The 57,671-nt window shown below is 43.2% G+C and carries 46 protein-coding genes and 1 tRNA gene (2 of these 47 only partly in view); 26 read left to right on the forward strand and 21 right to left on the reverse strand.

Annotation, left to right across the window (positions count from 1 at the left end; translation table 11 throughout):
* Window positions 1-719: the 5' portion of an SLBB domain-containing protein gene (locus tag U0035_RS02945; RefSeq protein WP_245957840.1), read on the reverse strand. It extends 1,846 nt beyond the left edge of the window; the window shows 719 of its 2,565 coding nt (coding positions 1-719); it begins with the start codon at window positions 717-719; its stop codon lies beyond the left edge, outside the window.
* Between the two features lie 150 nt (window positions 720-869).
* Window positions 870-2,993 carry a carboxy terminal-processing peptidase gene (locus tag U0035_RS02950; protein ID WP_114793155.1) on the reverse strand — a complete coding sequence of 708 codons (2,124 nt, stop codon included), beginning with the start codon at window positions 2,991-2,993 and terminating at the stop codon, window positions 870-872.
* Between the two features lie 471 nt (window positions 2,994-3,464).
* On the opposite strand from U0035_RS02950, the gene U0035_RS02955 reads away from it, so the two are divergent.
* The 4 genes from U0035_RS02955 (at window position 3,465) to U0035_RS02970 (ending at window position 8,438) form a co-directional block, all read left to right on the forward strand.
* A tRNA-His gene (locus U0035_RS02955) sits at window positions 3,465-3,541 on the forward strand.
* A gap of 51 nt (window positions 3,542-3,592) precedes the next feature.
* The gene (locus tag U0035_RS02960) at window positions 3,593-4,147 is read left to right on the forward strand and encodes a DUF445 domain-containing protein (RefSeq protein WP_114793171.1); all 555 of its coding nucleotides are present in this window, start codon (window positions 3,593-3,595) and stop codon (window positions 4,145-4,147) included.
* 114 nt (window positions 4,148-4,261) lie between these two features.
* A complete protein-coding gene (locus U0035_RS02965) occupies window positions 4,262-6,919 on the forward strand; it encodes a TonB-dependent receptor (protein ID WP_245957841.1) in 2,658 nt (885 codons plus the stop codon).
* Between the two features lie 391 nt (window positions 6,920-7,310).
* Entirely contained in the window at window positions 7,311-8,438 is a 1,128-nt protein-coding gene (locus U0035_RS02970; RefSeq protein ID WP_114793156.1) for a glycosyltransferase, read from the forward strand.
* On the opposite strand, the gene U0035_RS02975 is transcribed toward U0035_RS02970, so the two are convergent.
* Both U0035_RS02975 and U0035_RS02980 read right to left on the reverse strand, forming a co-directional pair.
* Window positions 8,419-9,108, reverse strand: coding sequence for a cell division ATP-binding protein FtsE (locus U0035_RS02975; RefSeq protein ID WP_114793157.1), 690 nt, complete (start codon window positions 9,106-9,108; stop codon window positions 8,419-8,421). The genes U0035_RS02970 and U0035_RS02975 overlap by 20 nt on opposite strands.
* A 156-nt stretch (window positions 9,109-9,264) precedes the next feature.
* Window positions 9,265-10,305, reverse strand: coding sequence for a hypothetical protein (locus tag U0035_RS02980; protein ID WP_114793158.1), 1,041 nt, complete (start codon window positions 10,303-10,305; stop codon window positions 9,265-9,267).
* A gap of 178 nt (window positions 10,306-10,483) precedes the next feature.
* Here U0035_RS02980 and U0035_RS02985 point away from each other — a divergent pair, with 178 nt between their 5' ends.
* The 3 genes from U0035_RS02985 to U0035_RS02995 are packed head-to-tail and all read left to right on the forward strand — an operon-like array spanning window position 10,484 to window position 14,055.
* On the forward strand, window positions 10,484-10,846 hold the full coding sequence (locus tag U0035_RS02985; RefSeq protein ID WP_114793159.1) for a BlaI/MecI/CopY family transcriptional regulator: 363 nt from the start codon (window positions 10,484-10,486) through the stop codon (window positions 10,844-10,846).
* A gap of 4 nt (window positions 10,847-10,850) precedes the next feature.
* Window positions 10,851-12,203, forward strand: coding sequence for a M56 family metallopeptidase (locus U0035_RS02990; protein WP_114793160.1), 1,353 nt, complete (start codon window positions 10,851-10,853; stop codon window positions 12,201-12,203).
* 10 nt (window positions 12,204-12,213) lie between these two features.
* Window positions 12,214-14,055, forward strand: coding sequence for a M56 family metallopeptidase (locus tag U0035_RS02995; protein ID WP_114793161.1), 1,842 nt, complete (start codon window positions 12,214-12,216; stop codon window positions 14,053-14,055).
* 7 nt (window positions 14,056-14,062) lie between these two features.
* Here U0035_RS02995 and coaD read toward each other — a convergent pair whose 3' ends face one another.
* The 11 genes from coaD to U0035_RS03050 form a co-directional block, all read right to left on the reverse strand.
* Window positions 14,063-14,551: a pantetheine-phosphate adenylyltransferase gene (gene coaD, locus U0035_RS03000; protein WP_114793162.1), complete on the reverse strand. Its 489-nt coding sequence runs from the start codon at window positions 14,549-14,551 to the stop codon at window positions 14,063-14,065.
* 281 nt (window positions 14,552-14,832) lie between these two features.
* Window positions 14,833-15,630, reverse strand: coding sequence for an IS3 family transposase (locus tag U0035_RS03005; RefSeq protein WP_162818026.1), 798 nt, complete (start codon window positions 15,628-15,630; stop codon window positions 14,833-14,835).
* An 11-nt stretch (window positions 15,631-15,641) separates the two neighbouring features.
* Window positions 15,642-16,034, reverse strand: coding sequence for a transposase (locus U0035_RS03010; RefSeq protein WP_114793349.1), 393 nt, complete (start codon window positions 16,032-16,034; stop codon window positions 15,642-15,644).
* A 101-nt stretch (window positions 16,035-16,135) separates the two neighbouring features.
* A complete protein-coding gene (locus U0035_RS03015) occupies window positions 16,136-17,062 on the reverse strand; it encodes an aspartate carbamoyltransferase catalytic subunit (RefSeq protein ID WP_114792865.1) in 927 nt (308 codons plus the stop codon).
* Window positions 17,063-17,124: 62 nt separating this feature from the next.
* On the reverse strand, window positions 17,125-18,603 hold the full coding sequence (locus tag U0035_RS03020) for a geranylgeranyl reductase family protein (protein WP_114792866.1): 1,479 nt from the start codon (window positions 18,601-18,603) through the stop codon (window positions 17,125-17,127).
* A 2-nt stretch (window positions 18,604-18,605) separates the two neighbouring features.
* The gene (locus U0035_RS03025) at window positions 18,606-19,634 is read right to left on the reverse strand and encodes a polyprenyl synthetase family protein (RefSeq protein ID WP_211316545.1); all 1,029 of its coding nucleotides are present in this window, start codon (window positions 19,632-19,634) and stop codon (window positions 18,606-18,608) included.
* 10 nt (window positions 19,635-19,644) lie between these two features.
* Window positions 19,645-20,325: a COG1470 family protein gene (locus U0035_RS03030; RefSeq protein ID WP_114792867.1), complete on the reverse strand. Its 681-nt coding sequence runs from the start codon at window positions 20,323-20,325 to the stop codon at window positions 19,645-19,647.
* A 10-nt stretch (window positions 20,326-20,335) separates the two neighbouring features.
* Window positions 20,336-20,968: a hypothetical protein gene (locus tag U0035_RS03035; protein WP_114792868.1), complete on the reverse strand. Its 633-nt coding sequence runs from the start codon at window positions 20,966-20,968 to the stop codon at window positions 20,336-20,338.
* Window positions 20,969-21,020: 52 nt separating this feature from the next.
* Complete coding sequence (locus U0035_RS03040) at window positions 21,021-21,671, reverse strand: hypothetical protein (protein WP_114792869.1); 651 nt, start codon at window positions 21,669-21,671, stop codon at window positions 21,021-21,023.
* Between the two features lie 4 nt (window positions 21,672-21,675).
* Window positions 21,676-22,464 (reverse strand): COG1470 family protein, encoded by a 789-nt coding sequence (locus U0035_RS03045; RefSeq protein WP_114792870.1) that lies wholly within the window; start codon window positions 22,462-22,464, stop codon window positions 21,676-21,678.
* Window positions 22,465-22,475: 11 nt separating this feature from the next.
* Complete coding sequence (locus tag U0035_RS03050) at window positions 22,476-22,970, reverse strand: hypothetical protein (RefSeq protein WP_114792871.1); 495 nt, start codon at window positions 22,968-22,970, stop codon at window positions 22,476-22,478.
* Window positions 22,971-23,085: 115 nt separating this feature from the next.
* On the opposite strand from U0035_RS03050, the gene amaB reads away from it, so the two are divergent.
* From amaB to U0035_RS03070, 4 genes are all read left to right on the forward strand, one after another.
* Window positions 23,086-24,612, forward strand: coding sequence for an L-piperidine-6-carboxylate dehydrogenase (amaB, locus tag U0035_RS03055; protein WP_114792872.1), 1,527 nt, complete (start codon window positions 23,086-23,088; stop codon window positions 24,610-24,612).
* A 166-nt stretch (window positions 24,613-24,778) separates the two neighbouring features.
* The gene (locus U0035_RS03060; RefSeq protein ID WP_114792873.1) at window positions 24,779-26,464 is read left to right on the forward strand and encodes a S8 family peptidase; all 1,686 of its coding nucleotides are present in this window, start codon (window positions 24,779-24,781) and stop codon (window positions 26,462-26,464) included.
* A gap of 160 nt (window positions 26,465-26,624) precedes the next feature.
* The gene (locus U0035_RS03065; RefSeq protein WP_114792874.1) at window positions 26,625-27,962 is read left to right on the forward strand and encodes a saccharopine dehydrogenase C-terminal domain-containing protein; all 1,338 of its coding nucleotides are present in this window, start codon (window positions 26,625-26,627) and stop codon (window positions 27,960-27,962) included.
* Between the two features lie 129 nt (window positions 27,963-28,091).
* The gene (locus U0035_RS03070; RefSeq protein ID WP_114792875.1) at window positions 28,092-30,341 is read left to right on the forward strand and encodes a sodium-translocating pyrophosphatase; all 2,250 of its coding nucleotides are present in this window, start codon (window positions 28,092-28,094) and stop codon (window positions 30,339-30,341) included.
* Window positions 30,342-30,470: 129 nt separating this feature from the next.
* Here U0035_RS03070 and U0035_RS03075 read toward each other — a convergent pair whose 3' ends face one another.
* Together U0035_RS03075 and U0035_RS03080 are read right to left on the reverse strand one after the other, a co-directional pair.
* Complete coding sequence (locus tag U0035_RS03075; RefSeq protein WP_114792876.1) at window positions 30,471-31,904, reverse strand: Gfo/Idh/MocA family protein; 1,434 nt, start codon at window positions 31,902-31,904, stop codon at window positions 30,471-30,473.
* Window positions 31,905-31,959: 55 nt separating this feature from the next.
* Window positions 31,960-32,592, reverse strand: coding sequence for a DUF4230 domain-containing protein (locus U0035_RS03080; protein WP_114792962.1), 633 nt, complete (start codon window positions 32,590-32,592; stop codon window positions 31,960-31,962).
* A 126-nt stretch (window positions 32,593-32,718) separates the two neighbouring features.
* Between U0035_RS03080 and U0035_RS03085 the strand changes: the two genes are divergently transcribed.
* Both U0035_RS03085 and U0035_RS03090 read left to right on the forward strand, forming a co-directional pair.
* Complete coding sequence (locus tag U0035_RS03085) at window positions 32,719-34,458, forward strand: GMC oxidoreductase (RefSeq protein ID WP_114792877.1); 1,740 nt, start codon at window positions 32,719-32,721, stop codon at window positions 34,456-34,458.
* An 80-nt stretch (window positions 34,459-34,538) separates the two neighbouring features.
* Window positions 34,539-35,228, forward strand: coding sequence for a gluconate 2-dehydrogenase subunit 3 family protein (locus U0035_RS03090; RefSeq protein ID WP_114792878.1), 690 nt, complete (start codon window positions 34,539-34,541; stop codon window positions 35,226-35,228).
* 22 nt (window positions 35,229-35,250) lie between these two features.
* On the opposite strand, the gene U0035_RS03095 is transcribed toward U0035_RS03090, so the two are convergent.
* The gene (locus U0035_RS03095; protein ID WP_114792879.1) at window positions 35,251-36,582 is read right to left on the reverse strand and encodes an alpha-L-fucosidase; all 1,332 of its coding nucleotides are present in this window, start codon (window positions 36,580-36,582) and stop codon (window positions 35,251-35,253) included.
* Between the two features lie 139 nt (window positions 36,583-36,721).
* Between U0035_RS03095 and U0035_RS03100 the strand changes: the two genes are divergently transcribed.
* The 3 genes from U0035_RS03100 (at window position 36,722) to U0035_RS03110 (ending at window position 42,151) form a co-directional block, all read left to right on the forward strand.
* On the forward strand, window positions 36,722-37,516 hold the full coding sequence (locus U0035_RS03100; RefSeq protein WP_114792880.1) for a 3-keto-disaccharide hydrolase: 795 nt from the start codon (window positions 36,722-36,724) through the stop codon (window positions 37,514-37,516).
* A 150-nt stretch (window positions 37,517-37,666) separates the two neighbouring features.
* Complete coding sequence (dnaG, locus tag U0035_RS03105) at window positions 37,667-39,691, forward strand: DNA primase (protein WP_114792881.1); 2,025 nt, start codon at window positions 37,667-37,669, stop codon at window positions 39,689-39,691.
* Window positions 39,692-39,766: 75 nt separating this feature from the next.
* Window positions 39,767-42,151 (forward strand): hypothetical protein, encoded by a 2,385-nt coding sequence (locus tag U0035_RS03110; RefSeq protein ID WP_114792882.1) that lies wholly within the window; start codon window positions 39,767-39,769, stop codon window positions 42,149-42,151.
* A 13-nt stretch (window positions 42,152-42,164) separates the two neighbouring features.
* Here U0035_RS03110 and U0035_RS03115 read toward each other — a convergent pair whose 3' ends face one another.
* Complete coding sequence (locus U0035_RS03115) at window positions 42,165-42,572, reverse strand: Dabb family protein (RefSeq protein ID WP_114792883.1); 408 nt, start codon at window positions 42,570-42,572, stop codon at window positions 42,165-42,167.
* Between the two features lie 62 nt (window positions 42,573-42,634).
* Window positions 42,635-44,737: an endonuclease MutS2 gene (locus U0035_RS03120; protein ID WP_114792884.1), complete on the reverse strand. Its 2,103-nt coding sequence runs from the start codon at window positions 44,735-44,737 to the stop codon at window positions 42,635-42,637.
* 174 nt (window positions 44,738-44,911) lie between these two features.
* Between U0035_RS03120 and msrA the strand changes: the two genes are divergently transcribed.
* The 7 genes from msrA to U0035_RS03155 all read left to right on the forward strand — a co-directional run bounded on the left by msrA (window position 44,912) and on the right by U0035_RS03155 (window position 50,770).
* On the forward strand, window positions 44,912-45,580 hold the full coding sequence (gene msrA, locus U0035_RS03125) for a peptide-methionine (S)-S-oxide reductase MsrA (RefSeq protein WP_114792885.1): 669 nt from the start codon (window positions 44,912-44,914) through the stop codon (window positions 45,578-45,580).
* 258 nt (window positions 45,581-45,838) lie between these two features.
* On the forward strand, window positions 45,839-46,879 hold the full coding sequence (locus U0035_RS03130; protein ID WP_114792886.1) for an agmatinase family protein: 1,041 nt from the start codon (window positions 45,839-45,841) through the stop codon (window positions 46,877-46,879).
* A gap of 50 nt (window positions 46,880-46,929) precedes the next feature.
* Window positions 46,930-47,469, forward strand: coding sequence for a hypothetical protein (locus U0035_RS03135; RefSeq protein ID WP_114792887.1), 540 nt, complete (start codon window positions 46,930-46,932; stop codon window positions 47,467-47,469).
* A gap of 66 nt (window positions 47,470-47,535) precedes the next feature.
* The gene (locus U0035_RS03140) at window positions 47,536-48,846 is read left to right on the forward strand and encodes a radical SAM family protein (RefSeq protein ID WP_114792888.1); all 1,311 of its coding nucleotides are present in this window, start codon (window positions 47,536-47,538) and stop codon (window positions 48,844-48,846) included.
* A 49-nt stretch (window positions 48,847-48,895) separates the two neighbouring features.
* The gene (locus U0035_RS03145) at window positions 48,896-49,363 is read left to right on the forward strand and encodes a hypothetical protein (protein WP_162818003.1); all 468 of its coding nucleotides are present in this window, start codon (window positions 48,896-48,898) and stop codon (window positions 49,361-49,363) included.
* 12 nt (window positions 49,364-49,375) lie between these two features.
* The gene (locus U0035_RS03150) at window positions 49,376-49,864 is read left to right on the forward strand and encodes a CAP domain-containing protein (protein ID WP_114792890.1); all 489 of its coding nucleotides are present in this window, start codon (window positions 49,376-49,378) and stop codon (window positions 49,862-49,864) included.
* A gap of 9 nt (window positions 49,865-49,873) precedes the next feature.
* Window positions 49,874-50,770: a glycoside hydrolase family 43 protein gene (locus tag U0035_RS03155; protein ID WP_114792891.1), complete on the forward strand. Its 897-nt coding sequence runs from the start codon at window positions 49,874-49,876 to the stop codon at window positions 50,768-50,770.
* On the opposite strand, the gene U0035_RS03160 is transcribed toward U0035_RS03155, so the two are convergent.
* Window positions 50,765-51,901, reverse strand: coding sequence for a Wadjet anti-phage system protein JetD domain-containing protein (locus tag U0035_RS03160; RefSeq protein WP_162818004.1), 1,137 nt, complete (start codon window positions 51,899-51,901; stop codon window positions 50,765-50,767). The two genes, U0035_RS03155 and U0035_RS03160, sit on opposite strands and share 6 nt — an antisense overlap.
* 458 nt (window positions 51,902-52,359) lie before the next feature.
* Here U0035_RS03160 and U0035_RS03165 point away from each other — a divergent pair, with 458 nt between their 5' ends.
* The 3 genes in view from U0035_RS03165 to U0035_RS03175 are tightly spaced (at most 22 nt apart) and all read left to right on the forward strand, a layout consistent with a single transcriptional unit that may run on beyond the window.
* Window positions 52,360-55,650: a SusC/RagA family TonB-linked outer membrane protein gene (locus U0035_RS03165; RefSeq protein ID WP_114792893.1), complete on the forward strand. Its 3,291-nt coding sequence runs from the start codon at window positions 52,360-52,362 to the stop codon at window positions 55,648-55,650.
* A gap of 18 nt (window positions 55,651-55,668) precedes the next feature.
* On the forward strand, window positions 55,669-57,447 hold the full coding sequence (locus tag U0035_RS03170) for a RagB/SusD family nutrient uptake outer membrane protein (RefSeq protein ID WP_114792894.1): 1,779 nt from the start codon (window positions 55,669-55,671) through the stop codon (window positions 57,445-57,447).
* Between the two features lie 22 nt (window positions 57,448-57,469).
* Window positions 57,470-57,671: the start of an endonuclease/exonuclease/phosphatase family protein gene (locus U0035_RS03175; protein WP_114792895.1), read on the forward strand. It continues 638 nt past the right edge of the window; only the first 202 of its 840 coding nucleotides appear in the window; its start codon is at window positions 57,470-57,472; its stop codon lies beyond the right edge, outside the window.

Genomic DNA, 57,671 nt, shown 5'->3' on the forward strand with positions numbered 1-57,671 from the left:
GAGGCCTGTTCAATTGTGAGACCGGCTACATTGATCTTTCCCACATACTCCAACGAGATAAATCCTTCCGGCGACACCCGAGGTTGGTAACTGGCTTCATTGTCTCCCGTTAAATCGATTAGCAGTTCGTCGTCGGGGCCAACTACATAATTTTTCGGCGTAGCCATGCGGGTATTAGTTTCGAAGGGTGACACACCAGAGCTAAAAAGTGCCGCGCCAAATATTCTTGATTTTGGAGGTCCATCTTCGTCAGCCAAACGCCCTTTCTTCCCTTCTTCGTCTTCAGTTTCCTCTTCCTCTGTACTTTCCTCTTTATCTGGCTGCTGACCGTTAAGTTGACGAGCTCTGTCCTTCAGCTTCTGGATTTCCGTTGACGACATACCACGGGCTGCTGCCGCAGCTTCCAATTGCTTTTCGGTCATGCCCGACTCTCCCATCCTTTGCATCATTTGTCTTATCTGTGCATCCGACATATTTTCCACCTCAAGGTTACCATAATCGTTACTTTTGGGTGCAACTTTGGGAGTCGGCGCTGGACTACGATCCTCAGTTCCACTACCATTATTGTTCGTAGCCGGCCGCTGATTAGTAGTTGGTTGTTTACCAGTTGCTGGATTGATGGGTTGTCCTTTCGGTTCGTTTTGCGCGGATACCTGCGTAAAAAACAGGCACAACGGTACAACTAGGGAAATCAATAAACGGGAGAAAATTACTTTCATACAATTCATAAGATTAAGGACGGCTGTGTTACACACAAATTGCGTGCAAATTTAGTGTTATGAGTTCTTATTGACCCAGTTTTTTTTACACATAAAAAAATCTGCCAGCCCGTGGGCCAGCAGATCTCGTATCGCATTAAATATATGTAATTATTTATTCATTGCAAAGTTTTTCGCTTCCACAATCATATCGTCCATCACCTGGCCCGCCTGGTTGAGGTAAATATCTTCACTTAAGATCTTGATCCACTGCTTCAAACGCTCCTGCTTGTTCGCATCCTCCTTGTATTTATCCAGCTCCAAAGGCAGCAAAGATACTTTCAGGCTCTTTTTCAGCTTTTGAGCCGCAATGATCTGGTCGGCCTTAGCTTTTACCAGCTTTTTCTCTGCCTTGTACTTATCGATATTTAAAGAGTAGCTTCTTTCATTTTCATCCGCCAGCCAGGCAGCGTTCCTCAAAATGGTCTGGAAAGAGCTGTCCTTCTTTAAACGGTTATCACTTAATTGCTTTAAGGTATTGATATCATACTCCGAATTCCATGGCGTGTAACTGGCCTTATTGATCTCATCGTACTGCAATGCAAATTCATTATCTTTTTCTTTCAATTTTAACGCGGCCATTTGCGTTGGTAATACGATATCAGACTCCACCCCTTTTAACTGGGTAGAGCCGCCGCTTACCCGGTAAAACTTCCTTAAGGTTAATTTTACCGCACCCAGGTCGCCGCCACCGTCTCTTTTAAATCCTGAATGATCCAGGCCGATATTCTGCTGAACGGTGCCTTTGCCATAGGTAGAAGTGCTGCCAATCACCACACCCCTTTTATAATCCTGGATAGCTGCAGCAAAGATCTCCGAAGCCGAAGCGCTGAACTCATCTACCATTACGGCCAGCGGCCCGGTATACAAAACCGATTTGTCTTCATCTTTTAATATCTGCGCCCCGCTGGTCCGGTCTTTTACCTGCACTATCGGGCCGTCTTTAATAAACAAGCCTACCATTTGTACCACGTCATACAAAGATCCGCCACCGTTTCTCCTCAGGTCCATAATAATACCATCTACTTTTTCGTCTTTCAGCTTCTGCACTTCACGCGCTACATCGGTGAAGCTTCTTCTGCCGTTAGGATCGTTAAAAGGCACATAGAACTCCGGCAGGTAAATAATGCCCACTTTGGTATTTTTTACGCTATCTCTTAAAATGGCGCTGCGGGCATAGGTATCTATATCATTTTCGATCTTTTCCCGCACCAGCGATACTTCTTTTACCGTTCCGTCCGGCTTTTTGATGGTCAATCTTACCGTGGTACCCTCTTTACCCCTGATCAGCTTTACAGCATCCGACACATCATACCCAAGCATATCAACCGGCTGACCATCTTTTCCCTGCGCTACTTTGGTGATCAGGTCACCCGGTGCCAGCTGCCCCGATTTAGCGGCCGGGCTTCCAACGTTAATACTGATGATTTTGATCAGGCCTTCAGAATATTGTAAACCGGCCCCGATACCAAAGAAGCTGCCGCTTAGTTCTTCGTCGAAGTAATTTTTATCCGCAGGCGGGAAAAACTCGGTGTGCGGGTCCATGGCTGTAGTAATATTATCTACAAAAAGATTGAACTTGTCCTCCTCGGTAAATTTCACTTTATAGCGATCGAACATGCGGGTCATCATGGTATCGATCTTCTCACGGGCTTCTTTTTCGAGTTGAACATCTGTTTTTGCCGATTTCGAAGAACTTTTACCATCCTGCAAATCAACAAAACGTTCTAAAGCATAGTATTTCAGCTCTTTTCTCCAGCGGTCTTTACGCTCGGCTACGCTGGACGGGTACTGCAGCTTCTTACCATCCAGCTCCGCATTTTCATTTACTGTAAAATCAAAGGGTTGCGAAAGGATCTGGTTCTTCCATTGCACCGACTCTGCTATCCGCTGGTCAAATACTTTTGAAATACCGATAAAGCTCTCCACGGGCTCCCCGTTCATTTCATCATCAATCCTGGTTGCATATAAACCGGCGAGGGAGTCTACATCCCGCTTCAAAAAGATCTTCTTTTTGGGATCCAGGTCTTCCAGGTATTTATTAAAAACTTTTTGCGAAAACTCATCATTGATAGCCTTGGGATCGTAATGTCCCTGCGAGAGCAATTTGGCTACCATGTTCATAATCAGTTCATATTTGCCTACATCATCCTTACCGGGAATTATTTTGTTTTTGAAAGCAAAGAAAGATCCTGCCACTATCACCAACAATATCAAAAACGGGAGTCTCTTCATATTAAATATGTATTTTAAAATTTTTACCACACTCAAAATTAACGTTTAAAACCCATCATAGTTACCTATTTAAGAAAAGATTTGGAAATAGGGAGTGGCGAGTGGGAAGAGTGAATAGTGAATGGTGAGTGGCATTCAACCCCGTCGCGTGGGGACACGCGCCAGGGCGGTGAATAGTGAGTAGTGGCGGGAATGTCAATGAATGTAGAACATCGGGAATGAGTAATGAGTAGTGAATGGTGAGTGCATCCAACCCTGTCGCCTGAGAACACGCGCCAGGGCGATCATCGAATATTAAACATCCGGCATAAGTAGTGAGCAGCGCGGGCATCCAAATCTATCATATCCGGTATCCAGTGTCCTGTATCTATCATCCCGCAACTATCATCCAATGCCAAAAATTTTCCAAAAAAAATAATGCTTTTTTGTGGCGGAATGAATTATTCTGCCTACATTTGCAGCCCTTAAACGGTGGTTGTAGCTCAGTTGGTTAGAGCATCAGATTGTGGTTCTGAGGGTCGCCGGTTCGAACCCGGTCATCCACCCCAACAAACCCTGAATGTATGTTCAGGGTTTTGTTTTTTTATAACTATGTCACTATGAACCCCTGGCTATATTCGATCCCCCTGGTATCTGCATTGATTGGCTGGCTCTTCAACCGGGCCGTTTATCAGCAATTGCTGAACCGCTATTTGCCGGCCCGCAAAAATGCCATTGCCGCTATGCTGGGTGAAAAGGCCGGGCAGCTATTGCCGTTTTCTAAAATTGAGGAAAAGATAGGCGATGCTGCGCTGGTAGAAAAGGCCATGCCCATGATAGAGTCTCATATTGATGAATTTTTAACCGTAAAGCTACCCCAGGAAATACCGATGCTGGCCATGTTTGTGGGCAATAAAACCACCGACAAGATCAAAGAAGTATTTATAACGCAGCTGCGGGCTTTATTTCCTAAAGTAATGGGCACCCTTGTTAAAGACTTAAAAAATACTTTAGATATAAAGCTGGCCGTAGAAAATGAATTTGCTAAAATTGATATAGCGGCCCTGCTGAAAGAAAAACTTTCAGGTACATCCCGGCAATTTGCCCTTGCCGGTTTGCTGCTGGGCTTGCTGACAGGCTTACTCAACCTGTTGCTGTTTTATATACTCGCTTAACTATCTCATAGCGCTCGTTTTCCATTCATACCCGATTGAGCGCGCTTATAATTAAAAACTATGATTCGTACAAGTTACAGGGGTTTTTCTCGTCAAACCCTAAATTTTTTGACAATGCGATACTTTTTGATGGCCCTGGGCCTGCTTTTTACAGCGACTGTTATAGCCCAGGGTGGTGGACAAATGCCCGGGGGCTCTATATATGGTAAAGTAGTGGATTCGGCAACCGGCAAGGGCCTGGAAGCAGCATCTATACAGATCTATCAAACCCAACTACCCGGCCGTGCCGGTACGGACGGGGGCGGGGACTCTGCTTCCAAAACTTCTAAAGATATATTAGTAACCGGTATGCTTACGGCAGCCAATGGCGACTTCCGACTGGAGAATATCCCGGCTATGGGCCGGTATAAGCTGGTGATTTCGGGTGTGGGGCATAAAACGCACACCCGTCCATTCTCCTTTATCGATCCTAAAATGATGTCGGGCGGTAAGCCGGACATGCAGGCGATCATGGGCGCGCTGGATAAAGACCTGGGCAATATTAAGCTGGCCACGGACGTTGAAGTGCTTTCGGGTGTAACCGTTACTGCATCCAAACCTGCGGTACAGCTGGGTATCGACCGGAAGATCTATAATGTGGAAAACAACCTGACTTCCGCGGGGGGTACTGCTACTGATGTATTGAAAAATGTACCTTCTGTAAATGTGGACATCGATGGTAATATCAGTGTACGTAATGCCAGCCCGCAGATTTTCGTGGACGGCAGACCTACTACCCTTACCTTAGACCAGATACCTGCCGACCAGATTGCCAGCGTGGAAGTAATTACCAATCCTTCTGCCAAGTACGATGCATCAGGTGGTACAGCAGGCATTTTAAATATCGTATTAAAGAAAACCCGTACGGTGGGTTACAACGGATCTTTGCGCGCAGGTATTGATGAGCGGGGCCGGTATAATTTTGGCGGTAATTTAAATGTGCGCCAGGGAAAATTTAATGTGTTTGCCAACGTAGGTTATAATCAACGGAAAACTATTTCAGACGGTACTACCGAAAGAAACACTTTTTTGAACGATACTACTGTTAATTTGTACCAGACTGACCGCGCCATTGGCGATGGCCGCTTTTTGTTTGCACGTGCCGGTTTTGATTATTTCCTGGATAACCGGAATACCTTAACCCTGTCTGGTATGACGGTGGATGGAAAGTTTGATAATGTTAATACCAGCGACATTCTCACTACCAACCGTTACCCCGCTGGCAGCGATCAGTCGAGAATTGCAAGGACATCCGATGCGAATTTTGGCTTTAATATGAAAGGCGGTGCGGTAGGATTTGTGCACAATTTTCCTAAAAACGGGCACCAGTTAACCGCTGATGGCCAGTACAACAAAAGCAATAATAACAGTAAGAATCTTCTGAACAACAACATATTTGCGGTTAATGGCGGCCCTCAAACCGGCACATTCAGACAATTGCAGGAAGGCGCCGGTAATAATGAGCGGATTAACGCGCAGATCGATTATACAAATCCACTAACTGACAAGACGAAACTGGAAGCGGGTGTTCGTTATAATCAAACGAAAACCTTTAGCGAAAACGTTTTATCCCGTTATGAAAACGGCGGCTTTGTACGAAGCAATGACGCTTCTGCCAAGTTTAATTTTACTGACCAGGTATATGCGGCCTATGCTAATTTCTCGAGCAAGATCGGTGAAAAATTTGGCTACCAGTTGGGCTTGAGATTAGAAAGCTCCGAGTACAACGGGCAATTTTTCTCAGGAGCAGGTTATAGTAAAACGGATCAATTTAAAATAGCTTACCCCGCCAGTCTTTTCCCCAGTGTGTTTCTATCGTATCAATTGTCCCAATCGCAACAGCTGCAACTTAATTACAGCCGCCGTATCAACCGGCCGGGTTTCTTCCAGCTGTTCCCTTTTATTACAGACTATTCCGATACGCTTAACCTGAGCCTGGGTAATGCCAACCTGCGCCCGGAGTTCACCAATTCCTTCGAACTATCTTACTCAAAAACTTTCGACAAATCCAATAACCTGATCGTATCTACCTATTACAAACATACCGACGACCTGATTACCAGGTATCAAACCAGGGGTGTTCATCCGCTCACCAGCGATAGCGTTATACTCAATACTTTTTTGAACGCTAATTCGAGCTTCGTGGGTGGATTGGAAATTGTATCGAAAAACGCTCCTGCCAAATGGTGGGACCTTACTACTAATGTAAATGTGTATACTTCCAAGATCAATGTCAATGATCCATTGGTACCTACGGCCGACCAGATCTATAGCTGGTTTGCGAAAATCAATAACAGCTTTAAATTACCCAAAAATTTCACTTTACAGGTTTCGGGAGATTATAATTCTAAAACTGTTTTAGCGCCGGGCGGTTCGGGCAACAGCGGCGGTGGTGGTGGTCGCGGCGGATTCGGAGGTACGGTTAGTGGCAACGCACAGGGTTATAGTATGCCTACCTATGGCGTAGATGTTGCGGTGAAGTTTGAATTTCTCAAAGGCAAAACAGCATCTGTTACTTTAAGCGGCAGCGATATTTTTAAAACCCGTGTAAGTGACATTTATACCAACGCCGGTTTCTTTAACCAGCACCAATACCGTGTCAGGGATCAGCAGTTCTTCAGCATTAATTTCGCCTACCGCTTCGGTAAGTTTGATGCTTCGCTGCTGAAACGTAAAAACCTGAAGGCGGAACAGGAAGGTATGCAGGGCGGTATGCAGGGTATGCCCCAGTAAATAAAGTTTTCTTTAGCATGACTAGAAACGTGGCCGGATCTGATTTGGCCACGTTTTTTATTTACAGGTGATTGACCGATGTAATACCATTGCCGGTGTTTTTCGCCGGCAATTTAAACGGGTTGGCGAAAATATCAACAATACCTTATGGTTGGTATACTTACCAACCAGGGCGCAATTTTAAACCTGGAAGTACGACCTGCTTCCAGGTTTTTTATTGATAATCCTTTCAATAACAACCAGGTAATCAAATGATTTTAGTTCCGGGCATTTTATAATACATTTGAAACCACGTTTATTTAAACATTTTTACAAAAAAGGTTGTTGTAATACGACAATTCAGGAAAACGAGGCCTGGGACTAGAAATTTTTACGTTTATTATTATTAAGCTTGGATAGATACTTACATATTGTGTGCCTGGATGTGCCCTGCCCTGCCAATTGCGGAGGGTCCATTGACATGATGAACCGGATTAAATCGTTTCATAAAAAAGGCATTAAAATACATTTGCATTATTTCAGGTTTGATGAAAAATGTCATAACGCGGAACTGGGCAGGTATTGTGAAACAGTACAATCTTATGCTAAAAAAGATGCGCTGGATTGTCTCTCTCTCAGTACCCCGGCTTTTGTAAATGCCCGCTGTAACCAATCCCTCATCGAAAACCTGAATAAAGACAATCACCCGGTATTGCTGGAAGGCCTGCATACCACAGGTATTATCAACGAAATCAAAAAAGAAGGCCGGAAAATTTGTGTGCGGATGCATAATGAGGAATCGGTGCATTACCGGGAACTCGCGCGCAGTACGATCAATCCTGCCAAGAAAACCTTTTACCTGGCCGAAAGCCTGCTTACCAAAAAGTACACTTCTACATTACCTTCAGATTGTATGTACGCCTGCGTGTGCAGGGAAGATCAATCCAGTTTTGAAGAGCAGGGGTTTGAAGATGTACAGCTGGTTCCGGCATTTCCCAGCTGGCAGGAAGTGAGTTGCCCTAAGGGGATGGGCAGTCTTTGCCTTTTTCATGGTAATTTATCGGTGCCCGAAAACGAAAAAGCAGCGTTATGGTTACTGAGTAACGTGTTTAATAAAGTCCGTATTCCTTTTATTATTGCGGGTAAGAATCCGCCGAAAACTGTTCAAAAGGCTGCCGGCCTTTGCCAGAACACCTGCCTGGTAAGTAATCCCAGCGAATCAGAGATGGAAGACCTGGTGCAAAAGGCACATATCAATATATTACCCGGCTTTCATAAAAATATCACCGGCAGCCGTTTAAAGCTGGTACATGCTTTATACAGGGGAAGACACTGTATTACTACGCCTGCAGTGGTAGAAGGTACCGGTTTGGAAGAAGCCTGTCATATAGGCACCACTGCCGGTGCGCTGGCATCGATCATTTCGCAGTTGTATTATTTACCTTTTGAAGAAGAAGAAATACAGCTAAGAAAAAGATTGCTGGGCAATCGTTATGATAACAATAAAAACATCCAGCTTTTTATAGATTATCTATGGTAGCATTGTCTACTACCCTGCCCCCTTCGGTCTTAATTAACCTGGCCGGGTATTTTTTCACTACCGCATAATCGTGCGTAGCCATCACGATAGCCGCATTGCTTTCTTTGGCAATGGATAACAAAAGGTTCATGATCTCATCCGTGGTCACCGGATCGAGGTTTCCGGTAGGCTCATCGGCCAGTATCAGTTTCGGGCTGTTGAGCAACGCCCGGGCAATATCAACCCGCTGTTGTTCACCACCACTCATTTCGTAGGGCATTTTATTGGCCTTATGCTGCAGGCCTACCTGCTCTAATACCTGCGTTACCTTATCGTCTATTAATTTTTTATCGGTCCAGCCGGTGGCTTTTAACACAAAACGGAGATTATTGGCCACATTCCGGTCGGTAAGCAATCTAAAATCCTGGAAAACCACGCCCAGCTTACGCCGCAGGTAAGGAACCTGCTTCCAGTGCATATTTTTCAACTGGTATTCAGCTACTACTGCTTCGCCTTCAGTAAGCAACAGATCGCCATAAAGGGTTTTTAAAAGGCTTGATTTGCCGGTACCGGTTCTGCCCACCAGGTACACAAATTCACCTTCCCTGATAGTAAGATTTACCTCTTTCAATACCAAACTATCACCCTGGTAAATATTAGCGTTCTTAATTTCTATGATCGGCTGCTGCATGATATCCTTAAAAATTGATAGTGTGCAAAATAAGCTAAAATGTGCAATACCCTGTGAACATTATAGGCATAAAGCAGCAAATGGTAATGTTACAACTTTTCTACTCCCCGATGATCCATAATATCCGGGTATATAATGAACCTTGTACTGATCACATCAGTTCGTCCTTTCTGCTATCACTATTTTACTAAAAGTTCTTCCACCATCTTTATCAACCTGCGCTATACGCAGGTAGTACTTTTCCCCATCGACTGGTATGCCGTTATTATTTTTTGAACAGCCCAGCCCTCCCGCTACACCAAGCGCAAGCATCAGTGCAGGGACAAAGCGTCTCCTTTTAACATGAGCCACTCCTAATAATAGCAAGGACGCCAGGTACATACCGGCGGTAGCCGCCGCGTCTTTAAAATTAAGACCGGCTTCGTAGGTGATCGTTTTATCAGAGCTGCCACCGGGGGCTTTTGATACAACTGAGGCTACGGTTGTAAAAGCCTTCCCATCTGTTGATACCTGCACCTCAAAATGATCATTATTGTTTTCAGAGAGGGTTTCCCAGGTAACAAGACCATTTTCATTGGTAACCGATGCAGTTATCGAACCGAAGGTAACAGGCAAGGCGCCCTGGGTCCAGTTAAAATTATCGATAGCAAAGTAATCGAAATTGGAACTTAATGTTATTTGAAGCTGATCTATTGAAACATTGGTATTATCAGTACCCCCTTCAGTGGAAAAATCGATCAATCCAAAGCCATTTCCCGGTAAGGCGAATGTAGTGGCAAAGCCGGTTGTTTTTGTAAAACTAAACTGGGTTGCACCCCGAAATATGCCTGTGAAAGTGACTGAGCCGGGACCAGTTGACGGATTGGGAGCGCCTGGGTCTTGTTCTGCATTTCCGGTTACATAAAACCAAAAATTGTTGAGCTTGAAACTTCCTGACGGAACGGAAATAGCAGACACTGATCCGTAAGAGTCATTCAGATGTATGAAACGATTGGAAGCTCCATAACCCAGTCCGGCAAAATTGGCTATAAAAAAGGCAGGTGCATTGGTGGTAAGGTTAAATGTTTGTCCATTATTGGTAAACGATGTAGCACCAACTGTAGCCATCTCGAAGGTTTCGGTTCCCTGGGCATTTGTAAAATGGTATGGTGCAATAAGTAAAACTAAGCTACACAGCAGCTGAAATGTATATTTCATTGTAATTGGTTTAGAGTACCCAAAGGAAACATTTTTGTTATAACATTCCAAATAAATCAGTTATGATGATTTATTTAATCATTTATTAAGGTAGCTTTTACATAAGAAGATATAACTAAAAAAATAGTTTGTAAACTAAAAAATTAGTTTTAAATTGCTGCCAGAATCAATTACTATTATGAAACAACTTACTAAAGCCGAAGAACAGATCATGCATATTTTATGGGACAACGGGCCACAGTTTTTAAGAGAGCTGCTGGATAATATGCCGGTTCCCAAACCGCATCAGAACACCGTGGCTACCATATTAAAAATATTAGTAGAAAAAGAGTTCGTAACGGTAAATGTATTTGGCCGGCAACATCAATACACAGCAGCCATAACAAAGGAAGAGTATTCGAAAAAAACCATGAAGCAAATGGTCAAAGGATATTTCGAGGGCTCTTTTAGTAATGTGGTATCCTTTATGGTAAAGGAAAATAATTTGAGCATTGAAGAGCTGGAAGCCTTATTGCAGCAAATTAAAAACCAACAAAAATAGCCGTATGCTTACCTATATCATTCAAATGATTGCCTGCTCGGGTGTATTATATACGTATTACCACTTTTTCCTGCGCAATGAAAAATTTCACCAGTATAACCGGTTTTATCTGCTCTTTGCAATAGCCTGTAGTCTTATTGTTCCACTGATAAAAGTGCCTGTTTTCGTAAAAACAGAAATGATGTCTAACACGCTTTATTATTTAATGACAACTGAGGATAATGTAGTTGTTACAGTCGAAACTGGATTTAATTGGCGCTTATTATTATACGTAGTTTACACTTTAATATCCATCACTTTAATAAGCAGATTAATAGTAAGTATCAGAAAAATATTCTTTATTAAAGCGCATGGCACAAAGAAAAAAGTAGAAGATATCTTATTTATAGACACCCCCCATTCGGACGCACCTTTTTCTTTTTTCAACTGGCTATTTTGGAACGAAAAGACGCAATTGCAGTCGGTAGAAGGTCAACAAATGTTTAGACACGAACATTACCATATCCTCAGCAAACACACTTTGGACATCATTTTCATGGAAATTGTTTTATGTATTTTTTGGTTCAACCCTATGTTTTACATCTATCGAAAAGAAATGAAAGTCATTCAGGAGTTTTTGGCCGATAAATACGCAGTGGAAAAAGATGACAGTGCCAATTATGCCCAACTATTAGTTCTACGAGCTATGGGCACGAATTCCTCTTCACTTACAAGTCCATTTTTTAATACATTTTTAAAACGTAGAATCACCATGTTACTATCCTCAGAGAAAACAAGCCATCATTGGCTAAAACAATTATTAATTGTACCTGTTTTTGTTTTAACCGCATCTTTATTAATTATCCGATGTAAATCTGCAGACGCAAAAACAGAAACCAAAATAAGTTCAACGCCGTTAACAACTAAAACGAAACTTAACACAGCCGGTATCACAAAAAATACTCCCGATCAACGGGAAACAGAAATTGTAGCTGTCATTAAAAAATCCGCTGAGTTGCGATCTGCTACCGTCGAAAAAAATAGCAACCAACTACACTCAAAAATATTTTCCAAAGTTGACATAGATGCAAAATACGATGGTAATTGGCGAAGTTTCTTAGAACGTAACATTAACGGACAGGTCGCAGTGGACAATGGAGCGTCTCCCGGAACCTTTACTGTTATTATTCAATTTGTAGTGGACGAAAATGGTAATGTGAGTGACCTTACACCGCTTACACATCATGGATATGGAATGGAAGAAGAGGCTATTAGAGTTATAGAACTTTCCGGCAAATGGACCCCAGCTGTGCAAGATGGTGAATCGGTGAAAGCTTATCGTAAGCAACCTCTTACTTTTCAAATTACTGAAGAATAAACAAGAGTCCATGGCAACCTACTTACTTCAAATGATTGCCTGCTCAGGAATATTGTACGGTTATTATCACTTCTTCCTGCGCAATGAAAAATTTCACCAATACAACCGGTTTTACCTGCTGTTTGCCATGGCGCTGAGCCTTTTGTTGCCGTTGCTTAAAATACCTGTGATTGTGAGTGAAACAAACAATAACCCCATTTACAATTTTGTAAGTAGCGGAGAAACAGTTGTTGTTACGGCTGCCGCAAAACGGTTTGCTTACACGCAGCTACTGTATGTCTTTTATGGATGCGTTGTACTTTGGATGCTTTTCAGGCTATTGAAGGCTGTTTTCCACATTATCAGTATTAAGAAGGCTGCTGCGAGCACAATTATCGAAGACATCCGGTTTATAAAAACCTCGCACCCCGATGCGCCTTTCTCTTTCTTTAGGTGGTTGTTCTGGCATGACCGTACAGAACTCGAGTCCAAAGAAGGCATGCACATGTTTAAACATGAAATGTACCATATACGCAGCAAACATAGCTTCGACCTGCTTTTTACGGAAATCATCCTAAGCTTTTGCTGGTTCAATCCCTTCTTTTATATATACCGTAAAGAGTTGAAGACGATCCAGGAGTTCCTGGCCGATCAGCATGCTGCGAGCGATAGCGACGCCGCTTCCTACGCAGAACTATTACTGATAAGGGCCATAGGCGCCAGGCATCAACAACTAATCAACCCATTTTTTCATAATCAATTAAAAAGAAGAATTACTATGCTAACATCATCTAAAAAGCCACAGTACCAGTGGCTGAGAAAACTGTTGGTACTTCCGGTTGCAGCAACTGCCATTGCATTGTTTGCTTTTACTTATGAAAAAGAAATCAGCAACATTGTACCTGAGCGTTTGAGTATGACTGAGCAGCATGTTGAATATCCTGCCATCTCAACTGATGTAAACAAGGCAACAGCTGTTACCGTTATTGAAGATACCCTTCCAAAAACTCAAAAAGACATTACAGATAAAAAAATCAATGACGCAAGTACATATCATGTAACAGGCGGCGGACGGTATCGCATGTTAAGCCCTATTACGGTTACCGGTTTTGAATTAAAGGAACCTCCTAAAAAGGTACTAAAAGAAGGGGAAATCAAAGTGGATGTAGATGCTGCCTTCAAAGGCAATTGGATAAGTTTTATGGAAAGAAACTTAGATGGCCAAATTCCAACTGATAAAGGAGCGGCAGTTGGCAACTACGAGATATTGGTCCGTTTTACAGTTAACGAAGATGGAAAGCTTTCAGATATCCAATCCATCACAAATGAAGGGTATGGCATGGAAGAAGAGGTAATACGTATTTTAAAGAAATCACCAGATTGGTACCCGGCTATTAATAACAATAATAAGGAAGGTAAAAGTATACCTGTTAAATCGTACCGGATACAACAGGTCAATTTCAAGGTAGTGAAATTTACGTCTGAAACGGCTGAAGGAAAAAGTATAAATCTAGCTGATTCACCATCGCCCATTTCCTCCAAACTACAACAGCCTGAAGTCTTCACCAAAGTAGAAATAGATGCTGCTTATCCGGGCAACTGGCGCAGCTTTTTAGAAAAAAACCTGAACGGCGTAGTTCCGGTCGAAAACGGCGCAAAGCCCGGTAACTATACCACCATTATCCAGTTTATTGTTGATAAAGATGGCACTGTTAGTGATATAAAGCCTTTGACGAAGCATGGATATGGAATGGAAGAGGAGGCGATGCGAGTAATTAAAGCTTCCGGTAAATGGGCGCCCGCAATTCAAAATAAAAGGGAGGTAAAAGCCTACCGGAAACAACCCATTACTTTCCAGATATCATTAAGTTAGTAATCTTTTATCCAGCCAGCGGTATTGTTTTTAAAGAGTCGCACACCACCTGCGACAAGAAAGGACTGGCATCTCCCCCGTTCTTTATAATATCACGAACAATTGTAGAAGCCACTGAAGTATATTTAGGCTCGCCGGTAAGGAATACCGTTTCGATCTCTTTATCTAAAGCCCGGTTGGCATCTGCAATTGTTTTTTCATATTCAAAATCGCTCACGTAGCGTATGCCTCTGAGTATAAATTTCGCGCCTACCTTTTTACAAAAGTTAACGGTCAATCCTTCATAAACGGCACCCTGCACCCTATCCGCATTTCCATAAATATCTTTGATCCATTGCAAACGCTGCGAGGTGGAAAACATGGGTTTCTTGGACGTATTAAATCCGATGCCGACAATTATTTTATCAAATAAAGGCAGCGCCCTGTTAATGATATCTTCGTGCCCCAACGTGATGGGATCAAAGGTTCCGGGAAACAGACAGATTCTTTCAGACATTGCGCAGATATTAGATATTAGAGACTAGATGATAGATATTGGATTCTGGATGCTCGATGTTTGATGTTTGATACTTGATATTGGAGATAACAGAGAACACATATTGGATATTTTTCAACTTAAATCAATTCACAGTCATCCATCCCGTTCACTATGTCATGTCCTGAAAAAAGTGGACATTTTTCTTGTTAATAATATTGTTTCAAATTTCATTATTTAATAAAAGTTAACCTTAGAATTACACCGCCCGCGCGGCGAGCGCATCTTCCTGGTTTGACATACTATGCTGCATTGTGTAACTGTATAGGTATTCTTAAATTTAAAGACCAATGGGGACGGCGGTAATTATAAGTATATATGGCCTCTTTCACTGCTTTAAATGCTTCCTGCTTATCGGCAAATACACTATCTAAAAGAAATTCCTGTTTCAATATCCCATTTACCCTTTCTGCCTGTGCATTCTCGTAACAATGATTTTCTTCAGTCATGCTAATTTCCATTCCGGCCTCCTGTAGTGCTGACACATAAGCATCACAACAATACTGGATGCCCCGATCGGAATGGTGGATCGTTCCCAGCGTCGAAGGATACTGCCGGATACTCATCTCAAGAGCTTTTAGTGCTCCAGCAATACCCAAACTCTCACTCAAATGCCAGCCGGTGATCTTTCGAGACCAGGCATCTGTTTGCAAAAACAGGTATACAAACCCGCTCGACGTCCTCAAATAAGTAATATCACTTACAATTACCTGGCCGGGTCCTGTAAGTAATTGATCTTTAACCTTATTGTTATACTTGCGAAAGCGATGATAAGAATCCGTTGTAGTAACATACCTCCTTCTTCTTTTTATCAGCAACTTCTGCTTGCGTAGTATATCAAAGAACTTATCGCGACCAACTCTACTGCCCGGTTTTGCCAAATCAGCTTTTAATAACGAATACAGTTTTTTACCTCCTATCATCGGCTGATAACGCCGAACCGAACCTACTAAATCTACCACTACAGCCTCTGTTAAATCCGATTGAATAATTGTTCTCAGCGATTTATAATAACCCGAACGGCTGTAACCAAAGTACAAACACAGCCGATTTACTTTTTGCCCTTTCTCCCCACACATGCGGATGACTGCTGTGCGAAATTTTTTTTTACATCTGTATCATAATGCTCATCCACTATGTCGATTAGTGTCTCCAAAGCTTGCTTCTCCAACATGCTGTCTGCCAAGGCCAGCTTCAGCTTTTTTACTTCAGCTTCCAATTCTTTTAAACGGTCTTTTTCTTCAAGCGTCTCCACTCTTAACACTTTACTTAATAAATGATGTTTACCAAATTGTCTGATCCAATTTTGAATAGTACTGCCCCCGCCGATATTATACCGCCTGCGAACAGACTCTACTGATAACCCTTTCTCCACTTCTCTGACAACTTTTTGCTTAAAGCTAATACTATACCGAACCTGTTCTCTAATGGATATCTTCGTCATCCGTCAGTTTTTTAATATAAAAACTGTCAACCTATACCAGGACAAGACACTACTCACTACTTCCTATTTCCTATTTACTATTCACCATTCACTATTCACTATTAATTGTTCTTATTCGAGAGCAGATATAAAACGGCCATACGTACCGCTACCCCATTTTCAACCTGTTGCAAAATAATGGACTGTCCGCTGTCGGCTACATCACTATCCAGTTCTACCCCTCGGTTGATAGGTCCCGGATGCATGATCACTATATCTTTATTTAACCCTTCCAGCAATTTGCGGCTGATGCCATAACTAAGATTGTATTCTCTTAAGGAAGAAAACAATACCTGGTTTTGTCTTTCGAGTTGTATGCGCAACACATTGGCTACATCGCACCAGTTCAAAGTCTCCTCCAGGTTATAACTTACATTAACACCAAAAGCCTCCTTTGCATGTTTGGGGATCAGCGTGGGCGGACCGCACAATGTTACTTCTGCACCCATTTTCTTCAACAGGTACATATTACTCATTGCTACGCGACTATGGGTAATATCGCCTATGATCGCCACTTTGGTTCCTTCCAGTTTGCCAACTTTCTCCCTGATCGAAAAAGCATCCAGCAAACCCTGTGTGGGATGCTCATTCACACCATCGCCGGCATTTACAATGGCTGCGGGAATATGCTGCGACAAAAAATGCGGGGCGCCGCTGGCACTATGTCTCATAACCACCATATCCACTTTCATGGATAAAATATTGTTTACCGTATCGAGTAAGGTTTCGCCTTTGGACACAGAAGAACCCGAAGCGGTAAAATTGATCGTGTCGGCCGATAATCTTTTTTCTGCCAGCTCAAAAGAAATGCGGGTTCTTGTTGAATTCTCGTAAAACAGGTTTACGATAGTAACATCTCTTAAAGAGGGTACTTTCTTAACCGGCCGTTGTAAAACTTCTTTGAATTGAGTGGCGGTATCTAAAAAAAGAGAAATATCCTCTTTCGTGAGGTCTTTAATGCCGAGCAAGTGTTGCGTTGAAAGCTTCATTAAAAATCAAAGATAGGGCATAGATTGATATGTAGTAATTTTTTTACAGAGAATCAGAGACATTATTTGTTGGCAGTTCTAGTGTTAATCAAATGATTGATAGTGTGTCCGGCAACAGATAATCCTCTGTTTAAAAGAGCGCCTAACCATTTTGCTTGTTCGTTGCTGGTGGAGTTGATTTCATTTAAAAATTGGCCGGCCGATTGTACAATATGATTACCAGTGGCCAATACCGAGCCTGGATTTTGAGCCATCGACAACATAGATTCGAAGCCTCTGATGCCGCCCTGAAGCAGCGATTTAGCAATAAACTCTGCATTTAAGGCTTTGTAAGAGGGGTATGTTCCTTCAAAAATACCTGCAATAGTATCTGCATACGGTTTGTCTACTTTAGCACGTGCAATCAACGTTGAAATAATTTCCATCCAAACAGCGGACAAGCTTTTATTTCTGGCAAACTGCACTAAAAAATTAGAAAAAGCAAAGTCGTAGGCCAGCTCTTTGTCTACTTTAGTACGGTAAGCCTTTAGTTGACCGGCGGAGAAATCGTTTAATGCAACGCTTTGTATTACAACTTCTGATGCCCAGCGGGCGCTCAACAGCGCATATTGTATACCATCGCCACTTAAAGGATTGATTAAGCCAGCAGCATCTCCCACTAATAAGATCCGGTTATCAGTTAAAATACTGCCGGCATTAAAGAAAGTTATAGGCCAACCCAAAATCTTACCCTGCAATTTCCCTGCGCCAATCCGCTCCGCGATATCTTCATTGTTTTCAATATGACGTTGTAGCAATTGCTTTACGTGTGCCGGTTTTTGAGGAAGCGTTGCGGAAACCATTGCCATACCGATATTAGCTCCCTTTTCTCCTTTTGGAAACATCCAGTAAATGCCGGGGAAGCTTTCTTTGGAGAAAAAAATATCGACCCGATTATTCGGTCCGCTGACTTCTTCATAGTAGGCCCTTAACCCCAACAATTGAAACTGATCACTGCTTTTGACGCCATGCAACTGACGGGCGACACCTGAACTGCTTCCATCTGCGCCAATAATAATTTTGGAGCTTACGGCAAAATGGCGGCTGCCCGTTTTTAAAAATGTAATTACGCCCAAATCCGTTATCTGATACCGGCAAAACCGGGTATCTTCCAGGAACCGGGTGCCCACTTCTTTTGCTGCTTCATATATCCAGCTATCCAACTCAAGCCTGGGTATAATACGGGCATGATGCGGAAGGTGATCAGGTTTGGACAGGTTTACAACAACCTTATCGTTTTTAATAAATAGTCCCACCTGGCTTATTTCGTTTGCCCGCTTAAACCTATCGGTGTCGGTGATGCCCATTGCATGAAGTTCGGCCAGCGCTATCGGGCTTATGCCATCGCCGCATACTTTATCCCTGGGAAATGTTGCAGCTTCCACAACTATTACTTTAGTACCGGCCTTTGATAAATGATATGCTAACCCACTACCGGCAGGCCCTCCCCCTACTATCAACACATCGCAATCAAAATCATATTTATTCTTAATGCTGATCATAGCTAATAATCTCTATTTATCATATAAAGAATAATGCTCTCCATGAATGTTTTATCTCTGGAATCCTTGAGGCGCGAAAAAATGGTATAGAATTCTTTCAACGCAGCGCCTGCCATATATTTAGAAATATTCTTAGCATAATTAATACTATCGTACCGCTGCATCAGATTCAATATATAATGGGCAGTTACCTGGCTCCTGTCTTTGATAGGTTTGGCCAGGTGGGCCTTTATTTTTTTTCTTTCCGTTTCATTGCATCGCTGTAACAAATGAATCAATATTAAAGTGCGCTTGCCCTCGATAATATCGCCGCCAATTTCTTTTCCATATTTTTTCTCTTCAGCTAAAAGATTTAAAACATCGTCCTGTATTTGAAAAGCAGTACCCATATAGTATCCCAGGCGATTGAAGATATCGGGATCCACTTTTCCGTTACTACCAATGATAGCGCCTATACGTATTGGGTGTATACAAGTATACCAACAGGTTTTCTTTAAAATCATACGTAAATAATCTGTGTCACTTAACTCACAAATATTGTCCTGCCTCCAGCCTAATTCCATAGCCTGTCCTTCTACCGATTCGGTTACCATATGTCTTATTTCCAGGAATAATTTTTCGGTAATAGCGTGCCCCATGTGTTCTTTCGTTTTTAATAAAGGGTACAAGCTTAATACATGCATGGCATCTCCTACATTGACGGCTATTGATTGGCTGGTATAACGATGCATGGCAGGCTTATTTCTCCTGTAAAAGCTTTCATCCTCAATATCATCGTGAATTAAAAAGGCATTATGTAGTAACTCTAATGTCACGGCTGGGTTTATTGCCTGAGCTAAAGTACCACCATGAGCCCGGCAGGAAGCAATACATAAACCCGGTCTGAAACCCTTTCCTCCCCGGTTGGGATAGTCTGTAACCAGGTCGTACAAATACTTTTTAGGTTCTTTATCAGGTATAAAATGATGAATTCCTTTCAAGGTTATTGCGCCGTATTCAGCCAACATGGTTTTCATAACATCATCATACATGCTTTCAATTTTAGATGACGTCAAGATGTATGATCGCTTTATTGGCGCTGTCTTGAGTGTCAACAAACAGGCCGCTGTACTGCCCTGCCAATATGTTGGGCGGAACTTTTATTTGTATGCTGATTTCTTTTTCCTGGCCAGTGTTTAAGGTGATAGATGCGGGCTTCAAGGTAATATGGTTCGCCGGAATTGTATGAGATAACGGCCCGTTCAGATCAACTTTTCGCAACCGTATATTTACGGGCTGCTTACTTTCCATATTTGCTAAAGCAAGCTTTAATGTAACCACATCTCCCGCTGCAGCTGGTTTCAGGTTTTGGATAATGGGTATTTCCGTACTCTTTTGTTTTTCGTTCTTTGCAGCAGTTGCAGGTCTGGTTTTCGTGCCTTGGGTCAATACACCCAACTGCATGGTAATTGCGGTTACAGAATCCATTAGTAAATCAACAGCTTCATGTACATCCCTGCGAATCCGGTTCATCAGGTCCTGCGGATCTTCCCTGATATTATCGACATCAATAATTTTTGTTTCAATCTTCTTGGCAGCCAATATGCCGGCTGCTATTTCCTCTTCAAGCACATTTACAGCAGCACTCAATACCTTATTGGCGTTGGAAATCATCTCGTCAGGATTCAAAGCGCCAAACAGGCTGCCTTCTTTTTGTTTTTTATTATTTTGCTTAACAGGCATTCGATACCTTTTAATGGATGGTGACTTGAATTGAAAAGAAAGCCGGCTCAAAACCCTTCACCTGCACATTGCTGATATACAAACCAGGCGCTGTGTTTTTTGAACTACTGATGTCTATAACAACAGACTGGGATGCATCAGGCATAAGCGAAAAAGATTGCGGTGTAAACGACGTTTTGAAGGTATTATTTTCTATAAGACCATCCTGCAATATAAAGGGACTGTTGATCAGTTCGCAGGTAACATCGGTCTGTTTGCTATTATCTATAACAAACTGCAATTGTATAGCTTCTCCTGCTTTTGACTTACCCTGCAGTACAAAAGCCGGTTCTGCTTCGGGTCTATAATCCTCCCTCCCATCAGGAAACCCATCGTTGTCCGATGATCGGGCTACGCTTTTCGTAAGGGAAATGCCCAAATCGATCATATTTTTTACATGCTGTATGTTGAGGCTGACATAAGCATTTATAGCTTTGAAAAAAAAATCGCGCTGAATAAATGAGGTAGCTGTTTTCCCTCCCTTATCACCTGCTACTTGCTGAAACAGGTTTCCACTTTCTTTAATGAATAATTGGTTAGCTTCAATGGTTTTGTTTACCAGCTCTTCCAAATCTTTTTTCAAAGAGGTATTCGTTTCGCTCATAATGTTTTGAATGGTTTAGCAAAAAACAAGAACAATTACATACATTTCAAGCTTAAGATCTTTGCGGGCCGGGCCTGGTTTCACAATAAAAATGATCTTTCCAGCTTTGCCATTTCAGCTTGTATTTCTTTTCATCCAACGGGGTAACAGTAACACCCTCCTCATCTTCTACATACAAGGTAAAGCAGACATTTTGATTGTATTCTTTCTCTCTTAAAACAATTTCAGCAGCATAGATTTTACCCTCGGAAAACTTCGAAAGATCTATACCCATCAATATCCGCTCATGCTGGCCGGCATCCAGTGTTACCGCTGTTTTATTTAAAACCGGTTGGGAAGGTGCTAACTGACCGTCCAGATCTTTAAGTTCACGCACACCTACACGATAAGTTTTGGAGGTATTGCAATGATTCTTTATTATGAATGGTACAATAATGCGCTCGCCAACCATCGCTTTCCGACTAATATTTGACAGGCAATGTGGCGGGCAATCATTTTTAGACGTACAACAGTCATCGCTTTGTAATTTAAATTGTGGAAGTTTTATGGGCGTATTACCCGCTAAAGCAGATTGGCTCAGTATAGAAAAATTGTTTACCAAATTATCCATCAACGGTTTTGCAAACGATAAAGACATATCTGTTATCTGCTTCAGATTGTCAGTAAGTGTTTGCTGCAGCCTGGCTGAACTATTGTTTTCCATGTCATTATTTTTTTGATGGCTTAATAGGGTTGTGCGATTTTATAGTGTAGCTGATTACTTGGTCCCAGAGCCGTATCTCGCCACTGTAATCACGGTCCATATGGGCGTTTTCAGGTAGAGTTAGTGTCAGTTCCACCAGCTTTTTCTCACCTGGATCCAACACTTGTCCTGCTTCTTTAATGGACGCATTCAACCAGTCTGTCATATTTTTAAAAACATTACGGGTAAGCTCATCCATCATTGCCTCATAACTTTTTGATGCGCCATCACTTCTAATAGCAATTGCGGTTGCCCTGCACAAATAATCCATGTCGACCATAGTCACATGCTTTACCTCAGGTATCTGAAAGGGCATATTACCATTATTGGTCAATGTGATGAAAGTGGTATGAGCCTTACCGGGCGCTGTGCCCTGAAAGGTAAATACAACGGGCGTTACATCAACTTTTATACTGGCTTGAACGATCAGCTTTAGTTTCCTGGTTGCACCACCGACTGATATGGTGCCTTCATAAACCCCGGGCGGGGTTTGCGGATCGATAAGGTGGGTGATGCTTTCTTTACGTGTTTCATTAGGTTTTAATCTTAAACCTAATTGGAGGCTTTGCCCAAGATTACCACCGAAGCTTCTGCCAACCGCTTGCAGGGGTAATTCCTTTACACTTAATTTTTCTTCCTGGCGGTTACTAATAGTAATTTGTCCGCTCAAAAAATCAGGAGGGCCGTTCAGTATCACTTCCTCATTTTCTACCTGAATTTTTTCATAAAAAGATTTTGAGGTTACCGTAAGCATAATGGTGGTTTTTACTTTTTAGCTTCCTTTATTATTGGATCGTTTTGCGAACCTCTTTCCGGAAAGGGCCTGGTATCAGGTTCGCAGCAATTATCTTCGCATCTTTCGGCTGCATTGGGTACATAAGGCTCTGTTATAACCTGGGCTTCACCATTCATACAAATACTAAACATTTCTACACCAAATATCTTAAAGCAGACATTGGAATAATTAGGAATATGCACTCGTACCTTTTGCATATCTTTTATATCCTGTAAGGTAAAGCGCGGCAGGTTTAAAATTTCTATTTTGCTATCGGTAGCCACCGGCTCCTTAGCATCGCCCGTTAGCTTTACCTTATTGTCTGTAGCAAGATTGCCACTCATAATGGTATTTAAACTACCTGAATGCTGCGCTCCGAAGGCTCCGGACATGCGCGTATCCAAACCTCCTTCCACATCAACATCAAAGGTTTTTTCAGGTACAATATGATGGGTATAGTCCCTGGGAATACTGGGCGTAGACATAGCTAGATGATTTAGTTAAGTAAGGTACACCAAATGAAAGGAAACTTGCAAATTGCCTCATCACTAATTTGAGTGATAAAACACATAACTTTATGACTATTAACAACGATTTTATATGGAATTTCTGCAAAAGCTGGGTATTACCTCTGAAAATAAAGGAACTGGTACAGGGCAATCATGGTTATCAGCAGGTAACAACAACATACGATCCTTATCTCCTGTTGATGGAAAACTTATTGGTTCCGTGCAAGCTACTACCCGCGCCGATTACGAAGAGGTGATTCAAAAAGCGCAGCAGGCTTTTAAAGAATGGAGGCTGTGGCCTGCACCCAAACGCGGAGAAATGGTTCGGTTGATTGGTGAGGAATTGCGTAAAAACAAGGAAAACCTGGGCAAACTGGTATCCTATGAAATGGGAAAAAGCCTGCAGGAAGGACTCGGAGAAGTGCAGGAAATGATCGATATCTGCGATTTTGCGATAGGTTTAAGTCGCCAGCTGCACGGTTTAACGATGCATAGCGAGCGGCCCGGGCACAGAATGTATGAGCAATATCATCCATTAGGCCTTGTAGGTATTATATCAGCTTTCAATTTTCCTGTTGCAGTATGGAGCTGGAATGCTATGCTGGCCTGGGTTTGCGGCGATGTCTGCATCTGGAAGCCCTCCGAAAAAACGCCGCTTTGCGGCATTGCCTGTCAACATATTGTAGCGAAGGTTTTTAGAGAAAACCAGGTGCCCGAAGGTGTTTCCTGCCTGATCAATGGCACTGCTGAAGCCGGCGAATGGCTGGCTGCTGACTGCAGTATTCCGCTGGTATCTGCTACGGGATCTACCCGGATGGGAAAGGCTGTGGCCACAATGGTAGCGCAACGCCTGGGCCGATCCTTACTGGAGCTGGGTGGGAATAACGCCATTATTATTTCTAAAGATGCTGACCTGAATATTGCGATACCCGCCGCCGTTTTTGGCGCAGTAGGTACGGCCGGGCAAAGATGCACCACCACCCGGCGGCTGATCATCCATGAAGACATTTATGACGTTTTTAAAGAAAAGCTGGTTAAAGCTTACCAGCAATTAAAGATCGGCGATCCATTGGATACCCGCAATCATGTGGGTCCCCTGATTGACAAAGCTGCCGTAGACGCCTACAATAACGCCATTGCTGCCTGTATACAACAGGGCGGACAATTTGTGGTTAAAGGAGGCATGCTGGAAGGAGAAAACTTTAGCAGTGGTTGCTATGTGCGCCCTTGTATTGCCGAGGTGGCCCATAACCTGCCGATTGTACACACCGAAACCTTTGCACCGATTCTTTACCTGATCCGTTACAAAGAACTGGAAGAAGCCATCGCCATTCAAAACAGCGTACCACAAGGCCTTTCTTCGGCTATCATGACCAATAACATCCGGGAATCAGAGCAATTCCTGGCCCATAACGGCAGCGATTGTGGTATCGCCAACGTAAATATAGGTACTTCGGGTGCAGAAATCGGAGGCGCCTTCGGCGGTGAAAAAGAAACAGGTGGCGGCAGGGAAAGCGGCAGCGATGCCTGGAAAAATTATATGCGCCGGCAAACCAACACCATTAATTACAGTACCCAACTACCTTTGGCGCAGGGCATTCAATTCGACCTGGGCTAAACTATCATGCGTTATTCCCTATTATACGGCGTCCAACAGTAATAGCTGTATGATTCTTCCATCCATTAACCATTAAAACGCCGCTGACCCCGTTTATCATTTTATGATATTCTTTACGCTCTGTGCATTATTTTTGTAGATTGTTTTATTAAAAATATTGTTTTGCATGAAAAGAGTATTTAGTGCGCTAGGTGTTGTTTTGATTGCCGGTAGTTTTACTGTTAATGTTGCTGCCCAGGATTCAGCCCCCGATAAAAATGAAGGCGTGCCAAAAGGCTGGCATTTAAAAGACCTTAAAAAAGATGGTTACTATGGAATCAGCCTGGATCAGGCTTATGACTTTTTAAAGTCAAAGGGACTTAAAAGCACCCCTGTTATAGTGGGTATTGTAGACTCAGGAATTGATACCACCCATGAAGATCTGAAACCGGTTTTGTGGGTGAATACCAAAGAGATACCCGGAAATGGCATCGATGATGATAAAAATGGTTATATAGACGACATCCACGGATGGAATTTTTTAGGCAGTAAGGATGGTAAACAAAATGTAACCAAAGACAGCTATGAAGGTACCCGCGTGTACTGGAAATACAAAAAACAGTTCGAAGGGAAATCTGAAAAAGAAATTCCTGCAGCCGACAAAGAAAGCTACAAACTCTGGTTAAGATCTAAACAGGAAATTGATAAAAACCTGATGGAACCCAAAGAGTTTGAATATATGACCTTATTAGTGGAAGTACTGAAAGAGGGTGATTCTATTATAAAAAAGGACCTAAAAAAAGATATTTACACCTGTAACGATTTAGCTAACTACACCCCGCTTAATGCGGCCGCCCATCAATTGAAGCAGGTAATGATGGGTACCTGTAAATTAAATAATACACAGGAGATCACGAATAACGAGTTGATTGAACTGTCCTCCCGTGACTTAGTTAAAGCGGCTGCAGGACAAACTCCTCCGGCTAATTACAGGGGAGATATTGTACAGGATAATTATGCCGACATCAACGACAAATTTTATGGCAATGGCAATGTGTATGTAGATAATGAGTCGGCAAAGCATGGCACGCACGTTGCCGGTATTGTGGGTGCTGCCCGCAATAACGGATTGGGCATGGACGGCGTGGCAGACAACGTAAAGCTAATGAGCATCAGGGCTGTTCCCGACGGTGATGAGCATGATAAAGACATAGCGTTGGGCATACGGTATGCCGTTGATAATGGTGCACGTGTTATCAATATGAGCTTTGGGAAAGGTTTTTCTCCCGAAAAAAAATGGGTAGACGATGCTGTTCGATATGCCGAAAGTAAAAATGTATTACTGGTACATGCGGCGGGTAACGATGCCGCTAACGTAGATACTGCTTATAATTTCCCTTCGGCGAAGTTTGCAGATGGCAAAAGGCCGCAAACATGGATCACTATCGGCGCCAGCGGTGATAAAAATTCAGGTGGGTTAACGGCCAGCTTCTCTAACTACGGGAAGAAGGAAGTAGATATATTTTCGCCTGGCGTGAAGATTTACTCTACCGTACCGGGGGGTAATACTTATGCAGATTTACAGGGAACCAGCATGGCCGCACCGGTAGTATCGGGTGTGGCAGCACTTATTATGAGCTACTACCCTAACCTATCGGCAGTGCAGGTAAAAAACATCCTGGAAAAAAGTGTCAGCAAACCGGCAGGCAACGTTAAAAACCCCGGCGGAGGTCCTGATGTTAACATGTCGGAACTGGCCGTATACGGTGGAATTGTAAATGCTTATAAAGCCGTTCAACTGGCTGATCAGGAAAGCAGATTGAGCAAAACAACTCCTGCTAAAAAAGCAACCCCGGCTAAGAAAAAGAAATAATCCTTTTGTTTTTCACATAATTAAAAGCTACCTTACTGGTAGCTTTTTTTATGCACAGGGGCAGCTCAGGGTTTCGTAAGTAAAGTTGTTAAACATAGCTGATAACAGCTTTTAGTGACGCTTATTCCCAGGCAGCAGCGCCGAAAAAAACAAATCATTCTTGGCCAACGAAACAAAGCAAATACTTCTTTTTGGAGCAGGCAAATCAGCAACGGTATTGATCGCTCACCTGCTCGAGAAATCGGAACGCTACCCATGGAAGCTGGTTGTGGTAGACGCTGATCTTTCATTAGCGTTATCAAAAATAAAAGGCCATGTAAATGGCTCAGCATTGTCGTTTAACATTAATGAAGCAAATGAGAGAGCTAAGATGATCAGCCAGTCGGATATTGTCATATCCATGCTACCCCCCGCTTTACATTATCAGGTTGCACTGGATTGCTTGGTTTATGGCAAACATCTTTTGACGGCGTCCTACCTGGATGATTCCATATGCGCGCTGGAAAGCGAAATCAATCGAAAGGGCCTTCTTTTTCTTTGTGAAATGGGGCTGGATCCGGGCATCGACCACATGAGCGCTATGCAATTGGTACACCGGATCAAAAACCAGGGAGGTACTATCCGAAGCTTTATGTCGCATTGCGGAGGGCTGATTGCCCCGGAAAGCGATGACAATCCCTGGCATTATAAAATAACCTGGAACCCGGCCAATGTAGTTAATGCGGGTAAAACAGGCGCAGTATACAAAAAGGAGGGAAAAACAGTAGAGAGAAATTATAAAGAGATCTTTAAAGATAACCCCACAGTTGATATAAGCGGCCTGGGATCCTATGCCTGTTACCCTAACAGAGACTCGCTTTCTTACGCGAAACGCTACGGTTTGGAAACGGCTCATACCTTTATAAGAACGACCTTACGGCATCCTGATTTTTGTAAAGGCTGGCAATATATCATTGAAGCGGGACTAACCGACGCTTCTGAATTCAGGGAGATCGATGCATGCAAAAGTATTGCAGACTGGTTTAACCAATCTGTCCGGAGGCATTCTCGGCTGTCATCCTTTAATGACTATATCAATACAGTCGTTACCGAATCGGACAGAGATCTGGTTCAAAGACAGATGAAATACCTGGGTTTGAACAGTAGTGCCCCTTTGCCCTCCGGCCTGCAATCTTCAGCAGATGTAATGCGCCATTTACTGGAAACCCGTTTGAAAATGCAGGTTACAGACCGCGATATGATCATCATGCTCCATGAAATTGATTATGAAAAAAACAATCAGCTATATTCATCAAAAAGTTGTATGATTGTAAAAGGCGATGACGCCTTAAACACAGCGATGGCTAAAACAGTGGGACTTCCATTGGGCATTGCCGCAGAACTGATACTGGAGAAAAAAATAAACATAAGCGGTTTAAAAATTCCTGTTGCCAGGGAGATTTACGAACCGGTTTTAATTAAATTAAAAGAAAAGGAAATTAAGTTTGAAGATTTATAAACTAAGTAACAAATTATCGAAGCAAATAAAATGAAACCGGCTATTTGCTTACAACGAAATAAACCATAACAATTTAATCGCTTCACCTATATTTGTAGGCCTTGCCAAATCGAAAGGATATATAATTATATGCAACACATCATCTATCTCGTACCAGTGATGGCCATCATTGGCTTATTGTACACGTATGTTAAGTTTAAATGGGTAGCCAGGCAGGAAGCCGGTACTCCAAGAATGAAGGAAATCAGCAATTACATTAGTGTGGGAGCGATGGCCTTTTTAAAAGCCGAATGGAAGATACTGGGCTACTTTGTGATAGTGGTGGGTATTTTATTGGCAGTACTGGCTCAAACCAATCCACATTCGCACTGGATGATATCTGTAGCTTTTGTCATCGGAGCTGTTTTAAGCGCCCTTGCCGGCTATATTGGTATGCGCTCAGCCACACTATCAAATGTACGTACGGCGCATGCTGCAAGAAGCAGTTTAAAAAAGGCGTTGAATGTATCATTTGGCGGTGGCGCCGTAATGGGTGTTGGGGTTGCGGGTATGGCCGTACTAGGCCTGGGCGGATTATACATTTTATTAAAAGCCTATTTTGCACCCGGAGCAGCGCTTAACTCGCATGAGATGATCCAGACCATCGAGGTATTAACCGGTTTTTCGCTGGGCGCTGAGTCGATAGCGCTGTTTGCCCGTGTAGGTGGAGGTATCTATACCAAAGCGGCTGATGTAGGCGCCGATCTGGTGGGAAAAGTAGAAGCAGGAATACCCGAAGATGACCCCCGTAACCCGGCTACTATTGCAGACAATGTAGGTGATAATGTAGGTGATGTGGCGGGCATGGGTGCCGACCTTTTTGGCTCTTATGTGGCTACCGTTCTGGCTACAATTGTGTTAGGACAACAGATAAATATTACAGGTGGCACTGATGCGCTGGGAGGCTTCTCCCCTATTATATTGCCTATGCTGATAGCCGGTATCGGTATTCTCTTTTCCATTATCGGAACCTTGTTTGTGAAGATCAGCGAAACTGCCAGTATCAGCACAGAAACGGTTCAGCGGGCGCTGAATATGGGCAACTGGGGGTCGATGATATTAACCGCTATTGCTTCGGCAGGATTGGTACTATGGCTGCTGCCGCAGCAAATGGAATTACGCGGTTTTGTATTTACCAAATACGGCGTATTAGGCGCCATTGGCGTAGGCCTGGTAGTAGGCGCACTCATGAGTATTATTACAGAGTATTATACAGCCATGGGCAAACGGCCGGTAAATATGATCATCAAAAAATCTTCAACCGGCCATGCAACGAATGTAATCGGCGGTTTAGCGATCGGCATGGAATCCACCTTCCTGCCAATTATCGTTCTGGCAGCCGGCATCTGGGGCTCTTACGAATGCGCAGGCCTGTATGGCGTAGCTATCGCAGCGGCCGCTATGATGGCTACTACCGCTATGCAACTGGCTATTGATGCCTTTGGACCGATAGCAGACAATGCCGGGGGTATTGCAGAAATGAGTGAGCTGCCTAAAGAAGTAAGAGAAAAGACAGATGTTCTGGATGCCGTGGGTAACACAACAGCCGCTACCGGTAAAGGTTTTGCGATTGCCTCGGCTGCTTTAACAGCCCTGGCTTTGTTCGCCGCATTCGTGGGTGTGGCTCAAATTGATGGTATTGATATTTATAAAGCCAATGTATTAGCCAGCCTTTTTGTAGGCGCTATGATCCCATTTCTTTTTTCATCCCTGGCCATCCGGGCAGTGGGTGAAGCAGCCATGGCAATGGTGGCTGAAGTGCGCAGGCAGTTCCATACTATACCAGGCATCATGGAAGGTACGGCTACGCCGGAATATGATAAGTGCGTTGAAATATCTACTGAAGCGTCGATCAAAAAAATGATCGTTCCCGGAACCATCGCTATTATATCCCCGCTGGTAATTGGTTTCATGCCCGGCCTGGGTGCTGAAGCATTAGGCGGATTTTTAGCAGGCGCTACGGTTAGCGGAGTATTGTTGGGCATGTTCCAAAACAACTCAGGTGGCGCCTGGGATAATGCCAAAAAGTCTTTTGAGAAAGGTGTGGAGATCAACGGTGAGATGTACTATAAGAAATCAGAGCCGCATAAGGCATCGGTGACAGGTGATACAGTGGGCGATCCGTTGAAAGACACATCAGGCCCGTCTATGAATATCCTGATTAAATTAATGTCGATCGTTTCTTTGGTGATTGCGCCAACTCTTGCACAGCTGGAGAACCCGGCTACGGCTGCTTCCAGCTCCGCTCCCCCAAAAGTTAAAACAATAAGAGAAGTGGTAAATACAACAGACGGACCTAAAGAGGTTACTTTTGAAGTAATGGATACCATCACACTTTAACGTATTATATTTCGCAACGGAAAAGGTTACCAGGAGGTAGCCTTTTTTAATATATTGTCTTACTGAATAAAACAGTTATAAAAAAAACTCCCACAAATGCGGGAGTTTTTAAATAAGTAGAAATATTGCTTATAAAGTAAGCGTCCAGCCGTCCCTGTATTCTCTTTTTACAAACTGGTTGGCCTCGTCAAAATTGGTAACCTTCATATTTACAGAATCCCATAATAATTTCTTCCTGCCTAAATATTTGTCTTCCCAGCCTTTCAGCTTCGGATTGACCATCATAGCACTACGAATAGCCAGGTTACCCATTAATATACTTTCAGTAAAAGGTCCTGCATATTCAAATGGTGAGCTGGTCACCCCTTTTCCATGACCGGCAATACAAGCATTCACCCACTGAAGATAATGCCCCTCCGGTACCCGCTTAATGGTTTCCTTCGGCATTGTTTTTTCCTTCATTAATTTGGTCGGCAATAATCTTGGATTAGCGCCATAACAATCCATCAGTAACTTACCTTTTGTACCAATAAATAAGCAACCGCCATCCCAGTTACCAAAGGCTTCTTCCGGTCCTAATTCATCAGGCCGTTGTGGTAACAGGCCGCCATCGTACCAGGATACTTTTAAATTACCTTTTTTATCGGTACGCGGATAGTTCAGGTGTATGATAGATGCCATTGGCGCACTATCGATATAATTAGACTCCTTCCACATATCGCTCCATTGGTTGGCAATACTACATTCAGCTGAATCAGGATGCTTAATAGGTAAAATGCGGTAGATAGGATCCATAATATGACAAGCCATATCGCCTAATGCACCGGTTCCGTATGCCCACCAGCCCCGCCAGTTAAAGGGCACATAAGCCGGATTATATGCTTCTTTCTTTGACGGTCCCACCCAAAGATCCCAATTCAATTCAGCTGGTACGGGGTGATTTCCACTAGGCTTGGGTAACCCATGTGGCCATACGGGCCTGTTGGTCCAGGAGTGCACTTCATATACATCCCCGATAAGCCCTGCCTGATATATTTCTTTTGCTTTACGAACACCGTCACCGGACGCGCCCTGGTTGCCCATTTGGGTTACTACTTTATATTTTTTAGCGGCTTCCGTTAAAATACGCGCTTCATAAATGTCGTGCGTCAGAGGTTTTTGCGTATACACATGTTTTCCGAGCTGCATAGCCGCCAGGGTTGCCACAGCATGTGTATGATCGGGAGTACTGATGCTGCAGGCATCTATATTGTTCTTCTCCTTCTCCAGCATTTCGCGGAAATCTTTGTAATAGTTGGCCTTGGGGAAATTCGACCGTGATTTTGCAGCCTGGCGATCATCGACGTCGCAGAGCGCAACGATATTCACGTTAGGGCTTTTGGCAAAAGAGGACAGATCGCTCTCCCCTTTACCGCCCGCGCCGATACCGGCAATGTTTAATTTGTCACTGGGAGCCACGAAACCGCGCCCCAATACATTTCGGGGAACAATGGTTACCCCTGCGCCTACTATGGCCGCATTCCTGATAAAACTTCTACGAGAACCGGAAAGACTTTTTTTCATATTGCATGTAATGTTTATAAGTATTAACTATTTATTTAGAGATACATGTTACATCTTATTGCCTGGCTTCATCTGTTACTTTACTTCTCAACTCATTGCTAAAACTCACTTCTACTTCAAAATTCAAAGGAGCATAATAGTCCTTGATAATCTTGCGAATTTTCTCTTTTGACTGTTCCTGATAGCCGGTATTGCCCTCCAACTGCGCTTTTGATTGTGTATATAATTTTTGTATCAGCTTGTTATAGGCAGCTTCATCATTACCCTCAAATAAACCTTTCTTTGAAGCAGCATTCGTCCGGTCCAGTCGCAGCTCATAGCTTAAAAGCCTGGGATTGGGCAATACAATAAAAACCTTTTTATTCTTTTCCTCAATGTTGATTCGCTGATTATCTAGGTTGATTCCGTATTTGGCCACGTAAGGTACGGAAATATTAAATGTTCGTTCGAGAAACAATTTTTTAAAATTATCGGTAATACTACCATCATTTGCTATATTGCTGCTCTTAATGCTTGCATTGCCCTGAACTTCGAGTGCAGAAAGTTCTGCAATCTGTTTGATCAGGACATCATTCATAACTACATTGTCTACGGTTTTTGACGCACTCTTTTTTCCAAGAAAATATGCCAGGAAGCCGATAATGATAATCAGTAAAAAAATAAAAAAAGACGAAAACCGATTGCGCATGAAATCAGATTGTTGCTCAAAGTTTAATGAATAAAACCAGTTTGCCAAATTTTGCAAAATAGATTTTGCAGATTTTTGACCATATTTGTATATTGTATTTTTTTTCTCGCTAAACATATTTGCTATATGGCTGATTTACAAATTAAGAAACAACCCAAAAAATATGATGTTGTCATAGTAGGATCCGGAGCCGGAGGCGGTATGGCGGCCTATACCCTGGCTAACGCAGGCTTGAGTGTATGCATGCTGGAAGCGGGTCCCATGTACAACCCTCAGAAAGAGATTTACCAGCTAAAGAACCCCTGGGAGTCGCCACGCCGTGGCCGAGCCACCAAATACCGTCCTTTTGGCGATCTGGATGCCTGTTATGGCGGATGGGAAATAGAAGGCGAGCCCTATACCCGCGCCAGCGGTACCGAATGGGAATGGTTCAGAGCCCGCATGCTGGGTGGCCGAACCAATCACTGGGGCCGCATATCGCTTCGTTTTGGCCCGAAGGATTTTAAAGGTTATAGCCATGATGGCGTTGGGGCTGACTGGCCCATTACATACGATGATATCAAACCTTATTATGATAAGGTGGATAAGCTGATCGGTATATTCGGAAGCGTAGAAAACATACCTAATGAGCCGGATGGCATTTTCCTGCCACCTCCCAAACCCAGGTTGCATGAGCTTTTTATAAAAAAGGGCGCTGAAAAAGCCAATATACCGGTAATTCCTTCAAGGCTCTCTATTCTTACTAAAACGATTAATGAAGAGAGGGGAGCCTGCTTTTTCTGTGCACAATGCGGCAGAAACTGCAGCATGGCCAAAGCCGATTTTTCCTCTTCGAACGTATTAATATATCCCGCATTAAAAACCGGAAAACTGGATGTCATTGCCAATGCGATGGCAAGAGAAGTATTAACTGACACGGAAGGCAAAGCAACTGGAGTATCTTATGTGAATAAGGAAGATATGCTCGAATACCAGGTGGAAGGGCGTGTGGTTATATTAGCTGCCAGCGCCTGCGAAACCGCCCGTTTGCTGTTGAACTCCAAATCGCAAAGGCATCCAAACGGGTTAGCCAACAGCAGTAATGTGGTAGGCAAATACCTGCAGGATAGTAATGGCGCAGCCATGGGCGGTTACCTGCCCCAGTTGTTTGGACGCAAGCGCTATAATGAAGATGGTGTGGGTGGTATGCACGTTTATACTCCCTGGTGGGGCGACAATAAAAAACTGGACTTTCCACGTGGCTATCATATTGAATATTGGGGAGGCTTTGGTCAGCCCTCATACGGATTTGGCATGGGCATGGAAGGTATGAACGGCAAACACGAGGTAAACGGCAAAAAGAAAGAAGCAGGTGGATATGGCGCCTCGCTGAAAGAAGACGCCCGATATTTTTACGGTGCAACCGTGGGTATGGGTGGTCGTGGAGAAGCCGTTGCTTTTGAACATAACAAGTGTGAGATTGATCCTAACGTAGTAGATAAATATGGTATACCGGTACTGCGCTTTGACGTAACGCAAAGCGATTACGAAATCAAACAGGCCAAGCACATGAAGGAAACCTTTAAAGAGATCATGCACAATATGGGCGCTGTAATCACCTGGGGTGACGATGGACCTGAGAATAATTATGGTTTAGACAAACCGGGGTATATTATTCATGAAGCCGGTACGGCGCGTATGGGAGACAATGCTAAAACCTCGGCGCTCAATAAATGGAGCCAGGCACATGATTGTAACAACCTGTTTTGTGTAGACGGCAGCCAGTTCACTTCGCAGGCCGATAAAAATATTACCTGGACTATTCTAGCATTAAGCATGAGAGCCAGCGAGTATATTATTGATGAAATGAAAAAGCAAAACCTATAGTTGAAAGTTGTTGGATGACAGTTGACAGTTCCGATTACAGTCATCTGTCAACTATCATCTGTCATTCTTAAAATAAAGATATGAAACGTCGCGACTCCCTTAAATATTTAGCTGCCTCCGCATTGGCATCTGCAGCTATTGCCACAGGCTGCTCTCCTGCCACCAAAAAAGAAGAAGCGAAAGCTACCGACGCCGCAAAGCCGGGTATACACAGGTATGAAGACGAACAGCTGAATGAAGAGGCTGTAAACCGCATGCCTAAATTTTTTAATGAGCATGAGTTGGCTACCCTTACTATCCTGGGGGACATTATTATTCCGAAAGACGAAGTGAGCGGTAGCGCCAGCGATGCAAAGGTCACTGACTTTATTGAATTTACCGTAAAAGATCAACCGGCGCTGCAGGTTCCTATGCGGGGTGGCTTGCGGTGGCTGGACATGTATTGCCTGAAGAAATTTGAAAAGACTTTTAAAGACTTAACTGATCAACAGCGAATTGAAGTAGTAGATCTTATTGCCTATCCGCAGCAAGCCAAGGACAAAAAAGAGCTGGCGCCTGGTGTAGCTTTCTTTTCCCGGATGCGCGACCTGACCGTTACTGGTTTCTACACCTCAGAGATCGGTGTGAAAGACCTGGGCTATGCAGGCAACCGTCCCAACCAATGGAATGGCGTGCCTGATGAAGTGTTGAAACAATATGGTTTGTCTTATACTGAAAAGGAATTAAAGGAGTGCCTCAGCTTTGACACGCCTACTCCACTGGCTAGCTAAAGCGCAATTTTTTTCATATTTATTATATGACGCTTACTTCAATAATATAATCAATTTTTTCTTTTTTGGCAGCTTCCGGAATGGTAAGCTGCCATTTGTTTTGTACTTTTTTCAAGTCAACCTTGCTACCATCATTTAAAGAAATCGCACTTAGTTTTTTATCAGCAAAGGGCAAGCCGATAGTACTAACGCTATCCGTATTCAAAAGGTGCAGATAGTATTTTTTTTCTTTTCCCGTAGTCACCCCCCATTTTTGAGGAGGCATTATATTGCCCCGGGTTCCGTAAATAGTATGTCCATATTTGCTCATCCAGTTTCCTACGGCCTGTAAGGTATCTTTAAACTCCTGCTGAATGTCTCCGTTCGGCATCGGCCCGATATTCAACAACAAATTCGCATTACGTCCTGCAGCACCTACCAGGTAGCGGATCACTGTTTGGGCGCTTTTATAGTTTTTATCTCCGAGGTTGAAGCCCCAGGAATTACTCATGGTTTCGCAGGTTTCCAGAGGCAGCGCGTCGGAAGCTTTCTGGTAACTTAATCCAGATGTATTTTCACCAGGCAGATCCCTTTCAAACATCTGGAAATCTTCACCGGCAAAAGGTGTTTGATGATGATTATTTCCAATCATACAATTCGGTTGCAGTTGATGAATAAGGCTGTATATTTCATCATATTTCCAATCTAACCGCGACGAAAGATCTGCATGTCCTTCCGGGTTGGTCTGATCCCAATGGCCGTCAAACCATATCGTACCTATTTCTCCATAGTCGGTAAGCAGCTCAGTTAACTGGGCTTTCATAAATTTTAAATAGCTCGCATAATCACCCTTACCCGTACGACCGCTGTGTTGGCCGGTGCGCCCTGTTCTCCAGGGATAGTCTTCCCTTGTCCAGTCGAGTAAAGAATAATATAAGCAAAGCTTGATGCCTTGCGCTTTACATTCGTCGGCCAGTATTTTTAAAACATCTTTTTTATAGGGTGTATTCGTTATTTTCCAGTCAGATTGCTTCGTATCCCAATTGCTGAATCCATCATGATGCCTGGATACAAAAGTGATGTATTTCATGCCCGCCGCTTTAGCCATAGCCACCCATTGCTTCGGATTATAAGCAGCAGGGTTATAAAAGTCCTGGAGATGTGAGTACTCGTGGATGCGAAGTTTGCGATTGTTCATCACCCATTCACCGTCTCCCGGTATGCTAAATACCCCCCAGTGTATAAAGAGCCCAAACTTCATATCCTGGAACTGCCTGCGCGCTTCAATGATCGAAGCAGACGGAGTATAATTGCTTTGAGCCAATGCAAATTTTACAATACCGCAAAGGGCTATAACCAACAGGAATCTCTTCATAATAGCATGCTTTATGTTTCAACGAATATAGTTACAGAATCTAATACCCTGGTCCATCTGCGCAAACGTTTGACCAGCAGAAAGCGCCAATAATTGTTCGATTGCTTTTAAAAACCTATTTTTCCGCTAAACTTTCCATATGCGTTATGTATCAGCAGCCATCCTGGTTATAGTAATTATAATTACAGCTTGCTCACCCAAAGCTACCCAGGTAAAACAATCCAACGGCTGGATCTCCCTTTTTAACGGTAAAGACATGAATGACTGGTTTGTGAAAATACACCACCATGAAGTGGGCGACAACTACGGGCAGACTTTTAGAGTGGAGGACGGTATTCTTCAGGTAAGGTATGATAAATATGATGGCTTTAATGAAAGGTATGGACACCTGTATTATAAAACCCCTTTTTCCAGGTATCACTTAAAAATGGAATACCGCTTTGTAGATGGCTGGATGAAGGATGCCCCCTCCTACACTATTTTAAACAGTGGCGTGATGTATCACTCGCAGGACCCGCGTACCATGCCCAAAGAGCAGGATTGGCCCATATCGGTAGAAATGCAATTTTTGGCAGGTTTGCCCGACGGAAAACCCAGACCCACGGGTAATATGTGCTCACCCGGAACTGAAATCGTTTACCAGGGAACTAAATACAATGGTCACTGCCTGAACTCTACTTCCAAAACCTACCCGCCCGGCGAATGGGTAACCGCCGAATTAATTGTGCTCGGCGATTCCCTCATTACCCACATGATCAATGGAGATACCGTATTGCAGTATTCAAAACCCAGCATCGGCGGAGGTGTGGCCAACCGGTACGATCCTAAACAAAAGGTTGAAGGTAAGCCGCTGGTTTCGGGCTATATTGCTTTACAAAGCGAAGGGCAACCCATTGACTTTAGAAATATACAGTTAAAGAACCTCGAAAACTAATATATCTAATGTCCTATTTCCTTGGCTTTTAACCGCAAGGTCGCAAAGGCGCTGATTTTCTTAAAATGAACAATCGGGAACTTCTTTTTCGCCTTGCGCCGTTGCGCCCTGGCGTTTAAAAAATAGATCTCAATTCCGTAATTTCGCCGCGTGATTTCGCAGCAGACGATACAGGAAATTCTTTCGCGCATTGACATTATTGATGTGGTGGGCGAGTTTGTAAAACTGAAAAAAAGAGGGGCTAATTATTTGGGTAACTGCCCCTTCCATAATGAGAAAACGCCTTCCTTTACGGTTTCTCCCTCCAAAGAAATTTATAAATGTTTTGGTTGTGGTAAAAGTGGCAATACCATCAGCTTCGTCATGGAGCATGAAAAGTATAGTTATGTAGAAGCTTTAAAATGGCTGGCCAATAAGTATGGCATCGAAGTAGAAGAAACCTTTGTAAGCCAGGAGCAGAAAGAGCAATACCAAACGGCCGACAGCCTTTTTATCATCAACAGCTTTGCAGAAAAATTCTTTATTGATCAGCTTTTTAAAACGGAAGAAGGCCGGGACATTGGGTTAAGCTATTTTAAGGAAAGAGGTTTCAGGGAAGGTATTATTGAAAAATTTAAACTAGGCTATTCGCCCGAGTCGAGAACGGCATTCACCGATGAGGCTTTATCTAATCAATATAATAAGGAGCTGCTGCTTAAAGCCGGGCTGATAGCGGAGCGCAATGGCAACCTCCAGGATAATTACCGCGGAAGGGTCATCTTTCCAATACATAATAATAGTGGCAAAGTTATTGGCTTTGGGGCCAGGATACTGAAAACCAACGAAAAGGCGCCCAAATACATTAATACACCAGAGAATGAACTTTATGTAAAAAGTAAGATCCTTTACGGTTCTTATTTTGCACGCGCAGCCATCGATAAGGCAGATGAATGTTTATTGGTTGAAGGATACACAGATGTTGTATCACTTCACCAGGCAGGTATTGAAAATGTAGTAGCCTCGGGCGGCACATCTCTTACTATTGATCAATTAAGGCTGGTAAGAAAATATACCAATAACCTTACTATCATTTATGACGGGGATAGCGCTGGTGTAAAAGCGGCTTTGCGCGGGCTGGACCTTGCCCTTGAGGAAGGCCTGAATGTAAAGCTGGTATTAATTCCCGATGGGGAAGATCCGGATAGCTACGTCAATAAAGTAGGCGCTGCTGCATTTGTTCAGTTTGTAAATCAGCATAAAAAAGACTTCATTCTTTTCCAGCTGGAACTTTCCCTCAAGGATGTTGGCAACGATCCTGCGAAGAAATCTGAATTGGTTAATAAAATTGCTGAGTCTATATCGCGGGTTAATAAAACAGAAGATTTTACGCGACAGCAGGATTATATTAAGCAATCTTCCTCTATTTTGAATATTGATGAAGCCGGCCTGAATGCTTTAGTTAATAAATATATCAGGGACCGGATCAGTTCGCAGGAACGAAAATCGGCGTTTCCGGGGCCTGATAAAGAAGCTGTAGCCCAGGCAGCAGCCACTAATTTTGATGATGCTACTTTTGACATGCTCTTCAAAGATCAGCTGCAGGAAAAAGAGCTGGCCCGGATCTTATTGGAGTATGGTAACCGGTATTGGGATGACAATACACTGATCGCCGATTATGTTTTTGGAGAGATCGATGAGTTGGATATCGAGGATAAAGACGTTTACAACCTCGTACATGCTATAAAAGAGCTGGTACAAAGCAATCCCAAGCTTTTTAATGATAAATACTTTATTTACCACGAAGACAAGCAGCTCAGCAGTTTTGTCATTTCCCTTTTAAACCATCCTTACGAAGAAAGTAAAAAGTGGATTCAAAAGGCGGGACAAAATATGGGCTACCAGCGAACGCTATTCAAACAGGAGTACGAATCGTTTTTAAGAACCGTTTCTGATGGTAATGAGGACGAACTGAACCGGTTCAAACTCATTTCTGAGGATCGCACCAAGGATATCGTCATTTCAGCAATAAGATACCTGAAGTTAAAAAAGATCAAACGGATGTTATTACAGAACCAACAGGATATGGAACTGGATAAAGCCTATGAAAAATTCAAAGAGCTCCACTTCATCCATCGTTCTTTAAAGGACATGGAACGGGAAATCACCGATCAGCTGGGTACAGTAATATTACATTAAACCTGTGTCAATTGCGTTTTGTTTCTTAGATTAGTGGCTGGTACTGCCTGGTCACTAAAATAAATGTTCATCGCAATGGTTAAAAATATGCTGCCGGTTATATTACTGCTTGGAGTATATATAGCCAGCGCGCAACAACAGCCCGGTCATACATCATCGCCAACAATACGCACTGCATTACAAAAGATATACCTTACTACCGATAAAGTAATTTATACCCCCAACGAACAACTTTGGTTTGCCGCGTATTTGTTCGAAAATCAATCATTGGTTCGCGACACTGCGGATGTATTAACGTTAGGATTATATGATTGCGTATCCGGTCAGATGCTGGCGCTTAAAAAATTCCCCCTTCATAACCGGGTTGCCACGGGGAACATTCTTTTGCCGGATTCGTTAATAGCCGGCAATTATAACCTGGTTGCTTATACAAACATTGTTGACACGCAGCATGTGCCTATCGGCACGGGTTTTAAGCCCTTAAGAATTTATGCCAAAACAGGTGAGAAGGCCTTCACTACCTTACTAAAGATTTTGGATTCTCTTTCTACCAGTGATAAAATAGTCGTCCAACATCAGATCATTCCCGAGTCTTACCAGGTTACCTTTAAAAATGCGCGTGCCCGGTACCAGCTTGCCGGGGAAAGATCAAAAAACCTAGAACTCGACAAATACGGTAATGGCATGGTTTACATTAATCCCAAGGATATAAAAACAGCCAACCGATCCTTTTCGGTTACTACTATCTATAATGGAGATACAGTAAAAAACAGGATCAGGATACCCGGTAACATCGGGGTTCAGGCAAATGTATCTGCGTCATTTTACCCTGAAGGTGGATTTCTTGCACCCGGATACCCCAATAGGGTATTTTGGGAGGTCACTGATAAGCATACCGCAACCTCTATGCGCGCACTCTTACTGGAGGATAACCAGGTAATAGATACAATCGAGACAAGTGCCAATGGAATGAGTTTCTTTTATGTTAACGCAAAACCCGGCCGGCAATACGCAGTTTCGTTAGGACTAAAAACCAATAGTCCGAAATTTCTGTTACCTCCTGTTGCTTCCCATGGAATACGGTTTGAGATACCCGATGTTGTGGTCAATGACTCACTCACCATCGAACTTTGGTCTACAGAAAAAAGAAGTTTAAAACTCATGGTGATAGACATAACCGGACTGCCATCGGTTCATTCGTTCGATATCAGTTCTTATAAAAAATTAACGGTTTTGCTCAACGACTTTGCCCGGGGACTATGCAAAATTTTTATAGCAGATGAACAAAATAATGTGGTAGCGGGATCTTACTTTTTTTCTCACTATAATAACAGGAACCAGCTTCATTTGGAAACGGACAAAGCCGCTTATAAAACAAGAGACAGCGTGGCACTGAAAGTTACCATCGTTGACAAGGATGGTAACCCGATCAATTCTGTTGCAACTATAAGCTGTGCCTTATTAAGCCGTATAGACTTTGGGATGATCAAGAATATTGAATCAGATCATGACCTGGGTGTGGTTGCCCATCAGGAACGGTCTTTTTTAAAGCGTCGGAATATTTTAGACAGCGCCATGCTTCTCAGGCATATTATCAGGATGAAAAATATGGAGGAGACGGATACGCTTTTGATATACGGTCGTCATACCGGTAGTTTTTTGAAACCCGTTGTTCAACTACAGCTAGCCCGCTTTGGAAAGCGGGAAAAAAAGCCAATGGAGCTGGTATTATTCAAAGAATCTAATTTTTCAATCCTGAAAACAAATGAAGAGGGCATATTAACGCTTTCAAACGATGAGCTGCTGGTGAAAGATGGCAGAAAGCTTTTTGTAAAAGGTATGGGTAAGAAAAATGGTGATTTCTATGTACAAACGGAGGACTCACTATTGACGGCTCACTCCAATATTGAAGTACCTGTTTATAACCCGGTTTACCGGGAGCAGGCGCCCGATCTGCAAGCCCTGTTAAAAACCGACCGCGAAGAAAAATTCTCAAGCACTATGGAAACGGTTATTGTTCGTTCAAAAAGAGACTACGGAGCAACAACGGGCATCGCCAATCCCTGCGGCGACTACGTATGCCAGTACAATATTCTCAATTGCCCTAATCATACAATACCCTATAAATGGCCGGTGATAGGTCAAAAGTATCGTAGTGTCTCGGGCGAAATCATTTACCAGGGATGCGATTACCAAAACAATATGTACCTGCCACCTGCCAGCCTGGTTTATTTACCCCGCAATTTTTTAGGCATGGACAGTACATTATTAAAACAGGAGTTTCCGGAATACCTGAGCACACTCTCGTGGCATCCTTTTAAAAAGCTAAAGAAAGAGACAGAGAATCAGCTAGTATTTCACACCAGCGACCAGAAAGGAGTATACCTGATCACCGTACAGGGGTTTGCGGAGAATGGGCAGCCGTTTTATGGAGAAAAAACGATACGTGTAGAAGACTAGTGACAGGAGTTAATTAGCCTTCAGTTACCATATCATAAACCACTACCCGTTCCCAAAGATGGCTGTATTGATCTACGAAGGCCTGATGTACCGGGTGCACCTGGTAGGCATCCTGGTCTTTCACACTATCGAAATACATCAACTCTGATACATGAAAACTATTATCTACCACATCACGTTTTTCGGTAGATGCAGGAACACCTACCAATAATTTCTTCACCTGCGGTATGGCTTTTAGCGTTTGCAAACCTTTTATAAGCTCTTTGGCATTGGCTTCACCCGGCTCTTTCAGCCAGAAAAAAACATGATGGATAATGGTTGATTTCTTTTGCTGTTCCATGCTTAATATAGTTGGAGCCACGGCTACAAGCGCAGCATTCTTTATAAATTTCCGGCGGGACTTCTGGATTATTTTGCTCATTCCAAATTCTTTTGATAAATATACCTCCAAATATCAATTTCGCGACAATCCGATGACTGCTTCTACGCAGGCGTATTTTCCTTTACCACGATCAAATCACTTAACTCAACCTGCATGGGCAGCAAACCAATTTTTACCACGGCTCGTTTGCCCTTTATTTCCAGCACCTCTCCTACCTGGTGGTTGCGTTTCATTTTTACCTTGTCACCTACTTTAATATCACCACCCACTTCACTATACTTACTCTCCAGCTTCTTCTGCATTTTGCTGGCCTTTTTACTTTCAGGCCGGTTAAACAGCAGGGCAGCCATTTGTTTGATCAGTTTTTGTTTATCTTCCTCCTTCTTCCACTCTATCGTTATCTGCTTCAGTTTACGCTCCATATCCTTCACATAGGTAATACGGTCTTCGCTTATTTTATTCTGTTCCCGTAGCACCGCCACCTGCTGCTTATGGCGCTCCTTATCCATTACCTGCTGCATTTCTTTTTGCAGGCGCTCGTTTTCTTTGATCAGCCGCTCCAGCTCCTTATCTTTTTTAGCGATATCTCTCAAGTCCTGCTCGGTACGGTTCAATAGCTTGTCCAGCCGGTATTGATCTTCTTCTACCAGTCCGCGGGCTTTTTCGATCAGTCTTTTTTCCAACCCAATACGTTCCGCGATAGAGAAAGTATAGGAGCTTCCCGGTTTACCCACTATGAGCTGGTATTGAGGCTGCAGTCTTTTTTCGTCAAACGCCATTGCCCCGTTTACAATGCCTGCTGTTTTGCCCGCCATTACTTTCAGGTTCAGGTAGTGCGTGGTTACTACACCAAACGAGTGTTTCCGTAAAAGCTCCAGCAATATCACTTCAGCAAAAGCGCCACCGAGGTTAGGGTCGCTACCGCTACCCAGCTCATCAATAAAGAACAAAGTTTTTCCATTAGCATTTTCCATAAAATGCTTCATGTGAATCAGGTGACTACTGTAAGTACTCAACTCAAATTCCAGGCTTTGGGTATCGCCAATATGGATCATCAGTTGTTTAAAAATACCAAACTCGCTTGACGGGTGTACGGGCACCAGTAAACCACTCTGCAGCATCATTTGCAACAAACCAATGGTTTTCATGGTTACCGTTTTACCACCTGCATTTGGTCCGCTGATCACGAGAATCCGCCTGGTTTCATCCAGGCTGATCGAAACCGGGATCGTTGGTTTATCGGCTCTCTTATTATATAAGTATAAAAGCGGGTGATAAGCATTGACCAGGTGCACAAAAGCTTTATCATGTACAATCGGGTATTCACCATTGACATCAACTGCAAACTTTGCCTTGGCTCTTGCAAAATCATATTCTCCCACTATCGTATGATAAACATCCAGGAGGTCGGCATATTTCGATAGCCTGGAGGTTAGCTGCCGTAATATGCGGTACACTTCTTTACGCTCCTGGTTTTCCAGGTCGCTGATCTCGTTGTTCAGGTGCATGGTGTCCTCTGGCTCAATAAAAGCCGTTTTACGGCTGTCACTTTCGCCATGCAAAATCCCCTTAACAGTTCTCTTATGTTCAGAAAAAACGGCCAGTACCCTGCGGCCATTCATAAAGCTTTCCTCTATTTCGGCCAGGTATCCCTGTTTATTCAGTTTAGATATGATACGGTCGAATATCTTCCTTAACTCTGTTCTTTTTCGATAAAGGCTCAACCTGATATCTTTTAATTCTTCTGATGCCGTATCTTTTACATTTCCCTGGTCGTCGATTACTTCATCAATCAGCTCAACAATAGCTTTTTCATAATAAGTAGGCCGTACTATTTCGTACAATCCGGAGTAAGCGCCTTTACGCTCATCGTTGAACCAACGGAATATTTTTTCAATGCTTTCAGCCAGCTTACGGATCTGTATGAGGTCTTCGCCCTGCAAAACAGCGCCCGAAATAGATAAAAGCTTTAATTCCTTCGCAAGATTTAAGATATAGTCGTTGGGAAAATAAATGCCATTGATCAACAGTTGCTTAAACTCATGTGACTGTCTTAACTCTGCATCTACAAATTTTTTATGGGTATGAATGCGCAGCTGGCTTGCCTTTTCCTGCGCAAAATTACTCTGGCAATGCGTTACCAAAAGTTCTTTCACCTTCTCAAACTCTAACTGTAACGCCGCCGATTCGGGGTATAATTTCATGTGATTTTCCTCGTAAAACCAGCAAAATTACAGCATTAATTGCTGCAATTCATTTTTCACTGTTAGTAAGCAACGATAATTTGATATCGAACAGGGTTTAAAAAGGCTTTAACAATCAGTAGCAAACCACAATAAACTTTTACACGTACGTATTGTTAGATTAAAAATAAAACAATGCACAAAATTCTTTTGCCGGCTCTTTTGACTATCTTAACTGCCTTTAGCGCCTGTGCGCAGAAGAAAAACAGTAAATTGGAATCTGTTCAATTTACCGGCCCGGAAAATAAAAAATCAATAATGGAAAATAAGAAAGACACAGCCACTTTTGCGAACGGCTGTTTTTGGTGTACGGAAGCCATTTTTCAGGATGTAAATGGCGTGGAGAAAGTAACCAGTGGTTATACGGATGGGGATACCAAGAACCCGACCTACGAAGAAGTTTGCAGCGGCAATACCGGATTTGCAGAAGCCCTGCAGATCGTTTATGATCCCGCTGTAGTTTCTTTTGACGAATTATTAGAGATTTTTTGGAAGACTCATGATCCTACCACGCTGAATCGCCAGGGAAATGATGTAGGTACACAATACAGAAGTGGTGTTTATTATCACAATGATAATCAAAGGGAAAAGGCAGAATACTATAAAAATGCTTTAGACAAAAGTGGTGCTTTCAACGACCCGATCGTAACTGAGATTAAGGCATTTCGCCATTTTTATGCGGCGGAGGACTATCACCAGGGTTATTTTAACGGCAATGAGAATAAAAACCCTTATTGCAAAGTGGTAATACGACCCAAAGTGGATAAATTTAAAATTGCTTTTAAAGATAAATTGAAAAAATAACAAGTTAGGCTTGGTTTTTGTTTTAATATTTTTACGGAGCAAGAAGGACAAATATAAAAACCTCACAGGGCAACAACTTGTGAGGTTTTTTATTTGGTTATCAATAATAAACATGTTTAATCTATTATTTTAGTTGATATAAAGCTTATAAATACAGGTATTGAAAGCTTAGTTTGGAGATGCATGAAATTAAGATATTTTAATCCCCCTTATCATATAATCGGCGTATCTTGCGGCCCCTTTCAAATTTTTTAAGCTATGTTGGATTTAAAAAATTTCGATCAAAATGCAGTTAGCAACCCGGAAAACAATGTGTTTGGGTTACCCAGTACTGAAGAAAATGCTGATCTGATTGTCATCAGTGTACCCTGGGAAGTAACCGTAAGTTATGGATCGGGTACAGCAAAAGCTCCGGAAGCTATTTGCAGAGCCAGTCTCCAGGTAGACCTGTACGACCCTCAGTTTCCGGATGCCTGGAAAAGAGGTTTCTACCTGACGCCCACCGATAAACAGTTACAATTAAAAAGCGCTTACCTGAGAAGAGAAGCCGAATTGTATATTGATTATATTTCCCGTGGCGAAGAGCTAAAGGCCAACCAGTTCATGTGTAAATCGATCCGCGAAGTAAATGAAGGCGGTGAATATCTTAATGACTGGGTGTACCAACAGGCAAAAACGCATTTAAAGAACAAAAAGCTGGTAGGGCTTCTGGGCGGGGACCATAGCACTCCGTTCGGGTTATACAAAGCATTGGCAGAGCAACATGATGAATATGGAATCCTGCAAATAGATGCTCATTGTGACCTGAAGAAAGCCTATGAAGGATTCAAATATTCACACGCCAGCATTATGTATAATGCGCTGAACGAAATCCCCCAGATTAAAACCATCACCCAGGTTGGCGTGCGGGATATGAGCCAGGACGAATGGGAATTTATTCAGAACAGCAATGGAAGGGTTATTCCTTATTTTGACCAGGATATTAAAGAAAGACAATTTGGCGGTGACACTTTCAGGGAAATTGCCGCCGAAATAATCAACAGCCTTCCGCAAAAAGTACATATCAGCTTTGACATTGACGGCCTCGATCCGAAGCTCTGCCCCAACACCGGCACACCGGTTCCGGGTGGATTTGAATTAGACCGCATGTTTTACCTGTTTCATGAAATACTTAAAAGCGGTCGTAAAGTCATCGGCTTTGATTTGGTTGAAGTAGGCGTTGGCGACACCGAGTGGAACGCCAATGTAGGAGCAAGAGCTTTATTTAAACTTTGTAATGCATTAATAACGAGCAATTAACTGAATTTTATCTTAAATTTAATTTTAAAATATAATCGGAAAATATTTCATTGTCTAATTATCAATTTATTATCCCCAACAAAAAACTGGTTACCTACCAGGTCTTTTCTTACGCCATCATTTTGTTGAATATAGCCGGCTTATACCTGCTTAATCCACAACAGGAATCATGGAGTTGGGGTATTTACCTTTTATTACTGCTCCTTTCAGCTTTTAGGGCAATCGGGGACTACAGGGCCTATAAGAGTAAGCGAAGTCTGAAATCCAATGTTTTGCTATTAGTCATCATTGCGCTTTTCTGGAGCCGTACGGAATACAACATGGGCATCTGGATCAATTTACTACTGGCAGGTTTATATTTCATTTCAACCCGGAAGCTGACCATAGTAGTATCGGAAGACGGTGTTAACTATCCTGCATTTCCGGCTAAAAATATTCAGTGGTCCGAAATCAGCAACCTGATTCTCAAAGACGATATCCTCACCATCGATCTGAAAAATAACAAAATTTACCAGCATCAAATAGAATATACAGGTAATGTGGTAAATGAGCAGGAATTTAACGACTTTTGCAGGACGCGATTAGTTTAACAGATGATAGTTCGCGGTTGACAGTACTGCTGTCATCTGTCACCTGCCATCATTAAAATAGAGTAATTGAAACATAACAGCCTCACATCATCCCCCTATATTTTATATTCCGACGGAAAGGGCAATATTTTCGAGGACACATCCTTATACGTTACCGGCCGTACCGGCTGGGATGCCATGCCTGTTCCTGAAGATGAATGGATTGAGCTACCCGATGGCGGCTCCCTGTATGAGCTTCCCGGTCGCAGGGGAATTGGTATTGATGTAGAAACAGGCGACATGAGGCTTTGTGAAAAAGGCTGGGCTGTGGCGGCTTTTATACCACCGGCACATACAGGCTTTTATTTATCGGCGTATGAGACAGCACCTGACGCACCCACCCTTCCGCTTTTCTGCTACACAGCTGTAGGTTGGCAGGACGACAAGTTTTATGTTCCTGCCATGCGTATCGAACAGGACATCCGGCAGGAATGTAGTGGTTTCAACACCGAGAAAGTAGAATCTGGCGTAGAACAATTGATTAGCGCTTACCCCCATAACCGGCTGGTGAAGCACCTGGCTGAGAATTGTGCATTAACTTACCATTGCCCGGCTGCCCGTAACTATTTTATGGGAAGATGGGAATGCCCGGTACCCGCATCACCCGCTTGCAACGCTAATTGTGTAGGATGTATTTCGCTGCAACCCGATGAGGAAACAATCGTCTCCACGCAGGACCGCCTTAAATTCAAGCCTTCGGTAGAAGAAATTGTAGAATTCACCGTTCCCCACCTTCAAACCGCTCCTTTCCCATTGATCAGTTTTGGACAGGGCTGCGAAGGCGAACCGCTCTTAATGTGGGAGACCATCGAAAAAGCTATTATTGAAATAAGAAAGCATACGGATAAAGGCAGCATCAATATCAACACCAACGGGTCAAAACCTGATGCCGTAAAAAGACTATGCGAAGCCGGGCTCAACTCCATCAGGGTTAGTACCAACAGCGCCCGCAGAGAAGTGTACATGCCTTATTACCGTCCCAACAACTACGAGTTTGAGGACATTATCGAAAGCCTGAAAGTAGTGGACAGTTTTGGCGGCTGGACTTCGATCAATTACTTCGTATTCCCGGGTATGACGGATAGCATCGCTGAATATGAAGCGCTTCGTAAACTCATTAAAGTGACCAATTTGAAAATGATCCAGTGGCGTAATTTCAACATCGATCCGGACTGGTACCTGGGCAAGATCGGCGCTACCGATACCGGTGAATGCATGGGTGTACAACAGTTACTACAGGAAATACGTAACGAATTTCCTGATCTGAAATACGGCTACTTTAATCCGCCTATTGAAAGGATAAAAGGAAATTACGAGCTGGATTTTGCACATTGGTAGCATTTTTGAGGTATGGGATCATGCTGGTTTGAGCGCATCTTTTCAATTAATGAAATATCCGATATCCCAACTAATCATTTTAATTGCTTTTGCGGCCGCAAGCTGCCAAAGAAAATCAACCCCTGCTTCCAACACTGATGTAATTCTTAGCATCAGCACCGTTTGTGGCTGGTGCACTGGTGGCGATTCCCTGGTGATAAATGCCAGTCAATCCGTCTACCAATACTCGCCGTCCTGCGACCCTGCGCAGGCAGCAACAACAACTGCAGCTACTGATAAAAAAATTTGGAACGAGCTGTTATCGTTGTTCGACAAAACCCAATTTGAAAAAATTAACATCAACCTTTGCAACGTCTGCGCAGATGGTTGCGATGTGAGGGTAACCGTTAAAGACAAAAATTATATTCATTCTATTTCCTATGGCGGTAGTGACAACCAAGCCGTGTCCGCCGTCCGTCCTTTCCTCGAAAAACTGGAAGCGTTAAGCGCAGTTTACAAAAAGGAGTTTAAAAAATAACAAAACCCCATTATGAAATTCAGTACCCCTATCCTGTTTGTTGCCATTTTACTTACATCGCTGGGTTGTTCAACCGCACAATCTACCGGAGGAAAATCATCTTCCGTTAACCCGCGCGATTTGTTGCAGGCAGTTAACAGGGTACGTAGTAAGGGTTGTAAATGCGGGGGAACTACAATGCCACCGGTAAAGCCTTTAAAATGGAATGACCGCCTGGAGTCGGCTGCCCAATCGCATAGCAATTATATGAGCAGCCGAAGAAAGCTGAGCCATACCGGCAACCGGAATTCAAACCCCGGTAGCCGTATTACTGCCGCAGGCTATAAATGGAACTTTTATGCAGAAAATATTGCCATGGGACAACAAACCGTTGATGACGTCATGTATAGCTGGCTCAATAGTACCGGCCATTGTAAAAACATTATGAACCGCAATGCCACCGAAATGGGTGCAGCCAAATCAGGAGCTTACTGGACACAGGTATTTGCAAATCCGCAATAATCGCAGCTTATGCTTATTCCTGGAAACCCTATCATACGCCATAAATATACCGCTGACCCCACAGCCCTGGTTTTTGATGGTAAGGTATATTTGTATACCGGTCATGATGAAGCGCCGGTTGGTACTGAAAGTTATGTAATGAATAAGTGGCTATGTTTTTCATCATCTGATCTATATAACTGGCAAGAGCATACCGATCTGTTAAAGGCAGCTGACTTCGATTGGGCCGAAGGCGGCGCGTTCGCAACAAAAATCATTGAGAAGGCGGGAAAATTTTATTGGTTTGTCTCAGTCAATCATAAAACCATAAAAGGCAGCGCTATTGGTGTTGCCGTCTCCGATTATCCCACCGGGAAATTTACAGATGCAATCAACAGTGCCCTGATCACCCGCGATATGCTGCCGGCCACTGATAATCTTAAAATCAACCTGGATCCCTCGGTGATCATTGATGAGGATGGCAGCGCCTATATTTTTTGGGGAAATAAAACCTGCCATTATGCAAAGCTTGGTGAAAACATGACAAGCCTTGCCAGTGAAATAAAACAAGTGTCGCTGCCTGACTTTGAAGAAGGCGCTCACATCCATAAACGTAATGGCTGGTATTATCTGTCTTATGGATATGGCATGCCAGAAAAAGTAGCTTATGCCATGAGCAGAAGTATTCACGGCCCATGGGTTTTCAAAGGGATTTTAAACGAGATCGCCGGAAATTGCGAAACAAACAGGCCCTGTATCATTGATTTTAAAAATCACTCCTATTTTTTCTATCATAATGGTGCGTTGAAAAACGGGGGGAGCCATAGGAGGTCCGTTTGTGTAGACAACCTGTTTTACAATACAGATGACACTATAAGAAGAGTGATCATGACCACGGAGGGTCCTGCACTGGCTGAACAATCATAAATAAAGTAACCGGTCTGTTATATAATCCTGCCTGATCCGTTCCTGTTCTAACCTTCCGTTATGATGCTTCAATATATTGAAAGCCGCCTGCTCCTCCTTTGTCAAAAAAGGCAGTAAACCTGTTTTGTATACAGCCTCCTGCTTTACCAACTCTACGGCATGACTAATTAACGTGTGCTCGTCCATAAACACGCTGGATACATGGGGGTAACAGGCTCTCATTCCGTTCAGCATTTTATATCCATCTTCATCCAGGTCGCCCCAGTAGTAAATTTTTGCAGTGTTGAAAAAATGGATATCTCTTAGCTGGCTTATTGCATAACCTTTACTAAACAATGCTATCGCATTTTTCCTGGGTGGGACCAGGTATAGGTTGGTTTCGTTTTCCACCAGCCACACTTCATTGATCGTCCACCTCACTTGCCTCAGCCACTCAGCCGTAACACCCGTAAATTCCATCCCATGCATTAATTGTTGAGACATATCCTTATCCAGCCATCGAACCGTATAAAGGAGCGGTTTGGATTTTAAGTCTAAAGCCCGCTCGAGGTTTATACTGTCAGCAACCAATTTACCCGGTGCAATAAATTTTAGCAGCGATAAGATTAATGATTGGTGCTTTTCCATAAACTTGGTGTGAACCGGTACCGGTATACTCCTTACATAATAACCGGTTACATCATGAACCAGTAAATAATCTACAACCTGCTGTATATCCTTCCAGGCTTCCTTGAAATTTAATACCCGGGCCGGCCTTTCCGCCAAAAACAATCTCACCTCCGGCCTCCATTTCAATAGAAAGCTGAGCTGATTTTTAAACGCAATAACCTCCTGTTCCTTTTGTATAAGATACAAAAAATCATCTTCTGTTTCTACTATTATTTTAGATACCCATTTTTGCCTGCCCACAATCTTACTATTCCAATCCGTCCATTCAATGCTCCATCCCCGTTTGGTTTCACTCTTTTCATTTTGCAGGAATAAAGAAACAATCTTCTGTAGATCAGCCATAGTAGCAGGCTTCGCTTTTTCACCTCTAAGTATAATTGGGCTAAAAGGCTCCCCTAATATAGTTGTTGTAAGATAAGATTTATAAAAACGTTCAAGTTGTTGCCGGAAGGCTGCTATCATAACAAGAAATTGCTTTTTGAAATATTGTCTTAAAGATAGCAACATTCAGGAAGGATCATATATTCCCTGGCCGCATTTACTATTAACAGGTATTCAAAAAATAAATGAAGCTAAACTCTGCAAATATTAATACCGCCATAAACATTGAACCGTTAGATCAGCCTTCCTGTTTATTAACCGCCAATAAGTTAAATGAACATTCAATAAATATAGAGTACGTAACAAATTGTTTATAATTTCTTAAAATACAATTTACGTACCGAATCATTTATGTTGATACGTTTGCACTCCAATTCAAAGCCTTTGCATATTTAACCAGAATCTTAAGCATATTAAGTGTTCAGGTCCTTTATAAACATGAAGTTGAGACCCCGTAAAACAAAACCTTCATTAAACTATAATCCACAAACATTTTCTAAGATCCAGGCAAATAAATAATTAACTAAACTATCAAACAAATGAAAATTGGACTGAAGCGGCACCGCTATTGGGGTGTTCTCTTATTGCTCCTGCTCGGCATTACTTCGCAGAGCTGGTCACAAACAAATACCGAAGTTACGGGTACCGTACGTGACCAAACAGGTGCGGTAATGTCAAATGTAACGGTTACCGCTATCAACGTATCAGATAGCACTTTACAAAATAGTACGATCACCAACGAAAAAGGGGTATTCAGTTTTAATCAATTGATCATCGGTACTCTTTATCGCTTTAAAGCTACCTTTATAGGCTATCAGCCCCACTCAACCGAAAGCTATGAAATAAGGGCGGGTAATAACAACCCGGTTGCTATTGAGTTATCGCCTACATCGGGCGCAGCGTTAGACGAGGTAATCGTGGTGGGTTATGGTACCCAAAAAAGGGTTAATGCAACAGGTGCCGTAGACCAGATCACCTCCAAAAGCCTGGAGAACAGACCCATTACGAACCTTACGCAGGGATTGCAGGGCATGTTGCCTAACCTGAACCTTAAAATGATGGATGGCAAGCCTACCCAGTCTCCCAATTACAATATCAGGGGTACCACTTCCATTGGCCAGGGTGGTAGCGCACTGGTGCTCATCGATGGCTTTGAAGGCGACCCCAGCCTTTTAAACCCCAACGACATTGAAACAGTTTCTATCTTAAAAGATGCAGCTTCAGCGGCTATCTACGGTGCCAGGGGTGTATTTGGCGTGGTGTTGATCACTACAAAAAAAGGGGTGAAAGGCAGAACCAACGTTTCTTACAGTACCAATTACGCGTTAAAATCACCGGTAACCCGTCCTGATTTTGTGACTGATGGCTATACCTGGGCAAAAATGTTTGCTGAAGCTTTTGTAAACGGTGATGGCGCTTTCCCGCAAAATGCCAATAAAACGCAGAAATTTTCGCAGGCATACCTGGATGAGTTTAAGAGAAGAGTTGAGTCCGGGCAGCCTTACAACACGGTAGAAATAAACCCTGCAACAGGCGAGTATACATACTATGGTAGTACCGACTACTACGCGGAACTGTACAAAAACAATACAGCAGCGTTTGAAAACAATCTATCAGTAAGCGGCGGAAGCGATAAAGCCACATTCCTGGTATCGGGCCGCTTCTTAAAGCAGGATGGTCTGTTCCGCTACAACAGCGATGATTATGACATGAAGAATATTCGCGCAAGGGGTAGTATACAGGTATTTCCGTGGTTAAGTATTGAGAACAATACTGACTATTCTATTATGAACTATCATAACCCCATTAACGTGGGTGAAGGTGGGGGTATCTGGAGAAATATTGCCGATGAAGGAAAACCAACAATGCCCCTGTTTAATCCCGATGGGAGCTTGACTTTTGCTTCAGCTTACACAATCGGCGATTTCATTTATGGCAAAAATGGTATCGATACCCGTCGCGAAGTGTTCAGGAATATCACTGGTTTAAGAAGCCATTTCTTCAATAATACATTGAGGGTTAACGCAGATTTCACTTTCCGTAATACGGATAATAACCGGGAGCAAAAACGCGTACAGGTTCCTTATAGCAATGCTGTAGGTGTTACTTCTTATATAGGTACAACTACCAATGACTTATTATCCGATCTGCGCGAAACCAGGTATTGGGCTACCAATATTTTTGCTGAATATGAAAACCGCTTTGGTGATCATCATTACCTGAAAGCCATGATGGGTTATAACTACGAACAATCTACCTACAACCGTACGGCGGTGCAACGTAACGGTATCATTTTCGAAGATGCCAATGATTTAAACCTGGCGCTGGGCCAGGCCATTACAACGGGGGGTGGTTACGAACAATGGGCTATCCTGAGTGGTTTCTCCAGGTTGAACTATTCTTTCAAAGACCGCTACCTGGTTGAAGTGAACGCGCGTTATGACGGGTCTTCTAAATTCCCTTCCAACCAGCGTTTCGGAGTCTTTCCCTCCGTATCTGCAGGCTGGAGAATTAATAAGGAATCTTTCTGGAATGTATCGCAAAAAGCGATCTCAGACCTGAAAATACGGGCTTCTTACGGATCGCTGGGTAATGGCAATATCGCCTCCTATGCCTTCCAGGAAGTGTTTGATATCAGGCAGTCGGGTGTGATTTTAAACGGCACCAGGCCTCAAACCACCCGCAATCCTAATGTCATACCTGATGGGCTTACCTGGGAAACTTCTACCACAACCAATATTGGTTTGGATCTGACGACGCTGTCAGGCAAACTTACATTTATGGGAGATGCCTATATCCGTAAAACAACAGATATGTTCACAAGGGCGCTGACGCCACCGGCGGTATTCGGTGTAGTTCAGGATGAGCTTCCCAGAGGAAATTACGCTGACTTAACTACCCGTGGTTGGGAAGCATCATTAACCTGGAATGATCAGTTTGGCAGTTCAGAGAAACCATTCCGTTATAATGTAAGGCTGATGTTGTCTGACAATAAAACGAAAATCGATAAATATAATAACCCGGATAAACTGTTGACCGATTACTACGAAGGGCAAACTTTGGGCGAAATCTGGGGTTACGAAACAGAAGGCTTTTTTATCGATGAAGCAGATATTGCATCGCATGCCAAACAAAATCCACAAATGCGGGCATCACCTTCCGGTTTATGGTTCCCGGGTGATATTAAATTAAGAGACCTGAATGGTGATGGCTTTATTAACGTAGGTGAAAACAAGGTGGGTAATTCGGGCGACCGCCGTATTATCGGAAATTCTGCTCCAAGATACATGTATGGTATTAACCTCGGCGCTGACTGGAATAATATCTTCTTCTCTGTTTTTTTCCAGGGCGTGGGCAAGCAGCAGTGGTATCCGAGTACAGAAACGGAGATGTTCTGGGGACAATATAACAGGCCCTATAACAATATCCCCGTTTTTCACCTGGGTAATATGTGGACCCCGGAAAATACAGATGCCTACTTCCCGAGAACGATGTCGCGGGCAGCATCCAGCAATACCAATCGTACGCTGGGTGTAGCACAAACACGTTACCTGCAAAACGTATCCTATATCAGGATGAAAAATATACAGATCGGTTATAACCTGCCCTCTAACTGGATCAACCGCATCGGCGCCCGATCTTTAAAGGTATTTTTCTCCGGCGAGAATTTATTTACCTACTCTCCTATGTACAAAATTGTTAAGAATACCATCGACGTAGAAAACGCTGTTCCTTCAGACCAGGATCTTAACAATAACAGCACTAACGGAGATGGCTATAACTACCCAATGCTGAAAAGCTTCTCTTTCGGATTGAACGTTGGATTTTAACGTATAAAAAAACAACAGATGAAAAAATTATATATAGGAATTTTATTGGGCGGCCTGGGTTTCACCGCCTGTAATAAACTGGACCAGATACCTCAGTCATCAGCTACCAGGGGTGCTGTATTTGGTACCGAAAATGGTCTGAAATTATATACCAACTCCTTTTACGGAATGGATTTTCTGCCAAGAAACTCAACCAGCCAGGATGCGATGTCCGATTACCTGGCGGTTAGAGATGTTCAGAATTTTATTCGCGAAGGAGGCTTTGCCGCCAATAACAGTTCGGGATGGACCTGGACCAACCTGAGAAATATCAATTACTTCATAGAGAACTGCAACGACCCTGCTGTACCCGAAGCCACCCGTAACAACTACCTGGGTATTGCCCGTTATTTCAGGGCCTACTTTTACTGGGATAAAATAAAACGCTTTGGTGATGTACCCTGGATCGGGAAGGCGTTGAGTATTGATGATCCGGCTTTAACCGCAGGCAGAGATAAGCGGGAACTGGTTATGGATTCAGTGCTCGCCGACCTTGACTTTGCCTGTAACAACATTATTTCCACCAACGATGCCAGTCGCACTACTATTACCAAATGGGTGGCTTATGCATTCAAATCAAGGGTGTGCTTATTTGAGGGTACTTTCAGGAAATATCATACAGGATTAAATCTTACCGGTACAGCTGCCAAATGGTTGAATGAAGCTGCCGCCGCCGCCGACCAGGTTATTAAGAACGGTGGGTTTTCGCTGAACACAACTGGTGGGCCCGGGGTCTCGTATCGCCAGGTATTTATCAGCAATGCACCTGTAGCAAACGAAGTATTACAGGCTGCTGTAGCCGATGTGAACCTGGGCGTGCTTAACGAGGCTAACTGGTGGTGGACCAGTGGTACTTATGGCGCTAAAGCCAGCTTCATACGAACCTTCATCAACACTTACCTGAAACTGGATGGTACGCCTTTTACAAATGACCCGAATTATCGCACCATGCTATTTAAAGATGAGGTAAAAAATCGTGACCTGCGTTTGAAGCAAACCATTCGCCTGGGCGATTATAAAAGGATCAGTAATGGACAGCAGGTGCCGGCGCCGCCCTTGTTCTCATATACTTTTACCGGCTACCAGCCTATTAAATGGACACTGGATGATATGGCTTTTGATGCGGGCGCTTTAAACACCAATGCCATCGCTTTGTTTCGCTATGCAGAAGTACTACTCAACTATGCAGAGGCAAAAGCTGAACTGGGAACCTTAACCGATGCCGATTGGGCTTTAACAGTAGGCGCTCTTAGATCCAGGGCAGGTATTACCGGCGGCTTGGCGGCCAGGCCAACAACCGCCGACCCTTACCTTGTGGCCAACTACTTCCCGGGTATTACCGATCCGTCCATACTGGAAGTAAGAAGAGAACGGGGTATTGAGCTCAGCCTGGAAGGGTTGCGCTTTGCAGACTTACTGAGATGGAAAAGAGGAGAACTCATGCAACAGGAATGGAATGGCTTCTATGTACCGGCATTGAACACGCCTATGGATTTAAACGAAGATGGTATACCGGATGTTGCTTTTTTCCAGGGCACACGCCCCAATCCGGGAGCAGGGGGTGTCACCTATGTAGATGTGTCGCCTCGCATCGGCGCGGCAGTTAACTCGCAATTACTTAAAAATGGCACATCGGGTGAATTGACGTGGATGAATGAGATCCCCAGGAAATGGAACGAGCGCAACTACTACTACCCTATTCCATTGAACGACCTGCAGCGTAATCCTAATTTAAAACAAAACCCGGGCTGGGAATAAAGACGGCCTTCAAATAGAGTATATGAAACTAAAAACATGGACCGTTGCCGCTTTTATGCTGGCAACCAGCTGTAGCATCCAGGCACAGAAAATAATTATCGGCAGCTTCAATATCCGTTATGATAATCCACGCGATTCGGGCAATCTCTGGAAGGACCGCGCGCCCGTAGTTTCCAACCTGATCCGCTTTCACGGCTTTGATATATTAGGTGTACAGGAAGGAC

Origin of the sequence: Niabella yanshanensis (assembly GCF_034424215.1) — a bacterium.
Classification (GTDB): Bacteria; Bacteroidota; Bacteroidia; order Chitinophagales; family Chitinophagaceae; genus Niabella; species Niabella yanshanensis.

Coding starts and splice junctions, on each gene's coding strand:
- U0035_RS03080 (WP_114792962.1), bottom strand. CDS start 32,592: ATGCGCAATCGGTTTTCGTCTTTTTTTATTTTTTTACTGATTATCATT.
- U0035_RS03020 (WP_114792866.1), bottom strand. CDS start 18,603: ATGATCAGCATTAAGAATAAATATGATTTTGATTGCGATGTGTTGATA.
- U0035_RS03155 (WP_114792891.1), top strand. CDS start 49,874: ATGCTTATTCCTGGAAACCCTATCATACGCCATAAATATACCGCTGAC.
- U0035_RS03120 (WP_114792884.1), bottom strand. CDS start 44,737: ATGAAATTATACCCCGAATCGGCGGCGTTACAGTTAGAGTTTGAGAAG.
- U0035_RS03025 (WP_211316545.1), bottom strand. CDS start 19,634: ATGTATGATGATGTTATGAAAACCATGTTGGCTGAATACGGCGCAATA.
- U0035_RS03165 (WP_114792893.1), top strand. CDS start 52,360: ATGAAAATTGGACTGAAGCGGCACCGCTATTGGGGTGTTCTCTTATTG.
- U0035_RS02965 (WP_245957841.1), top strand. CDS start 4,262: ATGCGATACTTTTTGATGGCCCTGGGCCTGCTTTTTACAGCGACTGTT.
- msrA (WP_114792885.1), top strand. CDS start 44,912: ATGCACAAAATTCTTTTGCCGGCTCTTTTGACTATCTTAACTGCCTTT.
- U0035_RS02960 (WP_114793171.1), top strand. CDS start 3,593: ATGAACCCCTGGCTATATTCGATCCCCCTGGTATCTGCATTGATTGGC.
- U0035_RS03050 (WP_114792871.1), bottom strand. CDS start 22,970: ATGTCTACGCCCAGTATTCCCAGGGACTATACCCATCATATTGTACCT.
- U0035_RS02995 (WP_114793161.1), top strand. CDS start 12,214: ATGGCAACCTACTTACTTCAAATGATTGCCTGCTCAGGAATATTGTAC.
- U0035_RS03145 (WP_162818003.1), top strand. CDS start 48,896: ATGAAATATCCGATATCCCAACTAATCATTTTAATTGCTTTTGCGGCC.
- U0035_RS03170 (WP_114792894.1), top strand. CDS start 55,669: ATGAAAAAATTATATATAGGAATTTTATTGGGCGGCCTGGGTTTCACC.
- amaB (WP_114792872.1), top strand. CDS start 23,086: ATGGAATTTCTGCAAAAGCTGGGTATTACCTCTGAAAATAAAGGAACT.
- U0035_RS03035 (WP_114792868.1), bottom strand. CDS start 20,968: ATGAGCGAAACGAATACCTCTTTGAAAAAAGATTTGGAAGAGCTGGTA.
- U0035_RS02980 (WP_114793158.1), bottom strand. CDS start 10,305: ATGAAATATACATTTCAGCTGCTGTGTAGCTTAGTTTTACTTATTGCA.
- U0035_RS03090 (WP_114792878.1), top strand. CDS start 34,539: ATGAAACGTCGCGACTCCCTTAAATATTTAGCTGCCTCCGCATTGGCA.
- U0035_RS02975 (WP_114793157.1), bottom strand. CDS start 9,108: ATGCAGCAGCCGATCATAGAAATTAAGAACGCTAATATTTACCAGGGT.
- U0035_RS03075 (WP_114792876.1), bottom strand. CDS start 31,904: ATGAAAAAAAGTCTTTCCGGTTCTCGTAGAAGTTTTATCAGGAATGCG.
- U0035_RS03030 (WP_114792867.1), bottom strand. CDS start 20,325: ATGCCTGTTAAGCAAAATAATAAAAAACAAAAAGAAGGCAGCCTGTTT.
- U0035_RS03070 (WP_114792875.1), top strand. CDS start 28,092: ATGCAACACATCATCTATCTCGTACCAGTGATGGCCATCATTGGCTTA.
- U0035_RS03085 (WP_114792877.1), top strand. CDS start 32,719: ATGGCTGATTTACAAATTAAGAAACAACCCAAAAAATATGATGTTGTC.
- U0035_RS02985 (WP_114793159.1), top strand. CDS start 10,484: ATGAAACAACTTACTAAAGCCGAAGAACAGATCATGCATATTTTATGG.
- U0035_RS02950 (WP_114793155.1), bottom strand. CDS start 2,993: ATGAAGAGACTCCCGTTTTTGATATTGTTGGTGATAGTGGCAGGATCT.
- U0035_RS03130 (WP_114792886.1), top strand. CDS start 45,839: ATGTTGGATTTAAAAAATTTCGATCAAAATGCAGTTAGCAACCCGGAA.
- U0035_RS03095 (WP_114792879.1), bottom strand. CDS start 36,582: ATGAAGAGATTCCTGTTGGTTATAGCCCTTTGCGGTATTGTAAAATTT.
- U0035_RS03115 (WP_114792883.1), bottom strand. CDS start 42,572: ATGAGCAAAATAATCCAGAAGTCCCGCCGGAAATTTATAAAGAATGCT.
- coaD (WP_114793162.1), bottom strand. CDS start 14,551: ATGTCTGAAAGAATCTGTCTGTTTCCCGGAACCTTTGATCCCATCACG.
- U0035_RS03015 (WP_114792865.1), bottom strand. CDS start 17,062: ATGAAGCTTTCAACGCAACACTTGCTCGGCATTAAAGACCTCACGAAA.
- U0035_RS03060 (WP_114792873.1), top strand. CDS start 24,779: ATGAAAAGAGTATTTAGTGCGCTAGGTGTTGTTTTGATTGCCGGTAGT.
- U0035_RS03045 (WP_114792870.1), bottom strand. CDS start 22,464: ATGCTTACGGTAACCTCAAAATCTTTTTATGAAAAAATTCAGGTAGAA.
- U0035_RS03110 (WP_114792882.1), top strand. CDS start 39,767: ATGGTTAAAAATATGCTGCCGGTTATATTACTGCTTGGAGTATATATA.
- U0035_RS03160 (WP_162818004.1), bottom strand. CDS start 51,901: ATGATAGCAGCCTTCCGGCAACAACTTGAACGTTTTTATAAATCTTAT.
- U0035_RS03100 (WP_114792880.1), top strand. CDS start 36,722: ATGCGTTATGTATCAGCAGCCATCCTGGTTATAGTAATTATAATTACA.
- U0035_RS03010 (WP_114793349.1), bottom strand. CDS start 16,034: ATGACGAAGATATCCATTAGAGAACAGGTTCGGTATAGTATTAGCTTT.
- U0035_RS03150 (WP_114792890.1), top strand. CDS start 49,376: ATGAAATTCAGTACCCCTATCCTGTTTGTTGCCATTTTACTTACATCG.
- U0035_RS03040 (WP_114792869.1), bottom strand. CDS start 21,671: ATGGAAAACAATAGTTCAGCCAGGCTGCAGCAAACACTTACTGACAAT.
- U0035_RS02990 (WP_114793160.1), top strand. CDS start 10,851: ATGCTTACCTATATCATTCAAATGATTGCCTGCTCGGGTGTATTATAT.